This is a genomic window from Bordetella pseudohinzii, assembly GCF_000657795.2.
In the GTDB taxonomy this organism is placed as follows: Bacteria; Pseudomonadota; Gammaproteobacteria; order Burkholderiales; family Burkholderiaceae_B; genus Bordetella; species Bordetella pseudohinzii.
The window spans coordinates 110,391-165,233 of sequence record NZ_JHEP02000011.1; the positions used below are offsets into that span (position 1 = coordinate 110,391).

Consider the following 54,843-nt stretch of genomic DNA (forward strand, 5'->3'; position numbering starts at 1 on the left):
CTCGGCGGGCAGGTCGCCCTCCTGCTCGGTCACGCGCCAGTCGTCCACCATGGCGCAGAGCCGGGCGGCGGGGCCGTCCAGAAAGGCCTGTTCTTCCTCGGTCAGGCCGGGCCGGGGGATGGCCAGCAGCCGCTGCCAGTCGGGGCGGCCACGGAACAGTTCGCCCTCCCACCACACCGTGCCCGCCTCCAGGGCATCGCGCTCGGTGTCGGACATCTGGGGCAGCAGCCTGCGGTAGAGGTTGAACACGGGCCGGGTCAGCAGCGCGCGGCGCAGGGGCGCGATCGCCAGCAGCAGCACGGCGGCGGCCGCCGCCGCGGCCAACAGTATCAAGACAATGTTCAGGATGCTCATGACGAGACCTCAGGCGGTGGCCATGGTGGCCGGCAGCGGCGCGCGCAGGCCGCCGAGCAGAAAGCTCATCAGGCGCGGCAGCAGCAGTTCGGGATTGTCGGGCTGATCGCGTTCGTCCAGCGTCCAGCCGGTCACGATGCGCAGGGTGTCCGTGCCGATGATGGCGTAGGAGGTCGCGCCCAGCATGAATTGAAAGCGCCACATGATTTCGGCGCGCGGCACATCGGGCAGGGCGTCGAACAAGGCGTTCTTGTAGCGCTCGATGACATCCGCGTACTCGTCGGCGAACAAGGTGCGTATGAAGCCGGCCGGGTCGGTCATGGTGCGTTCGAGCAGCGGCAGAAACGTCTTGCCGTCGTGGTCGGGGCTGGCGGCCAGCCGCAGCAGGGTGCCGAAGAAGGCGTCGACGATCTGCGAGGGTTTCAGGGGTTTGCCGCCAGCCTGGGCCTGCAGCGCGTCCAGCAGGCGCAGGCGCTCTCGGTTGACGATTTCCAGCCGACGCTTGAGCACCGCCTGCACCAGGGCCTCCTTGCTGCCGAAGTGGTAGTTCACGGCGGCCAGGTTGACGCCGGCGGCGCTGGTGATCTGGCGCATGGACGTGCCGTCGTAGCCCTGCTGGGCGAACAGGCGTTCGGCGCTTTCCAGGATGATGTCCCGGGTGCTGCGGGTGTCTTGCATGGCGCCTCCTGATTCAAACGTTTGTTTGAATTCAATATACGGACTTGCGCCCGGGAGGGCGAGCCCTTGCCGCGGGGATCAGGGTTTGTCCCGAAAGCGCTGGAAATGCCTGTGCTGCGCCGCGCCATCGGGCCGGCCGCGGGCCTGCAAGCGCCGTGCCGGCCGGCGACCGGCCCAGGGCAAGTCTTGCGCGCGGCGGTTATGCTGCGATGCAGTGTTGCAAGGGCGTCACAGGCCCGAGGGGTCAAAACCCCGCCGCCATGTCAGCCGCCCCGCGGCGGCCGGCAGTCAGCGGTTACAGTGACCCCTGTTATCTGAAAATGACATAGAGGCGCCTGCGCCGGCATGCGTCCATTCTGAGGTTAAGCATGGTTTTTTCTCGAATCGAACCGCACCGGGGAGCCCGGTCATGAGCAAGGATCTGGCGCAAGCGCACTGGAATCTGGATGGCATCGTCTCGGGGCTGAGGGCGGCGCGGGTGGCCTGGCGCGGTCCGCGCGGGCGTTTGCGCGACGCCAGTTCGGGCGGCCGCGAGTTCCCCTCCCAGGAAAGCCTGCAGGACATCATCAAGCAGCTCTGCGGGGCCTTGTTCCCCATGCGCCTGGGGCCTCTGGACCTGCGCGAAGAAGTCGAGGATTTCTACGTCGGGCACACCATAGGCGCGGCGCTCGATGCGCTGCTGCAGCAGGTCTGCCTGGAGCTGGAGCACCTGGGGCGCGACGATCCGCGTCCCCACGACGAGACCCTGGAGCGCGCCGTCGAGATCGTGCGCGCCTTCGGCGCGGCCTTGCCCGCGGTGCGCCAGGCGCTGGACCTGGACGTCACGGCCGCCTACCAGGGCGACCCGGCCGCGCGCAGCGTCGATGAAGTGCTGCTGTGCTATCCGGGCGTGACGGCGATGATCCATCATCGCCTGGCCAATGTGCTTTATCGCCTGGGCGCGCCCATGCTGGCGCGCATCGTGGCCGAGATCGCGCATGCCGACACCGGCATCGACATCCATCCGGGCGCCACCATCGGCCGCAGCTTCTTCATCGACCACGGCACGGGCGTGGTGATCGGCGAGACCGCCATCATCGGCGACCGGGTGCGTCTCTACCAGATGGTGACGCTGGGCGCCAAGCGCTTTCCGCCCGGCGAGAACGGCGAGCTCAAGAAGGGCCTGCCGCGCCACCCCATCATCGAGGACGACGTGGTCATCTACGCCGGCGCGACCATTCTCGGCCGCATCACCATCGGCAAAGGCTCGACCATAGGCGGCAACGTCTGGCTCACGCGCAGCGTCCCGCCCAACAGCAACGTGACCCAGGCCAGCCTGGTCAACGACATGCCTAACTGCGGCCTGGGCGGCTGACGGCAAACATGCGGCGCCGGACGCGGTCCGGCCATCCTGGAGACATCGATGTCCGCGGTATCGCAGTCCGGCGCCCGTTCGCCGTCCATCTGGCCCGTGGTGATCGCCGCGGGCATCGTGCTGGGCCTGACGCTGGGGCAGCGCCACAGCGTCGGCCTCTATCAATTGCCCATCGTCCTATCCTTTGGGCTGACGCGCGAGACCTTTTCTTTCGCCATTGCCTTGCAGAACATCGTCTGGGGCCTGGCGCAGCCGTTCTCCGGCTATCTGGCCGACCGCTTCGGCACGGCGCGCGTGATCCTGGGCGGCGCCGCGTTCTACGTGGCGGGGCTGTTGCTGACCACCTTGTCCGATGGGCGCCTGAGCCTGGCGCTGTCGGCCGGCGTGCTGGTCGGCCTGGGCCTGGCCGGCACCGCCTGGACGGTCAACGGCGCGGTCGGGCGCAAGGTGCCGGCCGCGCGCCGCTCCGCGGCCCTGGGCGCGGTTTCGGCCATGGGGGCGCTCGGGCAATTCATCATGCTGCCCCTGGGCATGTATTTGATCGGCGCTTTCGGCTGGCAGGGCGCCCTGGTGACCTGCGCCGTGCTGCTGGCGCTGATGGCGCCGCTGGCCTATGCGCTGCGCGAGGCGCCGCGCGCCGCTCCGGTCGAAACGCAGGTCTCGGCCGGCATCGGCGCCAGCCTGCGCAATCGCGATCTCTGGCTGCTGTGGGTCGGCTTCATGGCCTGCGGTTTTCACCTGGCCTTCATCGCCACGCACCTGCCCGCCTATCTCTCGGATCACGGCATAGGCGGCAATACAGCCGCGCTGGCGCTGGGCCTGGTGGGGCTGTTCAACATCGCGGGCACTTTCTTCTTCGGCTGGATGGGCGAGCGGCGCCCCAAGAAATACGTGCTGGCCAGCCTCTACCTGATACGCACCGCCGTCATCACGGCCTACTTCCTGGTGCCGGTCAGCGTCGCCTCGACCCTGGTGTTCGCCGGCGCGATGGGCTTTTTGTGGCTGGGCACGGCGCCGGTGACCACCGGGCTGGTGGCGCAGCTCTTCGGCCTGAAGTCGCTGTCCACCCTGTTCGGCGTGGTGTTCCTGGGCCATCAGGTCGGGAGTTTCCTGGGCGTGTGGCTGGGCGGCGTGCTGTTCGAGGTGACCGGCGCCTATGACGCGGTCTGGCTGCTGTCCATCGCCATCGGCCTGATCTCGGCCGCCGTGCACCTGCCGGTGCGCGAACCCCGGCGCGCGCCGGCCGCGGCGGCGGCTTGATGACAGGAGAGGCGCGCATGGATGTCGTATCGGGCCAGATCGATGCCTTGCGGGCTTTCATCGACTGCCATCGGCGGCTCTTCGTGCTGACCGGCGCGGGCTGCAGCACGCCTTCCGGCATTCCGGACTATCGCGACGGCGAGGGCCAATGGAAGCGCAAGCCGCCCATTGATTTCCAGACCTTCATGGGCGCCGAGCTGGCCCGCGCGCGCTACTGGGCGCGCGGCATGATAGGCTGGCGCCGCTTCGGCCAGCTGCGGCCCAACGCGGCGCATCTGGCGCTGGCGCGGCTGGAGAACGAAGGCCGCATCGAACTGCTGGTCACGCAGAATGTGGACGGCCTGCATGAGGCGGCCGGCAGCCGCGCGGTCATCGACCTGCATGGCCGCCTGGATGAAGTGGTGTGCACGCGCTGCGACTGGCGCGGGCCGCGCAAGGCCTGGCAGGACCAGCTCGAAGCCATGAATCCCGCCTGGGTCTTCCTGGATGCCGATGACGCGCCCGACGGCGATGCCGACCTGGAGGGCGTGGACTTCAGCCTGTTCGCGGTGCCTGCCTGTCCGCGCTGCGGCGGCATCGTCAAGCCCGACGTGGTGTTCTTCGGCGAACTGGTGCCCAGCGCGCGCACCGAACGCGCCTATGCGGGCCTGGCGCGCGCCGACGCGGTGCTGGTCGTGGGCTCATCCCTGATGGTGCACTCGGGCTTTCGTTATGTGCAGGCCGCCGCCCGCGAGGGCAAGCCCGTGGCCGCCATCAATCTGGGCCGCACCCGGGCCGACGACCTGCTGGTGCTCAAGATCAGCCAGCCCTGCGACCAGGTGCTGGCCGCGCTCTAGCTCAGGCCGCCGCGCCCGGATGGTCCAGCAGGGGCTCGTCGCTGCCGAACAGCAGGCGATGCGCGGCATGCCAGCTGCCCGCGTCCGGCGCATAGAGCAGGCCGCCGCTGCGGTGGGTGGGTTTGTAGGGGCTGCCGTCGAAATGGGCCGAATAACCGCCCGCCTCGCGATGCAGCAGCCAGCCGGCTGCATGGTCCCAGGGCATGAGCTTGTTGTAGAACAGCAGGTGCACATGGCCCGCGGCGGCCATGCGGTATTCGTGCGCGGCGCAGCGCAGATAGGCCATGCTGGCCAGTTGCGCCAGATTGCCATTGACCTTGTGGCGCAGCGGTTCGGGCAGCGAGCCGGTGGCGATGAAGCCGTCCATGTCCTCGGGCGGCACGGGCTGGGCGACCCGCATGACTTCCTGGCTGCCGTTTTCGTGCTCGAACCAGGCGCCTTCGCCGCGCAAGGCCATGGCGGCGTCGCGGTTGATCGGGTCATAGATGATGCCGGCCATCACGTCGCCCTTGTGGCAGGCCGCGACCATCATGCCGAACAGCGGCAGGCCGGCGACATAGTTGCGCGTGCCGTCGATGGGGTCGATGAGAAAGGCCAGGTCGGCGTCGACCAGCATGTTCAGCAGCGCGGGGTTGCGCGTGGTGGCTTCTTCGCCGATGAGCACCGCGCCGGGGAAGAGCTTGGCCAGGCGCGCGCTGATCATCCGTTCCGCGCCCTCGTCGGCGTCGGTGACGAGATCCCGCGGCGAACTCTTGCCGCGCACGGCCTGCAGGGGCAGGTTGCGAAAGCGCGGCAGGATCTCCACTTGGGCGGCCTCGGCCAGGATGGCCATGATGCGACGCAGGTCGTCGCGGGTCAGCGTGCGGCTCATAACGTTAGGGACGGCTCCATGAGGCCCAACAATCTAGCATGTCTGCCGCGCGCCGGGACGAAAAACAGCCGGATGCTCCATCCTCCGGACGCTGCCCGCCGGCGAGCGGCGGCCGGACGAAAAAAAACCGGCGCCCCGCGGGGCGCCGGCCATGTCGGCGGGCAGGGCGATCAGGCGCCCAGGTCCACGCAGAGATACTTCAGTTCGAGATAGTCTTCGATGCCGTACTTGGAGCCTTCGCGGCCCAGGCCGGATTGCTTGACGCCGCCGAAGGGACCGACTTCGTTGGAGATCAGGCCGGTGTTGATGCCGACGATGCCGTATTCCAGCGCCTCGGAGACGCGCCAGATGCGGGCGTAGTCGCGCGTGAAGAAATAGGCGGCCAGGCCGAAGATGGTGTCATTGGCATGCGTGATGACTTCCGCTTCGGTCTCGAACTTGAACAGCGGCGCCACCGGGCCGAAGGTCTCTTCCGAGGCGAAGAGCATGGATTGCGTCACGTCGCGCACCACGGTCGGCTCGAAGAAGTTGCCGCCCAGGGCATGCGTCTTGCCGCCGGCCACGACCTTGGCGCCCTTGCCCACGGCGTCCTCGATGTGTTCCTTGACCTTGGCCACGGCCGCATCGTCGATCAGCGGACCCTGGGTCACGCCTTGCTCGAAACCGTCGCCGACCTTCATGGCCTGGACCTTGGCGATCAGGCGCTTGGCGACTTCTTCGTAGACGCCGGCCTGGATGTAGATGCGGTTGGCGCAGACGCAGGTCTGGCCGGCATTGCGGTACTTCGAGGCCAGGATGCCGTCGACGGCGCGGTCCAGGTCGGCGTCGTCGAACACGATGAAGGGCGCATTGCCGCCCAGTTCGAGCGACAGCTTCTTGATGGTGGGGGCGCATTGCTCCATCAGGGTGCGGCCCACTTCGGTCGAGCCCGTGAAACTGAGCTTGCGCACGACATCGCTTTCGCACAGGGCCGCGCCGATCTCGCGCGAGCTGCCGGTGATCACATGGAACACGCCTGCCGGCACGCCGGCCTCTTCGGCCAGCACGGCCAGGGCCAGGGCGGTCAGCGGGGTCTGCTGGGCGGGCTTGACCACCATGGGGCAGCCGGCGGCCAGGGCCGGGCCGACCTTGCGGGTGATCATCGCGGCCGGGAAGTTCCAGGGCGTGATCGCGGCGGTCACGCCGATGGGCTGCTTCAGGACCATGATGCGCTGGCCGGCCTTGGGGCTTTGCAGCACATCGCCGTCCACGCGCTTGGCTTCCTCGCCGAACCACTCCAGGAAGGAGGCGGCATAGGCGATTTCGCCAGCGGCTTCGGGCAGGGGCTTGCCTTGCTCGGAGGTCATGATGGTCGCCAGATCCTGCTGGTGCTGCATCATGAGGTTGGCCCACTTCAGCAGGATGGCGCCGCGCTCCTTGCCGGTCTTGGCGGCCCAGGCCGGCAGCGCCTTCTCGGCGCTGGCGATGGCGGCCTCGGTTTCCTTGCGGCCCAGCTTGGGCACGGAGACGATGGTCTTGCCGGTGGCGGGATTGTCGACGGGAATGCTGGCCCCGGAGGCGGCCACCCACTTGCCATCGATGAAGCAGGCGTCGCGCAACAGGTCGGGACGGCTCAGGGTCTTGGTCAAGGACATGAATATTTCCTTCTGAATGGACACGCGCGGGATGGTGTTCCATCCCGCGCGTGGGTCAGGCAGCCAGGGTTCAGGCGGTCAGGGATTCGGCCAGGATATCCAGCGCGCGGTCGAACTGGGCATCCGGAATGGTCAGCGGATACAGGAAGCGCAGCACGTTGCCGTACACGCCGCAGCTCAGCAGCAGCAGACCCTTCTCGATGGCCTTTTGCTGCACGCGCTTGACGGCCTCGGCGTCCGGCTTGCCGGTGGCGGGGTCGTTCAGTTCGAGGGCGACCATGGAGCCCAGGCCGCGCACGTCGGCGATGGCCGGCGCTTTGTCGCGCAGGCTGTTCAGGCGGTCCATCAGGCGCTTGCCCAGGGCCACGGAACGCTCGCACAGCTTTTCTTCGGCGATCACGTCCAGCACGGCCAGCGACGCGGCCACGGCCAGCGGGTTGCCGGCATAGGTGCCGCCCAGGCCGCCGGCGGCCGGGCCGTCCATGACTTCGGCGCGGCCCACCACGCCGGAGATCGGCATGCCGCCGCCCAGGCTCTTGGCCATGGTGATGATGTCGGCCTGCACCGAATGGTGTTCCATGGCGAACAGCTTGCCGGTGCGGGCAAAGCCGGTCTGGACTTCATCGGCGATCAGCAGGATGCCGTGTTCGTCGCAGATCTTGCGCAGGGCGACCATCAGTTCGGGCGGGGCGACGTTGAAGCCGCCTTCGCCTTGCACCGGTTCGAGGATGATGGCGGCCACGCGCTTCGGATCGATGTCGACCTTGAACAGCAGGTCCAGCGACTTGAGCGAGTCAGCCACCGAGATGTCTTGCGTGCTGTTGGGGAAGGGCGCGTGGTAGATATCGGCCGGCATGGCGCCGAAGGCCAGCTTGTAGGGCGCGACCTTGCCGGTCAGCGCCATGCCCAGCTGGGTGCGGCCATGGAAGGAGCCCGAGAAGGCGATCACGCCCGAGCGGCCGGTGGCCGCGCGCGCGATCTTCACGGCGTTCTCGACGGCTTCGACGCCGGTCGTGAAGAAGGCGCTCTTTTTCAGGCCGCTGATCGGGGCCAGGCTGTTGATGCGCTCGGCCAGGGCCACATAGCCCTCGTAAGGCACGATCTGGTAGGCGGTGTGGGTGAAGTTTTCCAGTTGCGCGGCCACGGCGGCCATGACCTTGGGATGGCGGTGGCCGGTGTTCAGCACGGCGATGCCGCCGGCGAAGTCAATGTATTCCTTGCCTTCGGCATCCCACAGCGTGGCGTTTTCGGCGCGCACGGCATAGAAGTCGCACATGACACCCACGCCACGCGGAGTGGCCAGGGCGCGACGGGTATTCAGATCACGGTTTTTCATCAGAGCCTCAAATTGGCAATAGGCAGCCGCTGCGCGGCGAAAGACTGGCCTGCCGGTCATGGCCGGCGGCGTCACCTTGATACTTTAATGCTAAGATGGCCCCATTCGTAGGAACCACTTTTGCAAATCAGGTAGAACCAATTGAGGTCCATCGTCGGTGACTTGCTGCTGCTGCGCTTGGGTGACGCTTCCGACGGTCCCATGAATCAGCGTTTGTACCGCGCGATCCGGGAGGCCATCCTGGACGGCACGCTGCCGGGCGATACGCGCCTGCCGGCCACGCGGGACCTGGCGGCCGAGCTGGGCATTGCCCGCAATACCGTTGTTCATGTATACGCCCAGTTGCAGGCCGAGGGCTATACCCGCAGCCGGCAGGGCAATGGGACTTTTGTAACGGCAAGTGTGCCCGATGCCTACCTGGCCACCGGGCGCTCGCGGCGCCACCAGGGCAGCGGGCCTTCCGGCCCCGTGCTGTCCGAGCGCGGCGCCCATATCGTGGACCGGGTCTCGGCCTCGCCCTACCAATGGGGCGCTTTCATGCCCGGCGTGCCCGATGTCACCGAATTCCCGCACCGCAAGTTCGGGCGTATTTTCAGCGCCCTGTGGCGCAAGCCGGCGCCCGAGCTGCTGACCTATTCCTATGGCGGCGGGCTGCCGGCCCTGCGCGAAGTGCTGGCCGAGCACCTGGGCCTGACCCGTTCGGTCGATTGCGACCCCGAGCAGATCATCATCACCGAGGGATCGCACCAGGCCATCGACCTGGCCACCCGCATGCTGGGCGCAAGCGGCGACATCGCCTGGATCGAGAACCCGGGCTATTGGGGCGCGCGCACGGTGCTCAGGGCCAATGGCGTGCGCATCGAGCCGCAGCCGGTCGACGAGGAGGGCATGCTGCTGCCCTCCGCGGCCGAGGCCATCAGCACGCCGCCGAAGTTCATTTTCGTAACGCCTTCGCATCAGTACCCGCTGGGCACGGTGATGTCGCTGGCCCGGCGGCGCCAGCTGCTGGCGCTGGCGCGCCGCTGGGGCAGCTGGATCATCGAGGATGACTACGACAGCGAGTTCCGTTTTTCGGGGCGGCCGATTTCTTCGCTGCAGGGGCTGGAGCCCGATGCGCCCGTCATCTACCTGGGCACGTTCAGCAAGACGCTTTATCCGGGCCTGCGCGTGGGCTATCTGGTGCTGCCCAAGCATCTCGCGGCCGCCTTCCAGGCCGGGCATGCCGAGCTCTACCGCGAGGGCCATTTGATGACGCACGCGGCCCTGGCGGCCTTTATTTCCGAGGGCCATTACGCGGCCCACATCCGCCGCATGCGCATGCTCTATGGCAAGCGCCGCGCCATCCTGGTCAACCTCATCGAGCGGCGCCTGGGCCCGCAATGGCTGCACCGGGATTCCAGCGAAGCGGGGCTGCATCTCATCCTCAACCTGCCCGAGGACCTCGACGACAACGCCGTGGTCGATGTCGCGCGGGCCCGCGGCGTGCTCACCCGCCCGCTTTCGCGCTATTACGCCGGCCCCGAGCCGGCCCGCCACGGCCTCTTGCTGGGTTATGCCTGCGTCCCGGAAAGCCAGATCGCGCGCAAGTTTGAAATCCTGCTCGACAGCCTGAACGAAGTGGCCCGCCGCGGCGAGCGCGCCTAGGTCCGCATCGCCACCGCGCGCAGCAGGCCCTGGGCATTGCGCACACCCTGGTCCTGGTAGTTGGTGTTCAGGATCACATGCGTCTGCCGCGCCGCAAGCTGCTGGATGCGCTGCGCCAGGTCGGCCAGCTCCGCGTCGTTGTACTCATACTGGAAGCGCGACGAGGAGGCCTGGCCGCGGCTGTTCCAGGCCTGGCGGTTGCGTCCGTGTAGGCGCACCAGCGCCAGGTCGTCGCGCGTGGTCCGCCAGACCGCCGGCACGGTGTTGGCAACCCCCTGCGGCGCATCGACCACGGTATGCACCAGGGCGCGCTCGCGCAGCCGGGCCAGGGTGGCGTGGGCGGCGGACGCATCGCGCAGCCAGCTCTCGTGGCGGAACTCCACCGAGGCATCGAGCTCTTCGAGATGGCGGGCGCAATCGTCCAGGCGGGCGGCGCCCCGCGCGTCGTTGCGCACCCAGGGCGGAAACTGGCAGTGCACCAGGCCCAGCTTGCCAGCCGCGCGCAGCGGCTCCAGGGCCAGCAAGAAGCGCCGCCAGAGTTCGTCGCGCCAGGCGGCCGGCAGCTGGTTGTCGAAACAGGGGCGGGGGTCTTCGGCCTGCCAGCCGAGATCGCGCAGCAGGTCGGCGGGCAAGGCGCGCAAGGGCGTCTGGTGCCCCGTGAAAAGCCGGAAGGCCTTGATATCGAAGACGAAGCCCTCGGGCGTGCGCTGGGCCCAGGCATGGGTGGCCTCGGGGGCGGGCAGGCCGTAATAGGGCGAGTCCGCCTCGACCACCGGGAAGCGGGCGGCATAGAAACGCAGGCGGGCGGCCGCATCGCTGGCTTCGGGCGGATAGAAGCGCCCGCAGGCCAGCAAGGTGGGGTCGGTCCAGGAGGCAGTGCCGATAAGCAGGCTCATACAGGGCGCGCGCCAGGCGCGCGGTCGGAACGCGGTATAGTCTGTATAAATATACAGTGTATTGCCATGACGAAACCGACCGCCGAGGCCAGCGATCCGCTGGACGAACTCAACCCTCAGCAGCGCGAAGCCGCCACCTATGGCGTGACGCCCGGCGCGGCGCCCGCGTCCGCGCTCCTGGTGATCGCCGGGGCGGGCTCGGGCAAGACCAGCACCCTGGCGCATCGCGTGGCGCATTTGATCCGCCATGGCGCCGATCCCCAGCGCTTGCTGCTGCTGACGTTTTCGCGCCGCGCGGCCCAGGAAATGGACCGCCGGGTGGCGGGCGTGCTGCGCCGGGTCATGAAGCTGGATGGCGCCGCGCCCTCCCTGCCCTGGGCGGGCACCTTCCACAGCATTGGCGCGCGCCTGCTGCGCGACTGCGCCACGCGCATCGGCCTGTCCGAAGCCTTCACGGTTCATGACCGCGGCGATGCCGAAGACCTCATGGGCATGCTGCGCCATGAGCTGGGCCTGACGGCCACGCAGAACCGCTTCCCGCTCAAGGGCACTTGCCTGTCGATCTATTCGCGCGTGATCAACAGCCAGGAGCCCTTGGGCGATGTGCTGGCGCGCGCTTTCCCCTGGTGCGCCCAATGGGAGGACGAGCTCAAGCGTCTGTTCCAGGCCTATATGCGGGCCAAGCAGGATCAGCAGATCCTGGACTACGACGACCTGCTGCTTTATTGGGCCGAAATGATGGCCGACCCCGGCATCGCGCGCGATGTGTCGGCGCGCTTTGACCATGTGCTGGTCGACGAATACCAGGACACCAATCGCCTGCAGGCCAGCATCCTGCTGTCCATGAAGCCCGATGGCCGCGGCCTGACCGTCGTGGGCGATGATGCCCAGTCCATCTATGCCTTTCGCGCCGCCACCGTGCGCAACATCCTGGATTTTCCGGGTCAGTTCGGCGCCCACGTCATTGCGCTGGAGCGCAATTACCGCAGCACGCAGCCCATACTGGATGCGTCCAATGCCGTGATCGCCGAAGCGCCCGAGCGCTACGCCAAGGCGCTGTGGACGGACCGCGCCAGCGCGCAGAAGCCCGAGCTGGTCAACGTCAGCGACGAAGCCGGCCAGGCGCGCTGGGTGGCCGACCAGGTCCTGGCACGGCGCGAGGAGGGCACGCGCCTGATCGCGCAAGCCGCGCTGTTTCGCGCCGCCAGCCACAGCGCCGCGCTTGAACTGGAGCTGACGCGGCGCAATATTCCCTTCGTGAAATTCGGCGGCCTGCGTTTTCTGGAGGCCGCGCATGTCAAGGACCTGCTGTCGCTGCTGCGCTGGGCCGAGAACCCCCGTTCGCGCATGGCGGGATTTCGCGTGGCCCAGTTGTTGCCCGGCATCGGGCCGGCCACGGCGGGCAAGCTCATGGACGCCATGGCCGAAGCCGCCGATCCCCTGGCCTGTCTGGCCGCCTTCAAGCCCGGCGCGGGCCCGCAATGGGACGGGCTGGTGGCCGTTTTCGCGGCGCTGCGCGGGCGGCAGTCGGGCTGGCCGGCGGACATCGACCTCGCCCTGGCCTGGTATGCGCCGCTGCTGGAGCATCTGTATGACGATGCGCGCGTGCGCCGCGCCGACCTCGAACAGCTGGCGCGGCTGGCGGCGGGCTATCCCACGCGCGAACGCTTCCTGACCGAACTGACGCTGGATCCGCCCTCGGCCACCAGCGACGAGTCCGGCAAGCCGCTGCTGGACGAGGACTACATGATTCTATCGACCATCCATTCGGCCAAGGGCCAGGAATGGAAGGCGGTATACATCCTCAATGCCGTGGATGGCTGCATCCCATCCGACATGGCGACCGACAGCGGCGAAGAAATCGAAGAAGAGCGCCGCCTGCTCTACGTGGCCATGACGCGCGCCCGCGAACGCTTGCAGATCCTCGTGCCCCAGCGCTTTTATGTGCATCAGCAAAGCGGCCTGGGCGACCGCCATGTCTATGCCGCGCGCACGCGCTTCCTGCCCGACAGCATGATGCCGCTGTTCGAGCATCTGCCCAAGCCGCCGGCGCTGCCTTTCGGGCGCGGCGAGGGCCCGCAGGGGGCCGCGGGCGCCCCGGTGATCGACGTCGGCCAGCGGCTACGCAAGCTGTTCTCCTGAGCTATCATGCCCGATGGCTGGCCGTTGCCCGCCGTCGGTCCAAGGGGGAGATCATGGTTCCGGATTCCGCGGCGGCCGAGCCGCCAGTCAGCCAGGTCGTGGCGTCGGTGGCCTATGTGGACGGCCGGCGCGCGCGCGAAGTGCCCATCGCCGAGGTGGGCGATTATGTCGGCGGCCAGAAGGGCATGCTCTGGATAGGCTTGCGCAACCCCAGCCCCGAGTGCATCGCCCAGGTCGTCGACGCCCTGGGCGCCTGCGACAAGAACCGCGAAGAAATGCTGGAGGCGCACCGCCGGCCCAAGATCATCGATTACGGCAACATGGTGCTCATCGTGGCCATCACGGTCGAGGTCGAGGGCGGCCGCCCCGTCTTCGGCGAAACCCAGTACCTGATCGGCGAGGGCTTCCTGGTCACGGTGCGCCGCGGCGCGGCGGCCACGCATAGCAGCCTGCGCGAGCGCCTGGAGGCCTCGCCCGAACTGCTCAAGCGCGGCAGCGACTATGTGGCCTCCGAACTGCTCGACCTGCTGGTGGACCGCTATGCGGCGGCGGCCGGCCAGCTTGAAAACGTGGTCGAGCACGCCGAACAAAAGCTGCTTATCCGCGGCGCCAAGGACTCCGATATCCGCAAGCTGTACCGCCAGCGCCGCGATCTGCTGCGCATCCATAATGCGATCGCGCCCATGGCCGAGATCTGCCGGCGCCTGGCGCGGGTGGAAATGTCGGCCGTCGACGAGCATGCGCGGCCGTATTTCGCCGAAGTGGCCGACCGCGTGATCCGCGTCGATGAACTCATCAGCGCCCTGCGCGAGGCCCTGGCCTTCGCCTTCGAAGCCAGCCTCATGATAGGGCAGGGCCAGCAGAACGACACCACGCGCAAGCTGGCCTCCTGGGCCGCCATCCTGGCGGTGCCGACCGCCGTGGCCGGCATCTATGGCATGAATTTCGAGTACATGCCGGAACTCAAGAGCCACTGGGGCTATCCCATCACCCTGAGCGTGATCGCCGCGATCTGCGCCGTGCTGTATTGGCGTTTCCGGAAGTCCGGCTGGCTCTGAGCCGGCCCATCCTGCGAGGTTGTCTTGCCCAACAATGTCTTTTTCAACAGCGCTTCGCGCCGGCTGGGACGGCGCGTGGCCAGCGTGGTCGCCGCCCTGGTCCTCGGAGCGGTGGCGGCCTGGCTGCACCGCGACCCCGCGCCGGCCGCGCCGCCGGCCGTCCCGGCCGAGGCGGGCGCGCCAGCCGACCTGCCGCGGGCCAGCTATACCCTGCGGGGCACCATTGTCAACGTGGCCGACGGCGATACGGTCACGCTGCGCGCGCCCGACGGGCAGCGGCGCATCCGCCTGGACAGCATCGACGCCCCCGAGGCCGGCCATGGCCGTGACCAGCCGGGCCAGCCCTATGCCGAAGTCTCGCGGCAGCATCTGGCCAGCCTGGTCGCCGGCCGGGACCTGACCGCCCAGTGCTACGAAAAAGACCAGTACGGGCGGGAGCTGTGCGCGCTTATCCTGCCCGATGGCCGCTCGGCCAACCGCGAGCAGGTCGCCGCCGGCTACGCCTGGGCCTACACCGCCCGGCGCGGCGATTACCTACGTGATAAATCCCTGCCCGAGTTGCAGCGCCAGGCCCGTCAGGCCGGCCGCGGGCTATGGGCCCAGCCGGGCGCTGTCGAGCCCTGGAAATGGCGTTATGACTGCTGGAAAGAACGGCGTTGCCAATAGCGAAATGCCGGAAAAAAAGAGGCCAGGTTTCCGTATGACAAGTGTGAGGGCTTTGCTATTCTTCTGGCGCACCACACGGGGAAAGTCTTGATGAAACTGCATCGCATATCGGGGCGGCTGCTGCGCTGTATCCTGGCCGCCCTTACGATGATGGCCGCATTGGCCGCTTGTTCGCGCGAAAGCCCGGTCAACAGCCCCTATCTTTCCGGCGCCCTCGAAGAAAACACGCTCTACACGGCCTTCGTCAAGCGCTCGCCCAAGTATCTCGATCCGGCAAGCTCCTATTCCACCGACGAGACGCCGTATACCTACAACATCTATGAGCCGCTCTATGGGTATCACTACCTCAAGCGGCCCTACGAGCTCGTCCCGCGCGCGGCCAGCGAGATCGCCCATCCGGTCTATCTCGACGCCCAGGGCCGGCCCCTGCCGGATGACACGCCCGGCGAGCGCATCGCCGAGAGCGTCTATGACATCACGCTGCGTCCGGGCATACGCTACCAGCCGCACCCGGCCTTCGCCCGCAAGCCCGATGGCGGCTACGCCTACTATCCGCTGGCCCCGGGCGAGCTGGACGACAAGTTCTACCTGCCCGACTTTCCCCTGACCGGCAGCCGTGAACTCACCGCCGACGACTACGTCTACGCCTTTCGCCGCCTGGCCAGCCCGCGCGTGGTTTCGCCCATCTATTCGCTGATGGCCGAGCATATCGTCGGCATGCAGCAATATGGCGAGCGCCTGCGCGAGCGCGACCGCGCGCAGCGGCAGGCGCTGCCCGCGGGCGCGCGCGACCTGCCCTGGCTGGACCTGCGCGAGCCCGAGGGCTTTGATGGCGTGCAGGCGCTGGACAGCCGCACGCTGCGCATCCGCATCAAGGGCAAGTATCCCCAGTTCAAATACTGGCTGGCCATGACCTTCACCGCGCCCATCCCCTGGGAGGCCGACCGCTTCTACAGCCAGCCGGGCATGGCCGAGCACGATCTCTCGCTCAACACCTGGCCGGTGGGCACCGGCCCCTACATGCTGGTGGAGTCGCGGCCCAATTGGCGCCATGTGCTGGCCCGCAATCCCAATTTCCACGGCGAGGCCTATCCCTGCGAGGGCGAGCCGGGCGACAGGCAGGCCGGCCTGCTGGCCGATTGCGGCAAGCCCACGCCCTTCATCGACCGCGTGGTGTTCAGCGTCGAAAAAGAAGCCTTGCCCCTGAACGGCAAATTCCTCCAGGGGTATTACGACGTGCCCCAGGTCGAGCGCGGCGAGTATGGCGTGTCCATGCTGGTGGCCGCGGGCGACTCCCAGGAAAAGGCCGCGCTCTACCGCGAGCGCGGCATCCGCCTGCCCACCACGGTCGAGACCTCCAACTGGTATATGGGCTTTAACTGGCTGGACCCCGTCGTGGGCAAGGGCGATACGCCTGAGCAGGCCGAGCGCAACCGCAAGCTGCGCCAGGCCATCAGCATCGTCTTCGACTGGGAGGAGTACATCAATATCTTCGAAAACGGGCAGGCCGCCGCCGCCCATGGGCCGGTGCCGCCCGGGGTGCTGGGCTACCAGCCCCTGCCCGAGGGCTACAACCCCGTGACCTACCAGCTCGCCGATGGCAAGCCCGTGCGCAAGCCGCTCGATGCGGCGCGCGAGCTGCTGGCCCAGGCCGGCTATCCGGGCGGGCGCAATGCGCAGACCGGCGCGCCGCTGGTGCTCTATTACGACGCCATGTCCGGCGCCGGCGCCAGCCCGCAGTTCGACTGGATGCGGCGCCAGCTGGCCAAGATCGGCATCCAGATGGATGTCCGCTCCACCGACTACAACCGCTTCCAGGACAAGATGCGGCGCGGCACGGCCCAGCTCTTCTTCTGGGGCTGGAACGCCGACTATCCCGACGCCGAAAACTTCCTCTTCCTGCTCTACGGGCCCAATGCCAAGGCCAAGAGCGGCGGCGAAAACGCGGCCAACTACGAAAACCCCGAATACGACCGCCTCTTCGAGCAAATGAAATTCCTCGACGACGGCCCCGAAAAAGCAGCCATCATCGCCCGCATGGTCGATGTGGTCCGGCGCGACGCGGTCTGGATGTTCGGCTACTTTCCGATGTCGGGCGGCGCCTACCAGCAGTGGGTGGGCAATGCCAAGCCCACCCAGATGGTGCGCAACACCCTGCAATACATGAAGGTCGACCCCGCGCTGCGGCTGCGCAAGACCGACGAATGGAACCGCCCCCGCTGGTGGCCGCTGGGCATCGTGCTGCTGCTCATCCTGCTGGCCATCATCCCTTCCTATATCACGCTGAAACGGCGCGAGCGCCAGACCGCGTTTGGCGCCCGGGAGCGACAATCATGACAAGCTATGTGCTGCGCCGGCTGCTGTATGGGGTGTTGATCCTCATAGGCGTCAATCTCTTTACCTTCATCCTCTTCTTCGCGGTCAATACGCCCGACGACATGGCCCGTCTGGCCATCGGCGGGCAGCGCACCAGCCAGGACGCCATCGACAAATGGAAGGCCGACCGCGGCTACGACAAGCCGCTTTTTTTCAACCACGCGCAATCCGGGCTTGAGCGCTACACCGACACGGTGTTCTACCAGCGCTCCGTGCCCCTGCTGGCCATGGAGTTCGGCGCCTCCGATGCCGGGCGCGACATCGGCCGCGAAATCAAGACGCGCATGTGGCCCAGCCTGGCCCTGGCCCTGCCGTCCTTCCTGCTCGGGCTGTTCGCCAGCATCGTGTTTTCGCTCACCCTGGTCTTCTTCCGCGCGACCCGGCTGGACTTCTGGGGCGTGGTCGTCTGCGTGATCCTGCTGTCGATCTCCAGCCTGTTCTACATCATCGCGGGGCAGTGGCTGTTCGCCAAGCTGTGGCAGCTGGTGCCTTATTCGGGCTACGCGGACGGGCTGGGCAGCGTCAAGTTCCTGGCCCTGCCGGTGCTGGTGGCGGTCATCTCGCGGCTGGGGCCCGAGGCCAGGTTCTACCGCAGCATCTTTCTTGAGGAGATCGGCAAGGATTATGTGCGCACCGCCCGCGCCAAGGGCCTGAGCGAGACGCTGGTGCTGTTCCGGCATGTGCTGCGCAACGCCCTGCTGCCCATCCTGACGAGCACGGTCTCGGCCATTCCGCTGCTCTTCATGGGCAGCCTGATCGCCGAATCCTTCTTCGGCATTCCGGGCCTGGGCAGCTACACCATCGACGCCATCAATGCGCAGGACTTCTCCATCGTGCGCGCCATGGTGTTCCTGGGATCGGCGCTCTACATCCTGGGTCTCATCCTCGCCGACATCTCCTATACGCTGGCCGATCCCCGCGTGCGTTTCGAGTGACCGCCATGCCACGATTCATCTTTCTCTGGACGGACGTCGCCCTTTTCCTGATGGTCCTTGCCGTCTTGGCCTATGTCTGGCGCGTGCGGCGCAGCCCCGCCTTGCGCGCCACCTGGCGCCGGGTGGCCGCCGACGCGCCGGCCATGTGCTCGGCCGTGGTGCTGTCCTGCTTTGTCCTGGTGGGGCTGCTGGATTCCGTGCACTTTCAGCTGCGCCTGCCGCCGGCGCCCACGGCCGCCGCCGACGCGCCGCCGGTGTACGCGCCGGCCGTCACCTCGCTGCTGGACAGCCTGATGGCGCCGTCCGTACTGGCCAAGCCCGAAAAAACCTACTCGGCCCCGCTGGCCTCGCATCAGTTCACCAAGGAGAGCATGGTGGGCGAGGATGGCGCGGTCAGCCGCGACTTTCCGCGTCTGCGCCATGGCGGCGCCCACCTGGCCGACCCCGCGGCCGAAACCTGGCCCGACATCCGCGCCCGCCTGGCGCGCGGGCTGGCCGCCGGGCTGGCGGCCGCGCTGCTGGCGGCCGTCGCGCTGGCCGTGTTTCTCGCCTGCCGCCGGGGCCCGGGCAGGGTGGGCCTGGCCGACCTGCTGCGCGGCAACAGCCTGGTGCCCTGGCGCGCCATGCTGCTGACGCTGGCCGTCCTCTGCCTGGCGGGCGGCGGCCTGGCGGCCCTGGCCACGGGCTATCACGTGCTGGGCACCGACCGCACCGGCAACGATGTGCTCTGGCAGGCGCTCAAGAGCGTACGCACGGCGCTGGTGATAGGCACGCTCACCACCCTGGCCATGCTGCCGCCGGCCATCGGCTTCGGCATCGCCGCGGGTTATTTCAAGGGCAAGGTGGACGATGTCATCCAATACCTCTACACCACGCTGACCTCCATCCCCGGCGTCCTGCTGGTGGCCGCCTGCTCGCTCATGATGCAGGTCTATATCGAGAACCACGCCGAGTATTTCGATACCTCGGCGGCGCGCGCTGATGCGCGCCTCTTCCTGCTGTGCATGATTCTCGGTTTGACGGGCTGGTCGGCCCTGTGCCGGCTGCTGCGCGCCGAAACGCTCAAGCTGCGCGAACAGGAGTACATCCAGGCCGCGCGCGCCTTCGGGGTGTCGCACTGGCGCATCATGGCGCGGCATCTGCTGCCCAATGTCATGCATATCGTGCTCATCACGGCCGTGCTGGAGTTCTCCGGGCTGGTGCTCTACGAGGCGGTGCTGTCCTACCTGGGCATAGGGGTCGATCCCAGCATGAACTCGTTTGGCTCCATGATCGACGGCGCGCGCCTCGAAATGTCGCGCGACCCCATGATCTGGTGGAACCTGCTCACCGCCTTCGTCTTCCTGCTGACCCTGGTGCTGGCCGCCAACCTGTTCGCCGACGGCGTGCGCGATGCCTTTGACCCGCGCAGCCGGCGTTTCCGGCCCCATCTCAAGCAAGCGACCGGAGGCGCGCAATGAGTCTGCTCCATGTCCAAGACCTCGATGTGGCCGTGGCGTCCGAGGACGGCCTGGCGCATGTGGTCAAGCGCCTGAGCCTGGCCATCGCGCGCGGCGAGACTTTCGCCCTGGTGGGCGAGTCCGGCAGCGGCAAGAGCATGACGGCGCTGGCGCTGCTGCGGCTCTTGCCCGACGCGGGGCGCATCGTCGGCGGCCAGGTCAATCTCGAAGACCAGGACCTCAACCATCTCACCGAGCGGCAGATGCGCGGCGTCCGGGGCGGCCGGGTCGGCATCATCTTCCAGGAACCCTCCACCAGCCTGAATCCAGTCATGCGGGTGGGCGACCAGATCGTCGAGATCCTGGTGGCGCACACCGCGCTGCGGGGCGCGGCGGCGCGGCGGCGCGCCATCGAATGGCTCTCGCGCGTGGGCATCCCCGAGCCCGAGCGCCGCGTCGACGATTATCCCTTCCAGTTTTCCGGCGGCCAGAAGCAGCGCGTCATGATCGCCATCGCGCTGGCCGCCGAGCCCCGGCTGCTGATCGCCGACGAGCCCACCACGGCTCTGGACGTGACGGTCCAGGCCCAGGTGCTGGAGCTGTTGGCCGACATCCAGCGCGAAATGGGCATGGCCGTGCTGCTGATCACGCATGACCTGGCCATCGTGCGCCAGACCGCGCATCACGTGGCCCTGATGCGCGGCGGCGAGATCGTCGAGGCGGCCGATGCCCGGACCTTCTTCACCGCGCCCCGGCATCCCTATGCGCGGCAGCTGTTCGACGCCATTCCCACTTTCGAGAAACGCGGCCGGCCGCTGGCCGGGGCCGCCGTCATCCCGGCCGTCCCCGCGGCCGCCCGCGCGCCGGGCGACATCGTGCTGGACGTGCGGGACCTGCGTGTTCACTACCCGGTCCGCAAGGGCTTGCTGCGGCGTCCCGTCGCCTGGGTCAAGGCCGCCGACGGCGTGAGCTTCAACCTGCGGGCGGGCGAAACCCTGGCGCTGCTGGGCGAGTCCGGCTGCGGCAAGACCACCACGGGCAAGGCCTTGCTGCGCCTGGTCGACGGCGCGCGCATCGGTGGCCAGGCCCTGTTGGACGGCCGGGACCTGCTGGGCGCCGACCGCCGCGCCTTGCGGGCTTTGCGGCGCGACATCCAGATCGTGTTCCAGGATCCCTATGCCTCGCTGGATCCCCGCATGCGGGTCGGCAATATCCTCGATGAAGGCGTGGCTTCGCTGCATCCCGGCCTCAAGCCGGACCAGCGGCAGGCGCGCGCCGAGGAGCTGCTGCGCCGCGTCGGCCTGCCGGCGGACACGGTGAGGCGCTATCCGCATGAGTTCTCGGGCGGGCAGCGGCAGCGCATCGCCATCGCCCGCGCCTTGGCCGTCGAGCCCCGGGTGCTGATCTGCGACGAGCCCACCTCGGCGCTCGATGTCTCGGTGCAGGCGCAGATTCTCGATCTGCTGCGCGAGCTGCAGGCGGAGATGGGCATTGCCTATCTTTTCATCACCCACAACTTCGGGGTCGTGGAATATCTGGCCGACCGCATCGCCGTCATGGCCGAGGGCCGTATCGTCGAGCTGGACGACGCCGCCACGGTCTTGCGGCAACCCAGGCACGCCTTGACCCGGCGCCTGCTGCAGGCCGTGCCCAGGCTGGTGTTCGGAGATCAGGCGCGGTAGCGGTATTCCACGTCCCACTCCGACTCGCTCACTTTCTCGAAGCCGTGGGCCAGATAGAAGGCGTTGGAGCGGCTGCCCTTGAGGGCGCCCAGTTCGATGCTGGCGCCCAGGGTGCGAGCCCGGGCGCAGAGTTCGCGCAGCACGCGCGAACCGATGCCGCGCCCGCTGTGTTCGGGGCTGAGATAGAAATGCGTCAGGCGCCAGGCGGGCTGGCGGTCATCGAGGATGTAGAAACCCGCGCGCTGGCCGTCGACGACGATGTGGCGCGTGAGCGCCGGTTCGAAGCCGGCGCGCAGCCGCGCGCGCGATCGCTCGGGATCGAAGCGCCCCAGCGCTTGCAGGCTTTCGCGCATGGCCGCCAGCCGCAGCTCGGACAGCGCGTCAAAATCAGACTCTTGGGCGAGAGGGGTTTGCAGCATCATGGCAGGCCATACGCAGTATCGATGACCGGCCTAGCATAGCCAATTCCCGCCGCCGCATTGGACGGCCGGGACGACAACGCTGTTTCACCGGATTTCCGGGGTCAAAACGCTTGCCCCGGGTCATCGCCAGGCCTGTCAGCTGGCCCTGTCCTGTTCGGCCTCGCCCGAGGGATAGACCTCGCGGTTCAGCGCCAGCCAGGCCAGGGCCGCGTGCGAGAGATATCCGCCGCGGCGCCAGATCAGCGTCATTTCCCAGACCGCATCGCGGTCGTCGAGCGCCACCAGGCGCACGCCGGCCTGCTGGCGCTGCTCGGCGACCAGGCGCGGCAGAAAACCTATGCCCAGGCCCGAGGCCACCAGGGCGACGATGAAGTCGATCTGGCCGCTGCGCGCCGCCGTCACGGGGGTGTAGCCGACGCGCTCGCAGGCCGAGATCAGCACCTGGTTGAGCGCAAAGCCGCTTTCGAACAGCACGAAGGGTGTGTCGCGCAGCTCGGCCAGGCGCAGCCGGCGCGATCGCGCCAGCGGATGGTCCGGCGGCATGAGCACCATGAGCGGTTCGCGGGCCACGGGCTGATACTCGAACGCCTCGGGCACGGGCGTGAGCGTGGCGCCCAGTTCGATATCGCCGCTTTGCACCATGTCTTCCAGGCGCCGGCTGCCGTGTTCGGCCAGGCTGATTTCGATGCCGGGATAGCGGCTGCGGAATTGCGCGAACAGCGGCGCGAACAGCACGCTGCTGCCCAGCGTGGGCAGGCCCAGGCGCAGCACGCCGCGCTTGAGACCGCGCAGTTCTTGCAGTTCGGCGACCAGGTCATCGCGCTGGGCCAGCATGGTCTGGGCGCGGCGGAACACCACTTCGCCGGCCTGGGTCGGGCGTGGCGGGTGGCTTTGCCGGTCCAGCAGCGGCATGCCGATCTCGTCTTCCAGCTGGCGCACGGCCTTGCTGACCGTCGGCTGGGTGGCATGAATGGCGCGCGCGGCCTGGGAAAAACCGCCTTGCCGCAGCACCTCGCAAAACGCCCGCAATGTCCGTAAATCCATGGATATTCCATATCGGCATAAGGCCAATGAAATGAATTCATTTTATCTATGCGGGGGAAAGGCGTACAAGAGGAGGGAGCGCCCAAGCTTCCGCGGACAGAGAAGCGCGCTCAGGGAGTGTTGTCATGTTTGCTCGTAGTTGGACCCTCGGACGCAGCTATCTGAGGCGCAGCCGTTTATTGCAGATCGCGGTCATCGCGGGATTTGCCTGGGCCGGCCAGGCCCTGGCCCAGTGGGGCGGCCTGCCCATTCCGGGCGGCGTGATCGGCCTGGCGCTGGTCCTGCTCCTGTTGGGCAGCGGCCTGCTGCGGCCCAATCACATCCGGCGCGGCGCCAGCTGGCTGCTGGCCGAAATGCTGCTGTTCTTCGTGCCCGCCGTGATGTGTCTGCTCGACCATCGCGAACTGATGGGCATGCTGGGATTGAAGATCCTGGCCGTCATCGCGCTGGGCACGTTGCTGGTGATGGGCGGCACCGCCCTGGCCATCGACCTGTGCTATCGATGGATGAACCGCCATGCTTGATGCCGCTGCCCTGGTTTTCTGGCCGCTGGCCACGGTGCTGGCCTATCTCTGCGCGCGCGCCGTCTATCGCCGCCACGGCTATTGGTGGAGTTCCACCCTGGTGCTGGCGCCGGCGCTGCTGCTGGTCCTGGCGCTCCTGCTGCACGCGGGCTACGCCGACTACATGCGCGGCAGCCATTGGCTGATGGCCATGCTCAGTCCGGTCATCGTGTCCTTCGCGCTGCCGCTCTACCAGGAGCGCGCCCTGATCCGCCGCTATTGGCCCATTCTGCTGGTGGGCGTGTCGGTGGGCAGCCTCATCGCCGGCGTGAGCGCCTGGCTGCTGGCCAGCTGGCTGGAGCTGCCGGCCGATGTGCGCCTGAGCCTGGTGCCGCGGTCGGTGGCCACGCCCTTCGCCATGACGGTGTCGTCCCGGCTGGGCGGCGTTCCCGACCTGACCGCCGTCTTTGTCATCGTCACCGGCGTGCTGGGCGCCCTCATGGGCCAGGCGCTGCGCCGCCTGCTGCCTTTGCGGTCCTCGCTGGCGCGCGGCGCGCTATTCGGCATGGGCGCGCATGGCGCGGGCGTGGCCAAGGCGCGCGAACTGGCCGCCGACGAAGGCTCCATCGCGGGTCTGGTCATGGTGCTGGCCGGCTTGTCCAATGTCCTCATCACGCCCGGCGTGGCGTATCTGCTGGCCAGTTGAGCGGCCGGCCATCGCCGCTGCCGGCCGCCAGGTGTACAGTGGACCAGGGAAATGCCGGGGAGGGCGCGATGACGATGGGATGGCGATTGCGCGGGATGGCCTGGGGGCTGGCCCTGCTGTGTGTGATGGCGGGCCTGGCGCGCGCGGCCGGGCCGCTGGATGCGGCCCGCGATCTGGTGGCGCGGCAGAATCTCGGCGTGGCGCTGCTGCCCATGGGGCTGGCCGCGGCCCTGCGCACCGAGACCTATGCCGGCCTGGCCAGACAGCTCGGGCCGGAAAAAGCCCAGGCCCTGCTCGAAGAAGAACTCAAGCGCGCCGCGCCCACCTATCGGGCGCAATGGGATGAAAACCTCGCCCAGGCCTATAGCCAGTTCTTCACGGCCGCCGAGCTGGAGTCGGTGGCCGACAAGGGCGACGCCGCTCCCGAGGCCGCCAAGCTGCAGGGCGCGGCCAACCAGGTCGGCGCGGCCATGATGCAGCTGTCCGCGCCCCTGCTCAGTCAATATGTGGCCGATGTCCTCCTGGGGGCGCAGAAGCGCGCCAGCGGGGGCTAGTCCTTCACCAGGCCGCCATCGACCACCAGGTTCTGGCCGGTCACCGCGCGGGCCCAGGGCGACAGAAAGAACATCACCGCGTCGGCGAATTCGGCCGGCGTGGTCACGCGCCGCAAGGGCGTCAGGCTGGCGATCAGGTCGAACACCGCCTGCGGCGTCGAGGCGCTGGCGTCGGTGGTCTGCAGCAGGCCGCCGGAGACCATATTGACCGTGATGCCATGAGGGCCGAGGTCTTGCGCGGCCGTGCGCGTGAGCGACAGCAGGGCGGCCTTGGAGGCGGTGTAGTCGTGGTAGGGGACCACCGGGTTCTGGACCAGGTTGGTGCCGATATTGACGATGCGGCCAAAGCCGGCCTGGCGCATGGCCGGCAGCGCCGCCTGCATGGTGTTGAGCGCGCCCTTGAGGGCGCCGTCGAGCTGAGCCTGAAAACGGTCCCAGGCGATGTCGCCCAATTGCGGACGGGCGTCGCCATCGAAATGGAAATCCGCCAGGGCATTGTTGACCACCGACAGCACGGGCTGGCCGGTATGTTCGGCCGCCGCCGCCATCAGGGCGCGCACCTGGCCGGCATCGGTCACATCGGCTTGCAAGGCGATGGACAGCGGGCCGAGTTCTTCGGCCAGGGCTTCGGCCTGGCGCTTGCTGCGGCGGTAGTTGACGATGACGCGGGCGCCGGCCTGGGCCAGCGCCCGCGCGATGGCCGCGCCCAGGCCGCGGCCCGCGCCCGTGACCAGGATGGTCTGTGCGGATATATCCATGTCGAATCTCCAGTAGGCGGGCATTATGCCCGTCCGCCGGGGGCAAGGGCGCCAGGCGGCGCCGGACTCAATGTCCGGTGCTGTCGGCTTGGCGGCTGGCCTCGAAGAGGAACCAGGTGCGCTTTTCGGTTTCGTCGATCCAGTTCTCGATGAGGCTGGAGCTGGCGATATCGTGGTACTCGTCGGTGATGTCGTGCGCTTCGCGCAGCGCCGCGGCCAGGGCCTTGTTGTCATCGCGCAGCTCGGCCAGCATGTCCAGCGGCTGCACATAGTCCGCGTCATTGTCCAGCACCCGCTGCATGCGGGCGATATGGCCGATGGAACGCAGCGTCGTGCCGCCGATCTTGCGCACGCGCTCGGCCAGGGCGTCGGTCATGGCGAACAATTCGTCGCCCTGTTCGTCCAGCATCAGGTGATAGTCGCGGAAGTGCGGGCCACTGACGTGCCAGTGGAAATTCTTGGTCTTGAGGTAGAGGGCGAAGACATCGGCCAGCAACTGGTTCAGCGCGGCGGAGATGTCGCGGGTGGCGGCTTGCGCCAGGTCGGTGGGGGTGGCAAGCGGACGTTTGCGGCGCTCGACCGCTGCGCGCTTCTGTTTCGGATCCAGTTTCTTGGCCATGGCAAGCAACTCCTTTCCAGAGGTTAAGTCCGAGTCAGTCCCGGCGATAGGCGCCAGTCTGGTTCTAGCGTAAACCCCTAGTCCGCCTTTGCCAATCGGACACTGTCATCCCTTCTGATCTGGCGCAAAGCGGCGCGGTTGCATTGCCCATGCGGATCGGCGAGCATAGCCGGGTCGAACCAAGACCTTGTGCGGCCGGGCGCCGCATGTTTCCAGGGAGTGGCAAGCATGGAATGGAAAATCACACGCAGCGGCTGGGTGGGCGATCGCAACTTCGATGTCGAGATGGCCGAGGACGCGGCGGGCTTCGTGCCCCGCGTGAAGGTCTACGGCTTCCCGCCGCTGGATGTTCCCGATGCGCCCTATCCCACGGAGGCGCTGGCGCTCAAGGCGGCCGTGCGCCGCCTGTCGCAGGAGTTCGATGAAGAGCCGCGCCTGAATTGACGCCTCAGGCGGCCGCCGGCAGCGCGCCGCGCGGTTGAGGTTCGATGCGCGCGCCAAAGGCCGCGCTCATCTGGCGCGCGCCCTTGTCGGTCAGGCGCAGCGCACGCGAATCCAAGTCGCGCGTGGCCCAGCCGCGCGCCAGGGCCAGATCCAGCAAGGCCGCGCCCAGGGCGCCGCCCAGGTGGGGGCGGCGCGCGCTCCAGTCCATGCAGGCGCAGGCCAGCTGGCGTTTTTTCTTTTGCAGGGCCGGGGCGTCCAGGCCCAGCGCGGCCAGCCTGGCCGTGCCCAGCGGCGTCAGCCGGTAGTCCTCCAGCCAGCCATGCTGCAGCAGAGCGTCATGCAGGGTGACGGCGACCGTGCCGGCCATATGGTCGTAGCAGGTGCGCGCATGGCGCAGCGCCGTGGGGGTGGAGGGCTCGAAGACGGGCCGGGGGGCATCGGCCAGGATGAGCAGGGCCTCCAGGGCGCGGGCGATGTCGCTGCCCGCCAGGCGGTAATAGCGGTGCCGCCCCTGGGTCTGCAAGGCCACCAGGCCCTGGGCCATCAGGCGCTGGAAATGGCTGCTGGCGGTGGGGGCGCTGATGCCGGCCACGGCCGCCAGCTCGGTCGCCGTCCGGGCGCAGCCATCAAGCAATGAACAGAGCATGCGCGCGCGGGCCGGGTCGGCGATGGCCGCCGCGATGGCCGCGACCCGTTCGTCGGCGTGGTATTCCATATTTCGGCTCCCGGCTAACAGTGGATGGCGCCAGCATAGCCGCGTCCTCGCCGCGCGGACAAGCTTCAGACCGGTTTGCGCGAGGCCGGCGGCTGGACCACGGCCACGGGGCTGTCGACCAGCACGCATTGCTTGCCGGTGCGCTTGCAATGATCTCGCACCCGCCAATAGGCATCGTGGCTGATGCAGCCGGTCTGGCAGATGACCAGATCGGCGGCGCGCAGGCTGGCTTCAAGAGCCGCCTCTTCGCCCTCCAGGGTCAGAAAGCGCCCACCCGTGCTTTCGACCAGCTGCCGGGCCAGGCCGGCGGTGCTGTCGTCGCCGCCCACGCAGAGCACGGCGCGGCTGCCGCCGCTGCGCTGGCGGGCCAGCGAGCGGACTCTTTCCATCAGTTGCTCGACCTGCCGGGCCAGGATCTTGCGGCGCGGCAGCTGGGCGGCCTCGCGCAGGGCCCGCTGATCCGCCTCATCCCAGGCCTTGCGCGTATCGCGCAGCACGACCGCCAGGCGGGCCTGGAAGAGGGCGTTTTCGAGCTGGCCGATGCGCTCGGCCTGGCGCCGCAGGCGCAGCGAGCAATCGGCCTGGACACGGCCATAGGCTTGCAGCAGGGCGGCGTGCTCCGAGCGCAATTGCTCGGCGTCGGACAGCGTGGACATGCGGCCTCCAGGGACGGATACGGGGAAAGTCGCGCAAGCTCAGAAGTATAAGTGATAATCATTATTGTTTATAGATGGGGCAGACCCGTCCCGGCCAGGCCGGGCGGCGCCAAGCGTCGGCCCGAAATTCGCAATACAATCCAGGGTTTAGCCTCGGCCAGGCCTGTCCTTCGGCCTCATCCCGCCCGCGCGGCGCTTTTTGCCCCATGCCTGGTAGTTCCGCCATTTCTTTTCTGCGCACCCTGTGCAGCCTGCGCTGGCTGGCCATAGGCGGGCAGGCCATCACGGTGCTCGTGGCCAGCGGCCTCCTGGGGCTGCCCTTGCCGCTGGAGCCCCTGTGGGCCGGGGTCGGGGCGCTGGTGGCCTTTAATGCCTATGCCAGCCTGCGCCTGCGGCGCACGCGCGATATCTCCTATGGGACGGCCTTCGCGCATCTGTTGGTCGACATGGCGGTGCTGGCCTGGATGGTGGGCTGGAGCGGCGGCATCACCAATCCCTTCGGCACCATGTTCCTGGTGCTCATCGCCCTGGCGGCTTTTGCCCTGCCGGGCGGCTGGGCCTTTGCCGCGGCCCTGGCCAGCCTGGCCGGCTATACCGCCGCGGCGGTCTTCGGGCAGCCCCTGGCCAGCAGCCACAATACCTATATCCTGCTGTTGTGGGGCCTGGGCGCCAATTTCCTGATCTCCGCCGGCGTGGTGCTGTATTTCTCGACGCGGCTGGCGGCCGACATGCGCGCCCGCGAGCGCGAACTGGCGCTGCTGCGCGAGCGCTTCACGCGCAACGAAGGCATTGTCGCCCTGGCCACCCATGCCGCGGCCATGGCGCACGAACTGAACACCCCGCTGGCGACCATGACGCTGCTGGCCGACGAGGTGCGCGACGAGCTGCGCGATCCCGGTCTGCGCGCCGATGTCGATACGCTGCGCGAACTGCTGGCCCTGTGCCGCGAGCGCATCCGCAACCTGGCCGTGCCCACCGAGGTGGACCTGGTGCGGGTGGTGGGGCAGTGGCGCTTGATACGGCCCACCATCGATCTGCGCCGCACCGGCAGCCTGCCCGAGTCGCTGCGGGTGGAGCCGGCCATCGCCCATCTGCTGCAGGCGCTGCTGAACAACGCCGCCGACGCGGGCGAGGAGGCCGGCGACCCCCGGGTGGACCTGCGCCTGGAGTTCCTGGACGGCGCCCTGCGCGGCGAAGTGCGCGATCATGGCCGCGGCTTCGACCCGGACCACACCGTGCTGCCGGCGCTTTTCAGCAGCGATAAGCCGGGCGGACTGGGGGTGGGGCTGGCGCTGTCTCACGCCACGGTGGAACAATTAGGGGGCGAAATGACCATCTCGGCCGCGGAAGGCGGCGGCGCCCGCATCAGTTTCAACCTGCCTCTGGGTGGGGCGACATCATCATGACGGAATCGAATGCTCCCGTCGGTCTCTTGATCGACGATGACGAACTCTATGTAAAGACGCTGCAGCGCAGCCTGGCGCGGCGCGGCCTGCAGACCCATGTGGCCTGCAATATCGCCGAGGCCTTGCGGGTGGCCGAAGAGCTGCGGCCGGCTTTCGCGCTGGTGGACCTGCGCCTGGGCGAGGATTCGGGCCTGACGCTGATCCGGCCCTTGCGGGCCCTGCGCGAGGACATGCGCATCCTGCTGGTGACGGGCTATGCCAGCGTCGCCACGGCCGTGGAGGCCATCAAGCGCGGCGCCGATGACTACTTGCCGAAACCGGCGACCGCCCCCATGATATTGAGGACGCTGGGTCTCATGAAGCCGGAAACGGTTACGATTGAGACGACCATGACGCCCCTGCACCGCCTAGAATGGGAGCACATCCAGCAGGCCCTGCACGAGACCGGCGGCAACGTCTCGGCCGCCGCCCGCCTGCTGGGCATGCATCGCCGGTCGCTGCAGCGCAAGCTCATGAAAAAACCCGGCCCGGAGCGCGAACCCGTCATCGAGTAGCGTATCCGCCCCAGCCGGCGAAAAAGCGCTGCGACATATTGTCGCAGCCCCTGTCCCCGGCAGGGGCGCGTCTAAGACCCTGCTGACACGCCTCTGGCACCAATCTGGTGCCCGTCCCCCTCCCGCACTGCGTCATTCCGTCGCACCCCCCTGGGCCGCCGCACTGGCTACAGTCGAAGTCTTGTTTGGGTTCTGTGTGAAGTTCCCCTCAGTGTGAACCGATCCAGGCCAGCAAACCTTTTCTCCATCCATCCCAAGGCTGTACGTGAAACACCCCCACCTTGCGACTCTCGCGCGCACGCTAGCTGTCGGCGCTGTCATGCTGCTTGGCGGCTGCACGATGGAAATTCTCTCTCCCAAGGGAGACATCGGCGCCCAGGAAAAAACCCTGCTCCTCACCGCACTCGGCTTGATGCTGTTGATCGTGGTGCCCGTCATATTCATGACGCTCTACTTCGCCTGGAAGTACCGGGCCTCCAACACGGAAGCCGAGTATCTGCCGAAGTGGTCGCACTCGACCCGTATCGAAGTCGTGGTCTGGACCATCCCCTGCATCATCATCGCCATCCTGGCGGTGCTGACCTGGAAGTCCTCGCATGCGCTGGACCCGTACCGCCCGCTGGAATCCGACGCCAAGCCGGTGACCATCGAAGTGGTGTCCCTGGACTGGAAGTGGCTGTTCATCTACCCGGAGTACGGCATCGCGACGGTCAACCAGATCGCCTTCCCCGTGCACACCCCGGTCAACTTCCGCATCACCTCGCAGTCGGTGATGAACTCGTTCTTCATTCCGCAGCTGGGCAGCCAGATCTATTCGATGGCGGGCATGGAGACCAAGCTGCACCTGAACGCATTTGAAGAAGGCGACTACGCCGGCCTGTCGGCCAACTACAGCGGCGGCGGCTTCTCCGGCATGCGTTTCCGCGCGCTGGCCATGTCGCAGCAAGGTTTCGAGGACTGGATCAAGCAGGCCAAGGCCTCCAGCCAGACGCTCACGCCCGACGTCTACGCCGAGCTGACCAAGCCGAGCGAGCACAACCCGGTGACGCTGTATTCGGACGTGCCCGCCGGCATGTTCGATTTCATCGTGCACAACCAAATGAGCAAGATGGCCGGTGTCGACCCTGCGACGTGCACGCCCGCCTCGAAGAATCTGATCGCTGTTGCGGAGTAATTGATGTTCGGAAAACTCACTCTGGAGGCCGTTCCGTACCATGAACCTATCGTCATGGTTACGCTGGCCGCTGTCGCCCTGGGAGGCATCGCGCTCCTGGGCGCGATCACCTACCTGGGCAAATGGAAGTACCTGTGGACCGAGTGGCTGACCACCGTGGACCACAAGCGCATCGGCGTGATGTACATCATCGTCGCCCTGATCATGCTGCTGCGCGGCTTCGCCGACGCCATCATGATGCGCACCCAGCTGGCCGTCGCCTCGGGCGATTCGACCGGCTTCCTGCCGCCGCATCACTACGACCAGATCTTCACGGCCCACGGCGTCATCATGATCTTCTTCATGGCGATGCCCTTCATCACGGGCCTGATGAACCTCATCGTGCCGCTGCAGATCGGCGCGCGCGACGTGGCCTATCCCTTCCTGAACTCCCTGAGCTTCTGGCTGTTCGCCGCCGGCGTGGTCCTGATCATGCTGTCGCTGTTCGTGGGCGAATTCGCCGCGACCGGCTGGCTGGCCTATCCGCCGCTGTCGGGGCTGGACTACAGCCCGAGCGTGGGGATGGACTACTACCTTTGGGCGCTGCAGATATCAGGCCTGGGCACAACGCTTAGCGGCATCAACTTCGTGGTCACCATCCTGCGCATGCGCGCTCCCGGCATGGGCCTGATGAAGATGCCCGTGTTCACCTGGACCGCCCTGGTGACCAACATCCTGATCGTGGCCGCCTTCCCGGTGCTGGCCGCCACGCTCGCGCTGCTGACCGCCGACCGCTATCTCGGCACGCACTTCTTCACGAATGACGGCGGCGGCAACGTGATGATGTACGTGAACCTGATCTGGATCTGGGGCCACCCCGAGGTCTACATCCTGATCCTGCCGTGCTTTGGCGCGTTCTCGGAAATCATCGCCACCTACTCGCGCAAGCCCCTGTTCGGCTACAAGTCCATGGTCTACGCGACGGCCGCCATCGGCGTGCTGTCCTTCCTGGTGTGGCTGCACCACTTCTTCACCATGGGCGCGGGGGCCAACGTCAACGCCTTCTTCGGCATCGCCACAATGATCATCTCCATCCCGACCGGGGTGAAGGTGTTCAACTGGCTGTTCACGATGTACAAGGGCCGCGTGGCGTTCACCACGCCCGTGCTCTGGACGGTCGGCTTCATGGTCACCTTCGTGATCGGCGGCATGACCGGCGTGCTGATGGCCATCCCGGCCGTGTCCTTCGTGCTGCACAACAGCCTGTTCCTGATCGCCCACTTCCACAACGTTATCATCGGCGGCGTGGTGTTCGGGTGTATCGCGGCGATGACCTACTGGTTCCCCAAGGCCTTCGGCTTCAAGCTGAACGAGCGCCTGGGCCGCTACTCCTTCTGGTGCTGGTTCATCGGTTTCTATCTTGCCTTCATGCCCCTGTACATCCTGGGCTTCAAGGGCATGACGCGCCGCCTGAACCACTACGACAACCCCGAGTGGCAGCCTTATCTGGTCGTTGCCCTGGTCGGCGCCTTCTTCATCGCCCTGGGCATCTGGTTCCTGCTGCAGCAAGTCGTGGTCTCCATCCGCGACCGCAAGCAGAACCTGGACCTGACCGGCGACCCCTGGAACGGCCGCACCCTGGAGTGGGCCACGTCCTCGCCCCCGCCGTTCTACAACTTCGCCCACGTGCCCCACGTCGACGAGCTCGACCAGCACTGGGAAGACAAGGAACGCGGCACCGCCTACAAGCAGCCCAAGAAGTACGAAGACATCCACATGCCGCGCAACACCGGCGCCGGCATCTATATCAGCGTCTTCGGCCTGATCATGTGCTTTGCCCTGATCTGGCATATCTGGTGGCTGGCCATCGCCGGTCTGGCCGGCATGATCGGTTCCTTCATCGTCCGTGCCTACGACCGCGATGTGGACTACTACGTCCCCGCCGCCGAAGTCGAGCGCATCGAGAACGAACACTACGCCAAACTGCAAAAGGCGGCCTGATCCACTATGACTCACGCTGTAGCCACTCACTCTCACGATGCCCACCACGGGCATGAGCACCACGACGATGGATCCAAGACCGTTTTCGGTTTCTGGGTCTATCTGATGAGCGATCTGCTCATCTTCTCGGTGCTGTTCGCCACCTTCGCCGTGCTGTCCAACGCGACGGCCGGCGGCCCGCACGGGCGCGATCTGTTCGACCTGAACTTCGTTCTGGTCGAAACCATGCTGCTGCTGATCTCCAGCTTCACCTTCGGCGTGGCCATGCTCAATATGTATGCGGGCAAGGCCAACAAGGTGATCGCCTGGCTGCTCATCACCTTCCTGTTCGGCGCCGGCTTCATCGCCATGGAGCTCTATGAGTTCCAGCACCTGATCCATGAAGGCGCGGGCCCGGGCCGCAGCGCCTATCTGTCGGCCTTCTTCTTCCTGGTCGGCACCCACGGGCTGCACGTCACCGCCGGTTTGCTGTGGATCATCATCATGGTCGACATGGTGCGCCGCCACGGCCTGGACGGCGTCAACAAGCGCCGCCTGGCTTGCCTGAGCCTGTTCTGGCACTTCCTGGACATCGTCTGGATCTGCGTCTTCACCTTCGTCTATCTCATGGGAGCCATCTGATGTCCGCTCATCACGACGTCGCCCACGCCGACCACGGCAGCCTGAAGTCCTATATCGTCGGCTTCATCCTGTCCATCATCCTGACCCTGGCCGCCTTCTGGCTGGTGATGGACGGCGGTTTCTCGCGCCCGCTCGTGCTGGGCGGCATCCTGGTGCTGTGCGTGGCGCAGCTCCTGGTGCAATTGGTGTTCTTCATGCATATGGGGGCCTCCAAGAGCCAGCGCGACAACCTGTCGGCCTTCCTGTTCACGGTCATGGTCATCGCCATCATCGTCGGCGGATCGGTCTGGGTGCTGCACAACATGAACGCCAACATGTTGCACCCCATGCCCTGAGCCCATTACGGCACAGACAACGCGGCGCCTTCGGGCGCCGTTTTTCTTGGCGGGCAGCGTTCCACCGATGGGACACTGAGGGCGGCGCCATCGGACTAGCGGGCCGTGATGGGCCGGTCTATGCTGGCTGGATCACTTCCGGGGCCAACAGGAGTCCATCATGACCGATCGCAAAACCGTGCTCGAGCGCCTCTCGGCGCCGTCGCCCCACTGGGTGGGCAATGGCTTTCCGGTGCGCTCGCTGTTTTCCTATCCTTCGCAGGGCCGCAAGCTCAGCCCTTTTCTGCTGCTGGACTATGCGGGGCCGGCCCGTTTCCCGGGCGATGGCGCGCGGCGCGGCGTGGGCGAGCATCCTCATCGCGGCTTCGAGACCGTCACCATCGTCTACTCGGGCGAGGTCGCGCATCGCGACTCGACCGGCCAGGGCGGGGTGATCGGCCCGGGCGATGTGCAGTGGATGACCGCCGCCGGCGGCATCCTGCATGAGGAGTATCACTCGCCGGCCTTCAGCGCCCAGGGCGGCGAGCTGGAAATGGTGCAGCTCTGGGTCAACCTGCCCGCGGCCGCCAAGATGTCCGATCCGGGTTACCAGGCCATCGAGTCGACGCAGATCCCCCAGCTGACGCTGCCGCAGGGCACGCTGCGCGTCATCGCCGGCGACTATGAAGGCACAAGAGGGGCGGCCCGTACCCACACGCCGCTCAATGTCTGGGACCTGCGCCTGTCGGCCGGCGGCCGGCTGCGCCTGCCCCTGCCGCAAGGCCATCAGGCGGCCGTCGTGGTGCTGCGCGGCACCGTGCTGGTCAACGATGAGGACGTCCTGCGCGACGCCCAGCTCGCCGTGTTGGGCGCGCCGGGCGAGGGCATAGACCTGGAGGCCAATAATGATGCCCTGGTGCTCATCCTGAGCGGCGAGCCCATCGATGAGCCCATCGTCGGGCATGGGCCTTTTGTGATGAACACGCGCGAGGAAATCCTGCAGGCCTTCCAGGACTTCGAGACCGGACGGTTTATCCGGGCAGCCGCGCGGTGACGGTGGGGAAGAGGGCGGCGGGGTCGTCATGGAAGGCGATCTCGCCCAGGCCCGCCGCCGCCAGCAGGGCGCGGGTCTCGTCATGGGTGCGCAGGCCCGTCCAGGCGGGCTGCAGCAGCCGCGTGAACAGTACCTGCTGCAGCATGAGGTCGGCCGGGTCCAGGATGTCCATGCGCCAGGGGGAATCCGGCCGCAGGGCCGGCGGCGGCGTCATGAAGCTGGAGACGAACAGGCCGCCGGGCTTGAGCATGCGCGCGCAGCGCCCATAGAGATCCCGCACCCGGCCATCGTCGGGCTCATAGATGGTCAGGCCGTGGCTCACGACGATGTCCGCGGCGATGTCCAGCCGGCAGTGCCAGGCGTCTTCGTGCCTGAGTTCGACGGTCAGCTTTTGCTGCTTGGCGCGGGCGGCGGCCGTGGCCAGGGCGCGCTGGTCCAGGTCGATGCCGACCAGGCGCACGCCGGGCGCTTCGGAATAATCCAGGCAGAGCAGGTCGGTCAGCGTGCCGCAGGGCAGGCTGAGCAGCGTCATGCCGGGCCGCAGGGCCTGTTGCAGCTGGACGGTGAAGATGCCGAAGCGCGCCCGCGTGGCGACGGCGGCTGGCAGGCGTTCGAGCAGCAAGCGCTCGATGGCCTCGCCCGTGCCGGGGTGCTGGCCGACCACCACGTCGGTCCAGTGGGCGTCCAGGCCGCCGTGGGTGAGGAGAAAGTCGCCCAGATCGCTGTCGGCGACGGCGTGCAGCAGTTCGATCTGGCGGCTGACGGGCCAGCCGGGCAGGTCGCCCATGAGCGTGAGGCGGGCTTCGAGGTCGGCGGGCGGCCGGCGCTGGCCGTGGCTGAGATTCCGGGAGTCGTGGGGCATGGCGGATACGCTCGATGAAATGGACTCACAAAATACTGGCCCGCCGGGTCTTGCAACAGGGGCGAAAGACTGATTCCGCGCGGCGGGGAGAGCCCGCCTCCCGCCAGCGAGGGACGGATGAAAACTTATGTATACGAGAATTTCAAATATGACGGATGGGGCAATATCGCAGGGGCGCCGGCCCCATGACGCGACGGGCCGCGCCCGAGGCCAAAGCTGTAAAACTTCGTCAAAACAGGGCTCCGGAAGGGCCTCGGGGTTAAGCGCGGCGGGTGGCATGCCGTATTTCTTGGTACGCTTGCCTAGCCAACCACTTCGCCGACCGATAACGTTTTGTCCAGAACTGCCCTATCCCTGTTCCTCCGTTTGCGCCTGATTGTCGTGCTGGGCTTGCTTGCCGTCCTGGCGGCTTGCGCATCGTCTTCCGGCGGCAAAGCGGCGCAGCCGGGGTTTCACAGGGTGGAGTCGGGCGAGACGCTCTACAGCATTGCGCGGCGCTACGACCAGAGCGTGGCCGATCTGGTGCGCTGGAACAAGCTGTCCAGCGCCAACCGGATCGACCGGGGGCAGCTGCTGCGGGTGGCTCCGCCAGGCGGCGCCGCCGTGGCCGCCGGCGGCGGCAAGCCCGCCCCGCGGGCCCAGGCGCCGGCTACGCCGCGCGGCGCGCCGGTGCGCGGCATCCGCCTCGTCTGGCCAGCCGAGGGCAAGCTGACGCGGGGCTATAACGGCTCTTCGTCCAATGGCCTGATCATCGCCAACGCGGCGGGCACGCCCGTGGTCGCGGCCGCCGACGGCACGGTCGCCTATGCCAGCAATGGTCTGCGCGGCTACGGCAACCTGGTCATCGTGCGCCATGGCGCCACCTTCATCACCATCTATGCCCATAACCGCAAGCTGCTGGTCAAGCAGGGGCAGGGCGTCAAGCAGGGCCAGAAGATCGCCGAAATGGGCAATAGCGACGCCAGCGCCAACCAGCTGTACTTCGAGTTGCGGCGCGACGGCAAGCCGGTCGATCCGACCGGCGTGCTGCCTTCGCGCTAGCGCGCTCAGAAGAGCAGCACGGCCGCCACGATCGCCACGCCCAGCGCCAGGTTGACCGCCACCCAGGCGCGCACCCGGCCGGCGGCCAGGGCGCCTGCGGGCCAGTCCGCGCGTTCGACCGCGTCGTTCAGCCGCGTGAACAGGGCATAGCGCACATAGAAATAAATCACCGCCATGACCACGCCCAGGCCGGCCATGAGATGCCAGCCCGCCGGGATGCGCAGGCTGCCGCCCGTGGACCGCACCTGGGAGGCCACCTCGGCTAGCATCCAGGCGCCGCTGGCCAGGGCGATCAGGATGGCGGCCAGCGTGGCGCCCAGAAAGCGCGCCAGCAGGCCGCGCAGGGTGCGCAGTCTTTCGGGCGGCGGCAGGGCGGCCAGGGCCGGACGCACGAAGAACAGCGTATAGGCCATGCCGCCGAGCCAGAAAATGATGGCCAGCAGATGCAGCAGTTTCACCAGGTTGTAGACCATCGTCTTGCCTCGGGCCGCAGGAAAGTCCTCATCATACCGGCGCTGGCGCAGCGCTCGTGAATTCGTCTTAAACTTGCCCTCAGGAGGCGGGGCATTCGCCCGGCCGTTTCAGGGATTTCTTCAGGATTTGTTTCATGCCGAGTTTTGACGTGGTTTCCGAGGTCGACAAGCACGAACTGACCAATGCGGTGGACCAGGCCAACCGGGAGTTGTCCACCCGTTTCGATTTCAAGGGCTCGAACGCCAAATTCGAGCTGGAAGGCTATGTCGTCACCCAGGTCGCCGGCAGCGCCTTCCAGCTCAAGCAGATGCTGGACATCCTGCGCGGCCGCCTGTCGGCGCGCGGCATCGACGTGCGCTGCCTGGAAGAAGACAGCCCGCTGGAAAATCTGGGCGGCGCGCGCCAGAAGATCACCGTCAAGCAGGGCATCGAGCAGGCCACCGCCAAGAAGCTGGTGGCCGCCATCAAGGCCAGCAAGATCAAGGTCGAAAGCCAGATCAATGGCGACAAGCTGCGCATCACGGGCAAGAAGCGCGACGACCTGCAGGCCGTCATGCAGCTGCTGCGCAAGACCGACGTGGATCTGCCCCTGCAGTTCGACAATTTCCGCGACTAGACCGCCAGGTGCCGCCGCACGTGCTCGCCGTCGATCTCGGCGCGCGCGCCGGCGGCCACGATTTCGCCGCGCGACATGACGACGAATTGATCGGCCAGTTCGCGCGCGAAGTCGAAGTACTGCTCGCACAGCAGGATGGCCATGTCGCCGCGCTGGCGAAGCAGGTGGATGACCCGGCCGATGTCCTTGATGATGGACGGCTGTATCCCCTCGGTGGGCTCGTCGAAAATAATGACCCGGGGCTCGGCCAGCAGGGCGCGGGCGATGGCCAGCTGCTGTTGCTGCCCGCCCGAGAGATCGCCGCCGCGGCGGCCGAGCATGCTCTTGAGCACCGGAAATAGCTCGAACACCTCGCCCTTGATGCGGCGCGCCCGTCCCGCGGGCAGGCTGGCCATGCCCATGAGCAGATTTTCCTCGACGGTGAGCCGCGCGAAGATGTCGCGTCCCTGGGGCACATAGGCCATGCCCAGGGCCGCCCGCTGGTGAGGCGGCAGGCGGGTGATGTCCCGGCCCTCCAGCTCGATGCCGCCGCGCGCCACCGGCAGCACGCCCATCAGGCATTTGAGCAATGTGGTCTTGCCCACGCCGTTGCGTCCCAGCAGGGCCATGCATTCGCCCGGCGCCAGCGACAGCGAGATGCCGCGCAGCGTGTGGCTGCCGCCATAGTATTGATGGATGTTCTTGATATCGAGCATGTCAGCGTCCCAGGTAGACCTCGATCACGCGCGGGTCCTGCTGCACCTGCTGCATCGGGCCTTCGGCCAGCACCGACCCTTCGTGCAGCACCGTCACCTTGCCCTGGCCGGCGATCTGCGCGACGAAATCCATATCGTGTTCGACCACCATGAGCGAATGCTTGCCGCGCAAGGTGTTGAGCAATTCGCCGGTGCGCTCGGTCTCGGCATCCGTCATGCCGGCGACCGGTTCGTCCAGCAGCAACAGGCGCGGCTCCTGCATGAGCAGCATGCCGATCTCCAGCCATTGTTTCTGTCCGTGCGACAGCAGGCCCGCCTGGCGCGCGGCTTGTCCGCCCAGGCCGATCAGGTCCAGGGTGGCGGCGATACGGTCGGTCTGTTCGCGGTCGAGCCGGGCCCGCAGGATGGGCCAGACGCGCTTGTCCGTCTTCATGGCCAGCTCCAGGTTCTCGAATACGCTGTGTTGCTCGAACACCGTGGGCCGCTGGAATTTGCGGCCGATGCCGGCATCGGCGATCCGCGCCTCCGACAGCGTGCTGAGATCGATGTTCTGGCCGAAGAAGGCCGTGCCCGAGGTGGGCCGCGTCTTGCCGGTGATGACGTCCATCATCGTGGTCTTGCCCGCGCCGTTGGGGCCGATGATGCAGCGCAGCTCGCCCACGCCGATGTCCAGGGTCAGGCCGTTGAGCGCCTTGAAGCCGTCGAAGCTGACCGTGATGTCGTCCAGGTAGAGGATGGCGCCATGCGCGGTATCGACTTCGCGCGGGTTGATGCGGCCATAGCTGGCCTGGCCGCCGGAGCCGCCTTGCAGATCGTTGTCGGTCATGTGGGCCGTCCGCGTTGGAGTAGGCGCCGCGCCAGGCCGACCAGGCCCTGCGGCAAGAACAGCGTGACCAGCACGAAGATCAGGCCCAGCGCATAGAGCCAGAATTCCGGGAACACGCTGGTGAACCAGGTCTTCAGGCCGTTGATGGCGCCGGCGCCGACGATGGGCCCGATCAGCGTGCCGCGTCCGCCCGTGGCCACCCAGATGACCATCTCGATGGAATTCTCGGTGGACATCTCGCCGGGATTGATGATGCCGACCTGGGGCACATAGAGGGCGCCGGCGATGCCGCACATCACGGCCGACAGCGTCCAGACGAAGAGCTTGAAGCCCAGCGGCTCATAGCCCAGAAAGCGCAGCCTGGCCTCGCCGTCGCGCACGGCGGTAAGCACCCGGCCCAGCCGCGACTGGGTGACCGCGCGCGCCAGCAGCAGGCAGCCGCCCAACGCGGCCAGGGTGATCCAGTACAGGGCGGCGCGGGTGCCGGGCGCGGTGATGTCGTAGCCCAGGATGCGCTTGAAATCGGTAAAGCCGTTGTTGCCGCCAAAGCCCGTGTCATTGCGGAAAAAGAGCAGCATGGCCGCATAGCTCAGGGCCTGGGTGATGATGGAGAAGTACACCCCCTTGATGCGCGAACGGAAGGCGAAGTAGCCGAAGACGAAAGCCAGCGCGCCGGGCACGAGCAGCACCAGCAGCCAGGCATACCAGGCATGATCGGTATAGGCCCAGTACCAGGGGTAGTCCTTCCAGTTCAGGAATACCATGAAGTCCGGCAGCTCGCTCTGGTAGACGCCGTCGCGGCCGATGGCCCGCATGAGATACATGCCGTGGGCGTAGCCGCCCAGCGCGAAGAACAGGCCGTGGCCCAGCGACAGGATGCCCGCATAGCCCCAGACCAGGTCCAGGGCCAGCGCGGCCAGGGCATAGCACATGAATTTGCCCAGCAGGGCCACGGCATAGGCCGAGACATGCAGGGGATGGCCTGGGGCGAACCAGAGATTCAGCGCCGGCAGCAGGGCCAGGACCAGGGCGGCCGCGGCCAGGCCCATCCAGGCGCGCGGCGAAAACAGACGCCGGCGCGCGCCGTCAAGCGCGGCGGGCGGCAAGGGCAGGGTCAGCGAGGCGGGCTTCATTCGGCGCTCCGGCCGCGCGGGGCGAACAGGCCCTGCGGGCGTTTCTGGACGAAGAGAACGATGAGGACGAGGATGGTGATCTTGGCCATGACCGCGCCGGCATAGGGCTCCAGGAATTTATTGACGCCGCCCAGGCCCAGCGCGGCGATGACCGTGCCGGCCAGCTGGCCCACGCCGCCCAGCACCACCACCATGAAGGAGTCGACGATATAGCCTCGGCCCAGGTCGGGCCCCACATTGCCCAGTTGCGACAGCGCCACGCCCGCCAGGCCGGCGATGCCCGAGCCCAGCCCGAAGGCCAGCATGTCCACCCGGCCCGTCGGCACGCCCACGCAGTCGGCCATGCGGCGGTTCTGGGTGATGGCGCGCACGAACAGGCCCAGGCGGGTGTGGTTCAGGAGCAGCCAGACCAGGAAGACCACCAGCAGGGCGAAGACGATGATGGCGATACGGTTGTAGGTCAGCACCAGGCCGCCCAGCACGGTGATGCCGCCGCTCATCCAGCCGGGATTGCTGACTTCGACGTTCTGGGCGCCAAAGAGGCTGCGCACGGCCTGCATCAATATCAGGCTGATGCCCCAGGTGGCCAGCAGCGTTTCCAGCGGGCGCCCGTAGAGCCAGCGGATCACGGTGCGCTCCAGCGCCATGCCGACCAGCGCGGCGATGAGAAAGGCCACGGGCAGGGCCGCCAGCACATACCAGTCCAGCCACTCGGGCAGCCAGGCGCGGAAAAACGTCTGGACCAGGTAGGTGGCGTAGGCGCCTATCATCAGCAGCTCGCCGTGAGCCATGTTGATGACCCCCATGAGCCCGAAAGTGATGGCCAGGCCCAGGGCGGCCAGCAGCAGCACGCTGCCCAGGCTCAGGCCGTAGAAGAGATTGCCGGCCCACTCCATGGTCGCCATATGCCGGTCGATGCCGCGCAGCGCGGTGGCCGCGGCCTCGCGCACGCCGGCATCGGCATCGCCGCCTTCGGCCGCCAGCGCGGCCAGCAAGGGGCGAAAGCCCGGGTCGGAGGCCTTGCCCAGCCGCTGCACCGCGCGCAGGCGCACGGCGGCGTCCGGGCTGGCCAGCTCCAGCTTGGCCTGGGCCAGTTCCAGCGCGGCGCGCACGTCGGCATGCGACTCCTGGCGCAGCGCCTGTTCGATGAGCGGCAGGCGGCTGGCGTCATTGCTTTGCTGCAGGCGTTTCGCGGCCTGCAGGCGGGCCGCGCTGTCGCCGGCATGGAGCGCCGAGGCGGCCTGCGCGCCTTCGATGGCGCGGCGCAGGCGGTTGTTGATGGCGATGGCCTGGGCGCCGGCCGGCAAGGCCTGCCGCGCGCCCGTCAGCGGATCCTGCGCTTGTTCCTCCGAGACGATCAGCACACGGCCGTCATCGGTGGCGTAGAGTCGGTCTTCACCCAGCGCGCGCAGCACGGCGGCCGCGCGCGGGTCGGGCAGTCCGCCCAGTTGGCCGATGACCTGCAGCTTGGCGTTGCTGTCGTCGCCGGCCAGCACCGCCAGGGCATCGAGCCCGGCCGGCTCGGCGCGGGCCAGGCCCGCGGCCAGGGCCAGCAGGCAGGCCAGCAGCCAGCCCGCGAGCCGGCCGTGGCGTAAGGAATCGACCATTCTGTGCATGACTGCCCTTTGCGCTGGGATCAAAGACCTTGCTTGCCTTCATTGCCCGGGATGTAGGGGCTCCAGGGCTGGGCGCGGATGGGGCCCTTGCTCTTCCACACGACGTTGAACTGGCCGTCGGCCTTCACTTCGCCGATATAGACCGGCTTGTGCAGGTGATGGTTGGTCTTGTCCATCTCGATGGTGTAGCCGTCGGGCGCGTTGAACTTCTGGCCGCCCATGGCCTGGATGACCTTGTCCACATTGGTGGTCTTGGCCTGCTCGACCGCCTGCTTCCACATATGGATGCCGACGTAGGTGGCTTCCATCGGGTCATTGGTGACGGCGGTGGCGGCATTGGGCAGGTTCTTGGCCTTGGCATAGGCCTTCCACTTGGCCACGAAGGCGTCATTGACCGGGTTCTTGATGGACTGGAAGTAGTTCCAGGCCGCCAGGTGGCCGACCAGCGGCTTGGTGTCCACGCCGCGCAGTTCTTCCTCGCCCACCGAGAAGGCCACCACGGGCACATCGGTGGCCTTCAGGCCGGCGTTGCCCAGCTCTTTGTAGAAGGGCACGTTGGAGTCGCCGTTGATGGTCGAGATCACGGCCGTCTTGCCGCCGGTGGCGAACTTCTTGATGTTGGCGACGATGGTCTGGTAGTCGGCGTGGCCGAAGGGCGTGTAGACCTCGTCGATGTCGCTGTCCTTCACGCCCTTGGAGTGCAGGAAGGCGCGCAGGATCTTGTTGGTGGTGCGCGGATAGACGTAGTCGGTGCCCAGCAGCACGAAGCGCTTGGCGCCGCCGCCGTCTTCGCTCATGAGGTATTCGACCGCGGGGATGGCCTGCTGGTTGGGCGCGGCGCCCGTATAGAAGACATTCTTCTCAAGCTCTTCGCCCTCGTATTGCACGGGATAGAAGAGCAGGCCGTTGAGTTCCTTGAACACCGGCAGCACCGACTTGCGCGACACCGAGGTCCAGCAGCCGAACACGACGTCCACCTTGTCCTGCGTGAGCAGCTGGCGCGCCTTCTCGGCGAACAGCGGCCAGTTCGAGGCCGGGTCCACGATGACGGGTTCGAGTTTCTTGCCCATGACTCCGCCGTTGGCGTTGATCTCCTCGATGGTCATCAGCGCCACATCCTTGAGCGAGGTCTCGGAGATGGCCATGGTGCCGGACAGCGAGTGAAGAATGCCCACCTTGATGGTGTCGGCCGCAAGCGCCAGCGGCGCCCAGCCCGAGACGGCCAGCAGCGTGGCGGCGGTCAGGGATTTGATGACTAGTCTGCGTTGCATGTTTGACTCCGGTATGAAAAGGCCGGTCCGTCCGGCCGGGTTATTCGTGGAACATCCAACAACGTTTGCTTGGCGGGGCGTCAGGCCGCCGATGGCAATGCCTGTGCTTCGGGCACAGGGAGCCAAGCAAGGTCTGTGCCAGGCTGCCGCGCCGGCCGCGTTTCATGGGGAAAGGCGGGCGTGACGCGGGTTTACCTGGCGGGGCGGGCAAGAGCCGGCCTGGTGCGGCGCGCACAAAAACGGTGCCTGGCGTGCCCGGGAGCGTGCGTGAAAGCGGCGGCGCCGCGCCCGCCCGCGCGAGCGCGTGCGCGGGCGGGACGGCCCGCCTCCAGAGGGCAAGGGCGGGCCCGGCCAGGCCGGGGGGCCGGAGATGGCACACGGATTGCTTGGGTATCCGTACTCGTACACAACAGAGGATCCCAGCATGAATGCCCCCGCTGCACAAACCCAGGGATGGACGCTGGCGCAATGGCGCCAGGCTTACCGGGAGGGCGCTACGCCCGAGACATTGCTTGCCGCCTTCGCGGCCGGCGACGGTGGCGACAATGCCTGGATCGCGCGTCTGGACGCCGACGGGCTGGCCGCGCAATTGGCCGCTCTGGCCGAACGCCTACACGCCGCATCGGGCGATATGCGGCGTCTGCCGCTATATGGCGTGCCTTTCGCGGTCAAGGACAATATCGATGCGCGGGGCTGGCCGACCACGGCCGCCTGCCCGCCCTTTGCCTACCGGCCCCAGGCCGACGCCACGGTGGTGGCGCGTCTGCGCGCGGCCGGCGCCATCCTGGTGGGCAAGACCAATCTCGACCAATTCGCCACCGGCCTGGTGGGCACCCGCTCGCCGCATGGCGCGGTCAGCAACAGCTTCGATGCGCGCTATATCAGCGGCGGCTCCAGCTCGGGGTCGGCGTCGGTGGTGGCGCGCGGCCTGGTGCCGTTTTCGCTGGGCACCGATACCGCGGGTTCGGGCCGCGTGCCGGCCGGTTTCAACAACATCGTGGGCCTCAAGCCCACGCGCGGTTGGCTGAGCGCGGCCGGCGTGGTGCCGGCCTGCCGCACCCTGGACTGCGTGTCGGTGTTCGCGCTGACGGTGGAGGACGCCCTGGCCGTGGCCGACATCGCCGGCGGCTATGACGGCGCCGATGCCTATTCCCGTCCCGAGCCCTTGGGCGCGCGCCTGCCCTGGCATACGCCGCCGCGCCTGGCCGTGCCGGCGCAGTGCGAGTTCTTCGGCGACGAGGCCGCCAGGCAGGTGCACGAGGCCGCCCTGGCGCGGCTGAAGGAGATGGGCGCGCAGATAGAGACCATCGACTTCACACCCTTTGCCGAACTGGCCGCGCTGCTCTACCAGGGCCCCTGGGTCGCCGAGCGCTTCGCCGCCGTGCAGCCGCTGTGGCGCGAGCAGCCCGACGCCATCCATCCCGTGGTGCGCGGCATCGTCGAACAGGCCCAGGGCTTCAGCGCCACCGATGCCTTTGTCGCCGAGTACCGCCGCGCCGAGCTCGCGCGGCGCATCCAGGACACGTTGGCCGGTTTCGATGCCCTGGTCGTGCCGACGTCGCCGTCCATCTACACCATCGAGCAGCTGCAATCCGATCCGGTGACGCTGAACTCGCGCCTGGGCATCTATACCAACTTCGCCAACCTGGCCGACCTGTCGGCGCTGGCGGTGCCCGCGGGCATGCGCGCCGACGGGCTGCCGGCCGGCATCACCTTCATCGGCCTGGCCTGGCAGGACCATGGACTGGCGGCATTCGGGCAGCGCTGGCAGGCGGCGCTGCGTCTGCCGCTGGGCGCCACGGGCAAGCCCTTGCCGGCCGATGCCGGCCCGCCGCCGGCGCCGGCCGATACCGTGCGCGTGGCCGTGGTCGGGGCGCACCTGACCGGCATGCCGCTGAACCATCAACTGACCTCGCGCCAGGCGCGGCTGGTGGAAGAGACCCGCACGGCGGCCGAGTACCGCCTCTATGCGCTGGCCAACACCACGCCGCCCAAGCCGGGGCTGGCCAGGGTGGCCGAAGACGGGGCCGGCATCGTGGTCGAGCTCTGGGACGTGCCCAGCGCCCACTTCGGCGCCTTTGTCGCCGAGATCCCCGCGCCCCTGGGCATAGGCACGCTGGCCTTGGCCGACGGCCGCGAGGTCAAGGGCTTTATCTGCGAGCCGCATGGCCTGCAAGGCGCGCGCGACATCACTTCATTCGGCGGTTGGCGTGCCTTTCTGGCCGCCTCCCGAGCCTGATCCAGGGAGGGGCATCATGTTCGACACTGTATTGATCGCCAATCGCGGCGAAATCGCCTTGCGCGCCATTCGCACCCTCAAACGCCTGGGCGTGCGCAGCGTGGCCGTCTACTCCGACGCGGACCGCGACGCCGCGCATGTGCGCCAGGCCGACGTGGCCATCGCCCTGGGCGGCGAGAAGGCCGCCGACAGCTATCTGCGCATCGACCTGCTGCTGGAGGCGGCGCGCCGCACGGGCGCGCAGGCGGTTTTCCCCGGCTATGGTTTTCTTTCCGAGAGCGCGGAATTCGCGGCGGCCTGCGAGGCCGCGGGCCTGGCCTTCGTGGGGCCCACGCCCGGCCAGATCGAGGAGTTCGGGCTGAAGCACCGCGCGCGCGAGCTGGCGCAGGCCGCCGGCGTGCCCATGACGCCCGGCACCGGCCTGCTGCCCAATCTGGGGCAGGCCTTGCTGGAGGCCGAACGCATCGGCTATCCGGTCATGCTCAAGAGCACGGCGGGCGGGGGCGGCATCGGCCTGTCGCGCTGCGCCAATGAGGCCGAGCTGACAGCGGCCTACGAGGGCGTGCAGCGCCTGGGCGAACACTTCTTCCGCGATGGCGGCGTGTTCATCGAGCGCTATGTGGACCGCGCCCGGCATGTGGAGGTGCAGATCTTCGGCGATGGCCAGGGCCGGGTGGTGGCCCTGGGCGAGCGCGATTGCTCGGTGCAGCGCCGCAACCAGAAAGTGATAGAAGAAACGCCGGCGCCGCATCTGCCCGAGGCCACGCGCGCCGCGCTGCTGGATGCCGCGGTGCGCCTGGGCGCCTCGGTCAACTATCGTTCGGCCGGCACGGTGGAATTCATCTACGACGAGCGCGCCGGCCAGTTCTACTTCCTGGAGGTCAACACGCGCCTGCAGGTCGAGCATCCGGTGACCGAGTGCGTGACCGGCCTGGACCTGGTGGAATGCATGTTGCGCGTGGCCGCCGGCGATGCGCTCGATTGGGAGGCGATGGCGCGCCCGCCCGAAGGCGCGGCCATCGAGGTGCGCCTCTATGCCGAGGATCCGCTCAAGCAGTTCCAGCCTTCTCCGGGCGTGCTGACCGAGGTGAGTTTCCCGCCCGGGCCGCGGGTCGACGGCTGGATCTCGACTGGCACCGAGGTGCCCGCCTTCTATGATCCGCTGCTGGCCAAGCTCATCGTGCATGGACGCGACCGGGCCGAGGCCCTGCGGCGGCTGTCCGAAGCGCTGGGCGCCACGCGGCTGCACGGCATCGCGACCAATCTCGATTACCTGCGCCAGATCGTCGATGATCCGGCTTTCCGCGCCGGCCACCTCAGCACGCGCTTCCTTGAGAGCTTCGACTACCGTCCCGCCATGCTGGAGGTGCTGGAACCCGGCACCTACACCAGCGTGCAGGACTATCCGGGCCGCGAGGGATATTGGGACATCGGCGTGCCGCCCTCCGGTCCCATGGACGACTATGCCTTCCGACTGGCCAACCGCATCGTGGGCAACGCCCCCGGCGCGGCCGGCCTGGAAGCCACCTTGCTGGGGCCGTCGCTGCGCTTCCATGGCGATGCCCTCATCGCGCTGACCGGCGCATCCTGCGCGGCCACGCTGGACGGCGAGCCGGTCCCCATGTGGCGGCCCATCGCGGTCAAGAGCGGACAGGTGCTGGTCACCGGCCGAGTGCAGAATGGCTGCCGCCTGTATCTCGCGGTGCGCGAAGGCCTGGACGTGCCGGTCTATCTGGGCAGCCGCTCCACCTTCGCGCTGGGGCAGTTCGGCGGACATGCCGGCCGCGTGCTGCGCATGGGCGATATGCTGCCGCTGGGGCGTCCGGATCTGCCGGCCAGCCTCGCGTCGCCCGCCGCGCTGGCGCCGGCCGCCGCGCCCGAGGCCCTGATCCCGGCCTATGGCCAGCATTGGGAAATCGGCGTGCTCTATGGGCCGCACGGCGCGCCCGATTTCTTCACCCCCGAAGCCATGGACAGTTTTTTTGCCGCGGATTGGGAGGTGCACTACAACTCCAACCGGCTGGGGGTGCGATTGATCGGCCCCAAGCCCGCCTGGGCGCGCGAGAACGGCGGCGAGGCCGGCCTGCACCCTTCCAACATCCACGATTGCGAATACGCCATCGGCAGCATCAACTTCACCGGCGACAGCCCCGTCATCCTGACGCGCGACGGCCCCAGCCTGGGCGGCTTTGTCTGCCCGGCCACGATTGCCCGCGCGGAGCTCTGGAAAGTGGGCCAGGTCAAACCGGGCGACCGCATCCGCTTCAAGCGCATCAGCTATGAAGCCGCCGTGGCCCTGGAAGCCGCGCAGGATCGCGCCATCGCCACCTTGACGCCCCTGCGGCCCGAGGCGGTCCCGGCCGGCGCGGCCCGCGCCGCCACCGTGTCGGAGACGGTGGTGGCCGAGCTGCCGGCGCGCGAGGGCCGGCCCGCCGTGGCCTACCGGCAGGCCGGCGATGGCTATCTCCTGCTGGAGTACGGCGACAATGTGCTGGACCTGGCGCTGCGCATGCGCGTGCATCTGCTGATGGAGGCCCTGGCCGCCGATCCGATCGCCGGCGTGCGCGAGCTGTCGCCCGGCGTGCGTTCGCTGCAGATACGCTATGACAGCCGTGACATCCGCCAGGACGCGCTGATCGAAAAACTCCTGCGCATCGAGGCCGGGCTGGCCGATGTGGCCACGCTGAGAATCCCCACTCGGGTGGTGTATCTGCCCATGGCGTTTGAAGACAGCGCCACGCTGGGCGCGGTGCGGCGCTACCAGGAAACGGTGCGCCCGCAGGCGCCCTGGCTGCCCAACAATGTGGACTTCATCCAGCGCATCAACGGGCTGACGCGGCGCGAGGACGTCGAGCGCATCGTGTTCGAGGCCAGCTATCTCATCATGGGCCTGGGCGATGTCTATCTGGGCGCGCCTTGCGCCGTGCCCATCGACCCGCGCCATCGCCTGCTGACCTCCAAGTACAACCCGGCGCGCACCTTCACGGCCGAAGGCACGGTGGGGATAGGCGGCGTGTATATGTGCATCTATGGCATGGACTCCCCGGGCGGCTATCAACTGGTGGGCCGCACCCTGCCCATCTGGAACAAATTCCTCAAGAATGCGGTGTTCCAGGATGGCAAGCCCTGGCTGCTGCGCTTTTTCGACCAGGTGCGCTTCTACCCGGTCAGCGAGGCCGAGCTCGATGTCCTGCGGGCGGACTTCCGCGAAGGACGCGCCTCGCTGCGCATCGAAGAGGAAGTCTTCGACTTCGCGGCGCACCAGCGTTTTCTGGCGGAAGAGGCCGCCAGCATCGCCGCCTTCCAGGCGCGCCAGAAAACCGCCTTCGACGCCGAGGTGGCCTTGTGGAAGCATGAGGACACGGTCGTGCGCGAGGCCTTGCCCGACACGGACGAGGCGGCCGACCTGGCCGAGGACGAAACCCTGGTGGCGGCCGATATGTGCGGCAGCGTCTGGAAGGTGCCGGTCACGGTCGGCCAGAGCGTGGCCGCGGGCGACACCCTGGTGATCATCGAGGCCATGAAGATGGAGCTGGCGGTGATCGCGCCGGCGGCCGGCGTGGTGCGGGCCATCCGCTGCACCCCGGGCAAGCAGGTCAACAGCGGCGACGCCTTGGTCGTGCTGGCCGAGGAAACCGTTTCCGCGCCGGTGCTTTGAGATGCGCACCGCCTTGCGGATCAGCCCGATGCCGGGCCGGCTGTCGCCGGGATCGCTGGCCGATGTGGTCTATGAACAGATCAAGGACGATTTGTTCGAGTTCCGCCTCCTGCCGGGCGATCTCTTCACCGAGGCCGACATCGCCCAGCGCCTGGGCGTGAGCCGCACGCCGGTGCGGCTGGGCCTGGCGCGGCTGGAGCGCGAAGGCTTCCTGCTGGCCCGGCCGCGCGCGGGCTGGCAGGTCCGGCCCTTTGACTTCGAGCGCTTCGAGGCTTTGTACGACCTGCGCATCGTGCTGGAGCAGGCGGCCGTGGAGCGCCTCTGCGCGCGCGAGCCCATGGACCTGGCCGGCCGGCTGGGCGCCCTGCAGGAGGTGTGGTTCGTCCCGCCCGGAGAGCGCATCGGCGACGGCCGGCTGGTCGCCCAGCTGGACGAAGCCTTTCATTGCGCGGTGGTGGCCGCCGCCGGCAATGCCGAGATGGCGCAGGTCCATCGCGAGGTCACCGAGAAAATCCGCATCATCCGGCGGCTGGACTTCACCAAGGACTTCCGCGTGGACGCGACCTATGACGAGCATGCCGCCATCCTGCGCGCCATCCTCGCCCGCCGCGCGGCCGAGGCGGCCCGCATGTTGCGCGCCCATATCGAATTGTCCAAGTCGGTGGTGCGCAAGATCACCGTGCACATGCTGCACGAGGCGCGCGACCGGGCGGGGTGAGGTCGCCGCGGTCGTTGGCGCGCCGCCGGTGTTGTCGTCCTTGCCGCCGCCGTCGCAGGAGGTGTCAGACGCCGCGGGGCGGGGTGGCGCGGGGGAGGTGGGTCTGTCCCGGTGTCCGACACCCGCTGCGTCCCCGGTTTTTTGCGCGTCCTCGGGGGAATATTTCCGTTGCCGGCTTCGTCTATAGCTGCGCAACACCCCACTTTCATTCGAGGAGCGACATCATGAAGCGATACTACGCCGCACTGGCCCTGGCGGGCCTGGGCCTGGCCGCCAGCAGTGTTTATGCCCAAGCCCCGGCCAAGACCGAGGCCGGCATGCTGGTCGATGCCAAGGGCATGACGCTGTACACCTTCGACAAGGACACGGCCGGCAGCGGCAAGAGCGTCTGCAACGACGCCTGCGCCAAGGCCTGGCCGCCGCTGGCCGCCGCCGCCGATGCCAAGCCGCAGGGCGATTGGAGCATCGTCACGCGCGACGATGGCGGCAAACAATGGGCCTACAAGGGCAAGCCGCTGTATCTGTTCGCCAAGGACGGCAAGGCCGGCGACAAGACGGGCGACAATTTCAAGGACGTGTGGCACATTGTGAAGCCCTGATACGGGATTCTCATGTCCGGTGATATCGAAGCCTTGATCGTGGCCTGCATCCCCAGCCTGCGGCGCTATGCCCGCGGGCTGACGGGCGACCGCGATCGGGCCGACGATCTGGTGCAGGATACGCTGGAGCGGGCCTGGAGCCGCTATTCGCGCTGGCAGCGCCGCGGCGAACTGCGCGCCTGGATGTTCGGCATCATGCACAACCATTTCATCGACGGGCTGCGCGCCCAGAACCGCCAGCCCCCGTTCGCGGCCGAGTCCGCCATGCAGGATCTCCCGACCCGCGCCACCCAGGACGACGGCCTGGCGGTGCGCGACCTGGACCGTTGCCTGTCCCGGCTGTCGCCCGAACTGCGCGCCGTCATCCTGCTGGTCTCGGTGGAGGAATTCAGCTACCAGGAAGCCGCGCGCGTGCTGGACGTGCCGGTGGGCACGGTCATGTCGCGCCTGTCGCGGGCCCGTGAGCGGCTGGCCGCCCTGTTGGCCGACGCGCCGCCGGCCTCGGCCACTTTGCACCGCATCAAACCATGAAAGACGACGCGATCGCTCCCTCCGCTCCCATCGCCGAGGCGGACCTGCATGCCCTGGTCGATGGGCAGCTGCCGCCCGAGCGGCGCGAGGAGGTCCAGGCCTATCTGGCGGGCAATGAGGCCGCCCGGCGCCAGGTGGCGCAATGGACGGAGCAGAAACAGCGCTTGCGCGCCCACCTGGACGGCGTGCTGGACGAACCGCTGCCGCTGCGCCTGCCCCTGCGCGCCGCGCCCGCCCGCAACTGGGGCTGGGCGCTGGCGGCCGGCTTGCTGATCGCCGTGGCCAGCGGCGGGGCGGCCTGGGTGGCGCGCGGCGCCCTGGACGCGCGCGCGCAGCGCAGCCAGGTCGCCCAGGCCGTCGACAGCGGCGGCTTCGCGCAGCGCGCGGCCGTGGCGCATGCGGTGTTCGCCGCCGATATGCGGCGGCCGGTGGAGGTGGGCGCAGACCAGGAGCAGGCCATGGTCACCTGGCTCACCCGGCGCCTGGGCGCCCAGGTCCGCGCGCCCGCGCTCGCGGGCGCTGGATACGAGCTGGTGGGCGGGCGCGTGCTGCCGGGCGGGCGCGGCGCGGTGGCGCAGCTGATGTACAGCTCGGCCTCGGGCCAGCGCCTGACGCTCTACCTGACCCACGAGGCCAAGGGCGAGGCGGCGGCCTTCCGCTATATGCAGGACGGGCCGGTGGGGGTCTTCTACTGGATCGAGGGCAGCCTGGGCTATGCGCTGTCGGGCGAAGTGCCGCGCGAGGAATTGCTGCGCCTGGCCCAGGATGTCCATCGCCAGCTCGGGCCGGGCCTGCCCGCGCCGGAAAGCGTTTCGCGCAGGCCCTAGACCGAGCGGGTGATGCCGCCGTCGATCCGGATGTTCTGGCCGGTGATATAGCTGGAGCGCGCCGAGGCCAGGAAGGCGATGAGGTCGGCGACCTCCTCGGCGCGGCCATAGCGGCCCATGGGGATGCGCCCGCGCCGCTCGTCCTTCTCGGGCAGGCTGTCGATAAAGCCGGGCAGCACATTGTTCATGCGCACATTGGATGCCGCGTACTCATCCGAGAACAGCTTGGTGAAGGCCGCCAGCCCGGCCCGGAACACGCCCGAGGTCGGAAAAGCCGCTTCGGGCTCGAAGGTGGCGTAGGTCGAGATATTGACGATGGAGCCGCCCCGCTGGGCCTGCATGATGGGCGCCACCAGGCGGGTGATGCGCACCACGTTCAGCAGATAGAACTCCATGCCGCGCGCCCAGTCCGCGTCGCTGATCTCCAGCAGCTTGCCCTTGGGGCCATGGCCGGCGCTGTTGACCACCGCGTCGATGCGTCCCCAGCGCTGCATGGTGGCCTCGACCAGACGGGCGATGTCGTCGACCGACAGGTTGGAGCCGGTCAGGCCCAGCCCGCCCAGTTCCGCGGCCAGGGCTTCGCCCTTGCCCGAGGAGGACAGGATCGCCACCCGAAAACCGTCCTCGGCGAGCTTGCGGGCGGCGGCCGCGCCCATGCCGCTGCCTCCGGCGGTGATGATGGCGACTTTGTGCTGGCTCATGTGTGCTCCATGTCTGCGAAAGAGGAGCCGCTATTTGAGCAGGCGCCATCGGCCGGCGCAAACATAACCCTGCCGCCGCCTGGCCTTTGCGCCGGCTAGCCGCGGCGCCGGCTGCTGGCGGTGATGCCGGCCGAGGCGATGACGATGGCGGCCACGGCCAGCCATTGCCGCAGACTGAGGGTCTCGCCCAGGAAGAGCAGGCCCGACAGGGCGCCGAAGACCGGCTCCAGGCTGAGCAGGGTGCCGAAGGCGCGGGCCGGCAGGCGTTGCAGCACCTGCATCTCCAGCGCATAGGGCAGGGCGCTGGACAGGACGGCCACGGCAATCGCCCAGGGCAGCAGCCCGGGCGCGAACAGGGCCGCCGCGCCCGCGTGCGCCAGGCCGAAGGGCAGCACGCCCAGGGCGGCGATGCCCGCGGCCAGCGCCACCGTGCGCGATCCGTGGCGCAGGCCGGCGCGCTGGCCGAAGACGATGTAGAGCGCCCAGCACAGGCCGGCGGCCAGGGCATAGGCCACGCCTACGGGATCCAGGCGGCTCAGGCTGGCGCCATGCGGGATCAGCGCCAACAGGCCGGCGGCCGCCAGCGCGATCCAGGCAAAGTCGCCCAGGCGGCGCGAGGTCAGCACGGCGACGGCGAAGGGGCCGGTGAACTCCAGCGCCACGGCGACGCCCAGCGGCACGGTGCGCAGCGCCATGTAGAACATCAGGTTCATGCCGCCGAGCGTCAGCCCGTAGAGGGCGACGTCGCGCCAGCCCCGCGCATCGAGCTTCAGGCGCCAGGGCTGGAGGATGGGCAGCAGGATGAGCGCCGAGAAAACCAGGCGCAGCGCTGCGGTGCCCTGGGCGCCCACGGCGGGAAAGAGCGTCTTGGCCAGCGCCGCGCCGCCTTGCAGCGAGGCCATGGCAATGAGAAGCAGGACGACCGGGTAGAGCGGAGAGCGGGACATGAGGCTGGCGATGCAAGCGAGCCCGCGATTCTACGGCACCCGGCCGTCCGGTCTGGCTGCTCAGTGCACCAGGGTGACGGGGCAGTCGGCCAGGCTGATCACCTTGGTGGCCACCGATCCCAGCAGCACGCTGGCCACGGACCCCAGCCCGCGCGAACCCATGACGATTTCGCTGGCCTGGCTGTCGCGGGCCACCTTGACGATGGTCTCGGCCACCACGCCGATTTCATTGTGCACCTCATAGGGCATGCCGGCCTTGTCCAGCAATTCGAGCGCGTCTTTCAGGGCCGTGGCGCTTTCTTCGGCGTGATAGGCGTCGATATCTTCCTGCGTCAGGCCCAGGTGCAAGCCCTGGCGCAGCAGCGGAGGCTGCACCGTGACCAGGTGCACGCGGCCCAGCCGGGGGTAGAGCTTGGGATTGAGGACGGCCGACAGGGCGCGCAGCGCATGTTCCGAACCGTCGACGGGGACGACAACCGGCTTCATGATCTTCCTCCTTGAAAGGCGCCGGAAAGGCGCATCTAGGCTCACTGTAAATCACATCGGCGGCGCCGTCTCTGCGCCAGCGCAAACCGGCCGCTGTTGCGCGCGCCCCTCAGGGCCGGGCGCGGTATTTGCCCGCGGCTTCGGCCAGGAGTAGGCTTGCCGCCATTGTTTGAACCTCGCCCGGACCCGCGAGCCTGCCATGACCGCGACACCGCCCACGGCCGAACCCGGCCGGCCCTCCTGCGCACAGCTTTTCTATGGCTTCTTCCGCCTGGGCGTCACCGCCTTCGGCGGCGCGCTGCCGCTGGCGCGCCGCATGCTGGTGGAGAAAGAGGGCTGGCTGACCGGCGAGGAATTCACCGACCTGCTGGGGCTGTGCCAATTCCTGCCGGGCGGCAATGTGATCAATTTGTCGGTGGCGGTCGGCGCGCGCTTTCATGGGCCCCGGGGCGCGTTTGCCGCCCTGATGGGCCTGATCCTGGCGCCCTCCCTCATCGTGATCGCGCTGGGCTCGGTCTACCAGCGCTATGAAAGCGACCCGCGCATCCAGCATATGTTCGCCGGCCTGGCCGCGGCGGCGGCCGGGCTGCTGATCTCCATGGCCGTCAAGATCGCCAGGCCGCTGCGCGGCAACGGGCCGGGCATCGCGATCGCCCTGGCCTGTTTCGCGGCCATCGCCGTGCTGCGCCTGCCGCTGCTGCCCACCATGCTGGCGCTCACCCCCTTGAGCATCTTCCTGACCTGGCGGCGGCGGCGATGATGTCGGTGCTGGTTTCGCTGGCCATCATCTTCACCCAGCTGTCGCTGCTGGCCTTCGGCGGCGGCAACACCATCCTGCCCGAGATGCAGCGCCAGGTGGTCGAGGTGCACCAATGGATGTCGGCGGCCGAGTTCAGCGCCCTGTTCGCCCTGGGCCAG

Annotated in this window: 54 protein-coding genes (2 of these 54 running past the window's edge); 32 read left to right on the forward strand and 22 right to left on the reverse strand. The window is 67.9% G+C overall.

Annotation, left to right across the window (positions count from 1 at the left end; all coding sequences use genetic code 11):
* A protein-coding gene (locus L540_RS15000; RefSeq protein ID WP_043215518.1) for an acyl-CoA dehydrogenase crosses the window boundary here: on the reverse strand, window positions 1-345 show its start. Its footprint begins 1,977 nt before the window's first position; the window shows 345 of its 2,322 coding nt (coding positions 1-345); it begins with the start codon at window positions 343-345; the stop codon falls past the left edge of the window.
* Window positions 346-363: 18 nt separating this feature from the next.
* A complete protein-coding gene (locus L540_RS22000) occupies window positions 364-1,032 on the reverse strand; it encodes a TetR/AcrR family transcriptional regulator (RefSeq protein ID WP_043214374.1) in 669 nt (222 codons plus the stop codon).
* Window positions 1,033-1,441: 409 nt separating this feature from the next.
* Between L540_RS22000 and epsC the strand changes: the two genes are divergently transcribed.
* The 3 genes from epsC to L540_RS15020 are packed head-to-tail and all read left to right on the forward strand — an operon-like array spanning window position 1,442 to window position 4,482.
* Window positions 1,442-2,386 (forward strand): serine O-acetyltransferase EpsC, encoded by a 945-nt coding sequence (gene epsC, locus L540_RS15010; RefSeq protein ID WP_043214376.1) that lies wholly within the window; start codon window positions 1,442-1,444, stop codon window positions 2,384-2,386.
* Between the two features lie 48 nt (window positions 2,387-2,434).
* Complete coding sequence (locus L540_RS15015) at window positions 2,435-3,646, forward strand: MFS transporter (RefSeq protein WP_043214377.1); 1,212 nt, start codon at window positions 2,435-2,437, stop codon at window positions 3,644-3,646.
* Between the two features lie 17 nt (window positions 3,647-3,663).
* Window positions 3,664-4,482 carry an NAD-dependent protein deacetylase gene (locus L540_RS15020; protein ID WP_043214379.1) on the forward strand — a complete coding sequence of 273 codons (819 nt, stop codon included), beginning with the start codon at window positions 3,664-3,666 and terminating at the stop codon, window positions 4,480-4,482.
* 1 nt (window position 4,483) lies between these two features.
* Here L540_RS15020 and L540_RS15025 read toward each other — a convergent pair whose 3' ends face one another.
* The 3 genes from L540_RS15025 to L540_RS15035 all read right to left on the reverse strand — a co-directional run bounded on the left by L540_RS15025 (window position 4,484) and on the right by L540_RS15035 (window position 8,323).
* Window positions 4,484-5,353 carry an inositol monophosphatase family protein gene (locus L540_RS15025; RefSeq protein ID WP_043214382.1) on the reverse strand — a complete coding sequence of 290 codons (870 nt, stop codon included), beginning with the start codon at window positions 5,351-5,353 and terminating at the stop codon, window positions 4,484-4,486.
* Window positions 5,354-5,523: 170 nt separating this feature from the next.
* Window positions 5,524-6,987: an NAD-dependent succinate-semialdehyde dehydrogenase gene (locus L540_RS15030; RefSeq protein WP_043214384.1), complete on the reverse strand. Its 1,464-nt coding sequence runs from the start codon at window positions 6,985-6,987 to the stop codon at window positions 5,524-5,526.
* A gap of 70 nt (window positions 6,988-7,057) precedes the next feature.
* Window positions 7,058-8,323, reverse strand: a complete 1,266-nt coding sequence (locus tag L540_RS15035) for a 4-aminobutyrate--2-oxoglutarate transaminase (protein WP_043214386.1) — start codon at window positions 8,321-8,323, stop codon at window positions 7,058-7,060.
* 141 nt (window positions 8,324-8,464) lie between these two features.
* Here L540_RS15035 and pdxR point away from each other — a divergent pair, with 141 nt between their 5' ends.
* Window positions 8,465-9,967: a MocR-like pyridoxine biosynthesis transcription factor PdxR gene (gene pdxR, locus L540_RS15040; RefSeq protein ID WP_372432946.1), complete on the forward strand. Its 1,503-nt coding sequence runs from the start codon at window positions 8,465-8,467 to the stop codon at window positions 9,965-9,967.
* Here pdxR and L540_RS15045 read toward each other — a convergent pair.
* Window positions 9,964-10,863: a DUF72 domain-containing protein gene (locus L540_RS15045; RefSeq protein ID WP_043214390.1), complete on the reverse strand. Its 900-nt coding sequence runs from the start codon at window positions 10,861-10,863 to the stop codon at window positions 9,964-9,966. The two genes, pdxR and L540_RS15045, sit on opposite strands and share 4 nt — an antisense overlap.
* A gap of 66 nt (window positions 10,864-10,929) precedes the next feature.
* Between L540_RS15045 and L540_RS15050 the strand changes: the two genes are divergently transcribed.
* The 7 genes from L540_RS15050 to L540_RS15080 all read left to right on the forward strand — a co-directional run bounded on the left by L540_RS15050 (window position 10,930) and on the right by L540_RS15080 (window position 21,161).
* Window positions 10,930-13,005, forward strand: coding sequence for an ATP-dependent helicase (locus tag L540_RS15050; protein WP_043214392.1), 2,076 nt, complete (start codon window positions 10,930-10,932; stop codon window positions 13,003-13,005).
* Window positions 13,006-13,058: 53 nt separating this feature from the next.
* Entirely contained in the window at window positions 13,059-14,063 is a 1,005-nt protein-coding gene (locus L540_RS15055; protein WP_043214394.1) for a magnesium and cobalt transport protein CorA, read from the forward strand.
* A 24-nt stretch (window positions 14,064-14,087) separates the two neighbouring features.
* Window positions 14,088-14,729 (forward strand): thermonuclease family protein, encoded by a 642-nt coding sequence (locus L540_RS15060; RefSeq protein ID WP_043214396.1) that lies wholly within the window; start codon window positions 14,088-14,090, stop codon window positions 14,727-14,729.
* Window positions 14,730-14,819: 90 nt separating this feature from the next.
* The gene (locus tag L540_RS15065; protein ID WP_043214400.1) at window positions 14,820-17,066 is read left to right on the forward strand and encodes an ABC transporter substrate-binding protein; all 2,247 of its coding nucleotides are present in this window, start codon (window positions 14,820-14,822) and stop codon (window positions 17,064-17,066) included.
* Window positions 17,063-18,040 (forward strand): ABC transporter permease, encoded by a 978-nt coding sequence (locus L540_RS15070; RefSeq protein ID WP_043214402.1) that lies wholly within the window; start codon window positions 17,063-17,065, stop codon window positions 18,038-18,040. The genes L540_RS15065 and L540_RS15070 overlap by 4 nt, the downstream gene beginning before the upstream one ends.
* 5 nt (window positions 18,041-18,045) lie before the next feature.
* Window positions 18,046-19,500, forward strand: coding sequence for an ABC transporter permease (locus L540_RS15075; protein ID WP_109842548.1), 1,455 nt, complete (start codon window positions 18,046-18,048; stop codon window positions 19,498-19,500).
* Window positions 19,497-21,161 carry an ABC transporter ATP-binding protein gene (locus tag L540_RS15080; RefSeq protein ID WP_043214406.1) on the forward strand — a complete coding sequence of 555 codons (1,665 nt, stop codon included), beginning with the start codon at window positions 19,497-19,499 and terminating at the stop codon, window positions 21,159-21,161. Before L540_RS15075 ends, L540_RS15080 begins: the two co-directional genes overlap by 4 nt.
* Here L540_RS15080 and L540_RS15085 read toward each other — a convergent pair.
* Window positions 21,149-21,583: a GNAT family N-acetyltransferase gene (locus tag L540_RS15085; RefSeq protein ID WP_043214408.1), complete on the reverse strand. Its 435-nt coding sequence runs from the start codon at window positions 21,581-21,583 to the stop codon at window positions 21,149-21,151. The genes L540_RS15080 and L540_RS15085 overlap by 13 nt on opposite strands.
* A gap of 135 nt (window positions 21,584-21,718) precedes the next feature.
* The gene (locus L540_RS15090; protein WP_043214409.1) at window positions 21,719-22,627 is read right to left on the reverse strand and encodes a LysR family transcriptional regulator; all 909 of its coding nucleotides are present in this window, start codon (window positions 22,625-22,627) and stop codon (window positions 21,719-21,721) included.
* A gap of 125 nt (window positions 22,628-22,752) precedes the next feature.
* On the opposite strand from L540_RS15090, the gene L540_RS15095 reads away from it, so the two are divergent.
* The 3 genes from L540_RS15095 to L540_RS15105 all read left to right on the forward strand — a co-directional run bounded on the left by L540_RS15095 (window position 22,753) and on the right by L540_RS15105 (window position 24,390).
* Window positions 22,753-23,151, forward strand: coding sequence for a CidA/LrgA family protein (locus L540_RS15095; protein ID WP_043214412.1), 399 nt, complete (start codon window positions 22,753-22,755; stop codon window positions 23,149-23,151).
* Window positions 23,144-23,836, forward strand: a complete 693-nt coding sequence (locus L540_RS15100; protein WP_043214414.1) for an LrgB family protein — start codon at window positions 23,144-23,146, stop codon at window positions 23,834-23,836. Before L540_RS15095 ends, L540_RS15100 begins: the two co-directional genes overlap by 8 nt.
* 68 nt (window positions 23,837-23,904) lie before the next feature.
* On the forward strand, window positions 23,905-24,390 hold the full coding sequence (locus L540_RS15105; protein ID WP_231584826.1) for a hypothetical protein: 486 nt from the start codon (window positions 23,905-23,907) through the stop codon (window positions 24,388-24,390).
* Here the strand turns inward: L540_RS15105 and L540_RS15110 are convergent.
* Both L540_RS15110 and L540_RS15115 read right to left on the reverse strand, forming a co-directional pair.
* Entirely contained in the window at window positions 24,387-25,148 is a 762-nt protein-coding gene (locus tag L540_RS15110; RefSeq protein ID WP_043214418.1) for a 3-oxoacyl-ACP reductase, read from the reverse strand. The genes L540_RS15105 and L540_RS15110 overlap by 4 nt on opposite strands.
* Window positions 25,149-25,215: 67 nt before the next feature.
* Window positions 25,216-25,767 (reverse strand): Dps family protein, encoded by a 552-nt coding sequence (locus L540_RS15115; protein ID WP_043214420.1) that lies wholly within the window; start codon window positions 25,765-25,767, stop codon window positions 25,216-25,218.
* 228 nt (window positions 25,768-25,995) lie between these two features.
* On the opposite strand from L540_RS15115, the gene L540_RS15120 reads away from it, so the two are divergent.
* Window positions 25,996-26,211, forward strand: coding sequence for a hypothetical protein (locus L540_RS15120; protein WP_043214422.1), 216 nt, complete (start codon window positions 25,996-25,998; stop codon window positions 26,209-26,211).
* Between the two features lie 4 nt (window positions 26,212-26,215).
* Here the strand turns inward: L540_RS15120 and L540_RS15125 are convergent, their stop codons facing one another.
* Together L540_RS15125 and L540_RS15130 are read right to left on the reverse strand one after the other, a co-directional pair.
* Window positions 26,216-26,926 (reverse strand): helix-turn-helix domain-containing protein, encoded by a 711-nt coding sequence (locus L540_RS15125; RefSeq protein ID WP_043214424.1) that lies wholly within the window; start codon window positions 26,924-26,926, stop codon window positions 26,216-26,218.
* Between the two features lie 65 nt (window positions 26,927-26,991).
* Window positions 26,992-27,582: a DUF2325 domain-containing protein gene (locus L540_RS15130; RefSeq protein WP_043214425.1), complete on the reverse strand. Its 591-nt coding sequence runs from the start codon at window positions 27,580-27,582 to the stop codon at window positions 26,992-26,994.
* Between the two features lie 206 nt (window positions 27,583-27,788).
* Between L540_RS15130 and L540_RS15135 the strand changes: the two genes are divergently transcribed.
* The 7 genes from L540_RS15135 to L540_RS15165 all read left to right on the forward strand — a co-directional run bounded on the left by L540_RS15135 (window position 27,789) and on the right by L540_RS15165 (window position 34,685).
* Window positions 27,789-28,988 (forward strand): ATP-binding protein, encoded by a 1,200-nt coding sequence (locus L540_RS15135; RefSeq protein ID WP_043214428.1) that lies wholly within the window; start codon window positions 27,789-27,791, stop codon window positions 28,986-28,988.
* Entirely contained in the window at window positions 28,985-29,542 is a 558-nt protein-coding gene (locus tag L540_RS15140; protein ID WP_043214429.1) for a response regulator transcription factor, read from the forward strand. Before L540_RS15135 ends, L540_RS15140 begins: the two co-directional genes overlap by 4 nt.
* A 265-nt stretch (window positions 29,543-29,807) precedes the next feature.
* Window positions 29,808-30,716 (forward strand): ubiquinol oxidase subunit II, encoded by a 909-nt coding sequence (cyoA, locus tag L540_RS15145; protein WP_043214431.1) that lies wholly within the window; start codon window positions 29,808-29,810, stop codon window positions 30,714-30,716.
* A 3-nt stretch (window positions 30,717-30,719) separates the two neighbouring features.
* Window positions 30,720-32,696, forward strand: coding sequence for a cytochrome o ubiquinol oxidase subunit I (gene cyoB / locus L540_RS15150; RefSeq protein ID WP_043214432.1), 1,977 nt, complete (start codon window positions 30,720-30,722; stop codon window positions 32,694-32,696).
* A gap of 6 nt (window positions 32,697-32,702) precedes the next feature.
* Window positions 32,703-33,317: a cytochrome o ubiquinol oxidase subunit III gene (cyoC, locus tag L540_RS15155; RefSeq protein WP_043214434.1), complete on the forward strand. Its 615-nt coding sequence runs from the start codon at window positions 32,703-32,705 to the stop codon at window positions 33,315-33,317.
* Entirely contained in the window at window positions 33,317-33,652 is a 336-nt protein-coding gene (gene cyoD / locus L540_RS15160; RefSeq protein ID WP_043214437.1) for a cytochrome o ubiquinol oxidase subunit IV, read from the forward strand. Before cyoC ends, cyoD begins: the two co-directional genes overlap by 1 nt.
* A gap of 160 nt (window positions 33,653-33,812) precedes the next feature.
* A complete protein-coding gene (locus L540_RS15165) occupies window positions 33,813-34,685 on the forward strand; it encodes a pirin family protein (RefSeq protein ID WP_043214438.1) in 873 nt (290 codons plus the stop codon).
* Here the strand turns inward: L540_RS15165 and L540_RS15170 are convergent.
* Window positions 34,663-35,547 (reverse strand): SAM-dependent methyltransferase, encoded by an 885-nt coding sequence (locus tag L540_RS15170; RefSeq protein ID WP_043214440.1) that lies wholly within the window; start codon window positions 35,545-35,547, stop codon window positions 34,663-34,665. The genes L540_RS15165 and L540_RS15170 overlap by 23 nt on opposite strands.
* 333 nt (window positions 35,548-35,880) lie before the next feature.
* On the opposite strand from L540_RS15170, the gene L540_RS15175 reads away from it, so the two are divergent.
* Window positions 35,881-36,588, forward strand: coding sequence for a peptidoglycan DD-metalloendopeptidase family protein (locus L540_RS15175; protein ID WP_372432992.1), 708 nt, complete (start codon window positions 35,881-35,883; stop codon window positions 36,586-36,588).
* A 5-nt stretch (window positions 36,589-36,593) separates the two neighbouring features.
* On the opposite strand, the gene L540_RS15180 is transcribed toward L540_RS15175, so the two are convergent.
* Window positions 36,594-37,061: a CopD family protein gene (locus L540_RS15180; RefSeq protein WP_043214443.1), complete on the reverse strand. Its 468-nt coding sequence runs from the start codon at window positions 37,059-37,061 to the stop codon at window positions 36,594-36,596.
* A 134-nt stretch (window positions 37,062-37,195) separates the two neighbouring features.
* Between L540_RS15180 and L540_RS15185 the strand changes: the two genes are divergently transcribed.
* Complete coding sequence (locus L540_RS15185) at window positions 37,196-37,678, forward strand: YajQ family cyclic di-GMP-binding protein (protein WP_043214445.1); 483 nt, start codon at window positions 37,196-37,198, stop codon at window positions 37,676-37,678.
* Here the strand turns inward: L540_RS15185 and urtE are convergent.
* Genes urtE through urtA form a run of 5 tightly spaced genes read right to left on the reverse strand, consistent with a single transcriptional unit; the run spans window position 37,675 to window position 43,219 of the window.
* Complete coding sequence (urtE, locus tag L540_RS15190) at window positions 37,675-38,373, reverse strand: urea ABC transporter ATP-binding subunit UrtE (RefSeq protein WP_043214447.1); 699 nt, start codon at window positions 38,371-38,373, stop codon at window positions 37,675-37,677. The two genes, L540_RS15185 and urtE, sit on opposite strands and share 4 nt — an antisense overlap.
* A 1-nt stretch (window position 38,374) precedes the next feature.
* Window positions 38,375-39,199: an urea ABC transporter ATP-binding protein UrtD gene (gene urtD, locus L540_RS15195; protein ID WP_043214450.1), complete on the reverse strand. Its 825-nt coding sequence runs from the start codon at window positions 39,197-39,199 to the stop codon at window positions 38,375-38,377.
* Window positions 39,196-40,332, reverse strand: a complete 1,137-nt coding sequence (gene urtC, locus L540_RS15200; protein WP_043214451.1) for an urea ABC transporter permease subunit UrtC — start codon at window positions 40,330-40,332, stop codon at window positions 39,196-39,198. The genes urtD and urtC overlap by 4 nt, the downstream gene beginning before the upstream one ends.
* Window positions 40,329-41,939 (reverse strand): urea ABC transporter permease subunit UrtB, encoded by a 1,611-nt coding sequence (urtB, locus tag L540_RS15205; protein WP_043214454.1) that lies wholly within the window; start codon window positions 41,937-41,939, stop codon window positions 40,329-40,331. The genes urtC and urtB overlap by 4 nt, the downstream gene beginning before the upstream one ends.
* Window positions 41,940-41,968: 29 nt before the next feature.
* On the reverse strand, window positions 41,969-43,219 hold the full coding sequence (gene urtA / locus L540_RS15210; RefSeq protein WP_043214455.1) for an urea ABC transporter substrate-binding protein: 1,251 nt from the start codon (window positions 43,217-43,219) through the stop codon (window positions 41,969-41,971).
* Window positions 43,220-43,643: 424 nt separating this feature from the next.
* Here urtA and atzF point away from each other — a divergent pair, with 424 nt between their 5' ends.
* The 6 genes from atzF (at window position 43,644) to L540_RS15240 (ending at window position 51,791) form a co-directional block, all read left to right on the forward strand.
* Window positions 43,644-45,458, forward strand: a complete 1,815-nt coding sequence (atzF, locus tag L540_RS15215) for an allophanate hydrolase (protein WP_043214457.1) — start codon at window positions 43,644-43,646, stop codon at window positions 45,456-45,458.
* Window positions 45,459-45,474: 16 nt separating this feature from the next.
* Window positions 45,475-49,116, forward strand: coding sequence for an urea carboxylase (uca, locus tag L540_RS15220; RefSeq protein WP_043214460.1), 3,642 nt, complete (start codon window positions 45,475-45,477; stop codon window positions 49,114-49,116).
* Between the two features lies 1 nt (window position 49,117).
* The gene (locus tag L540_RS15225) at window positions 49,118-49,834 is read left to right on the forward strand and encodes a GntR family transcriptional regulator (RefSeq protein ID WP_043214461.1); all 717 of its coding nucleotides are present in this window, start codon (window positions 49,118-49,120) and stop codon (window positions 49,832-49,834) included.
* Between the two features lie 224 nt (window positions 49,835-50,058).
* Window positions 50,059-50,433: a COG4315 family predicted lipoprotein gene (locus tag L540_RS15230; RefSeq protein WP_043214464.1), complete on the forward strand. Its 375-nt coding sequence runs from the start codon at window positions 50,059-50,061 to the stop codon at window positions 50,431-50,433.
* 12 nt (window positions 50,434-50,445) lie between these two features.
* A complete protein-coding gene (locus tag L540_RS15235) occupies window positions 50,446-50,964 on the forward strand; it encodes an RNA polymerase sigma factor (protein WP_043214465.1) in 519 nt (172 codons plus the stop codon).
* A complete protein-coding gene (locus tag L540_RS15240; RefSeq protein ID WP_043214470.1) occupies window positions 50,961-51,791 on the forward strand; it encodes an anti-sigma factor family protein in 831 nt (276 codons plus the stop codon). Before L540_RS15235 ends, L540_RS15240 begins: the two co-directional genes overlap by 4 nt.
* On the opposite strand, the gene L540_RS15245 is transcribed toward L540_RS15240, so the two are convergent.
* The 3 genes from L540_RS15245 to L540_RS15255 form a co-directional block, all read right to left on the reverse strand.
* Complete coding sequence (locus L540_RS15245; RefSeq protein WP_043214472.1) at window positions 51,788-52,492, reverse strand: SDR family oxidoreductase; 705 nt, start codon at window positions 52,490-52,492, stop codon at window positions 51,788-51,790. The genes L540_RS15240 and L540_RS15245 overlap by 4 nt on opposite strands.
* A gap of 95 nt (window positions 52,493-52,587) precedes the next feature.
* Window positions 52,588-53,394: an EamA family transporter gene (locus L540_RS15250; protein WP_109842549.1), complete on the reverse strand. Its 807-nt coding sequence runs from the start codon at window positions 53,392-53,394 to the stop codon at window positions 52,588-52,590.
* Between the two features lie 105 nt (window positions 53,395-53,499).
* Window positions 53,500-53,925, reverse strand: coding sequence for a universal stress protein (locus L540_RS15255; RefSeq protein WP_043214476.1), 426 nt, complete (start codon window positions 53,923-53,925; stop codon window positions 53,500-53,502).
* A 199-nt stretch (window positions 53,926-54,124) separates the two neighbouring features.
* Between L540_RS15255 and L540_RS15260 the strand changes: the two genes are divergently transcribed.
* Both L540_RS15260 and L540_RS15265 read left to right on the forward strand, forming a co-directional pair.
* Window positions 54,125-54,685 carry a chromate transporter gene (locus tag L540_RS15260; RefSeq protein ID WP_043214479.1) on the forward strand — a complete coding sequence of 187 codons (561 nt, stop codon included), beginning with the start codon at window positions 54,125-54,127 and terminating at the stop codon, window positions 54,683-54,685.
* On the forward strand, window positions 54,682-54,843 hold the 5' portion of the coding sequence (locus tag L540_RS15265; protein ID WP_043214480.1) for a chromate transporter. 363 nt of this gene lie beyond the right edge of the window; 162 of the gene's 525 nt are visible here — the first part of the coding sequence; its start codon is at window positions 54,682-54,684; its stop codon lies beyond the right edge, outside the window. Before L540_RS15260 ends, L540_RS15265 begins: the two co-directional genes overlap by 4 nt.

What these genes read in the sequence shown, in the direction of transcription:
- L540_RS15070 (WP_043214402.1), top strand. Translation starts at nt 17,063, where the DNA reads ATGACAAGCTATGTGCTGCGCCGGCTGCTGTATGGGGTGTTGATCCTC.
- L540_RS15100 (WP_043214414.1), top strand. Translation starts at nt 23,144, where the DNA reads ATGCTTGATGCCGCTGCCCTGGTTTTCTGGCCGCTGGCCACGGTGCTG.
- L540_RS15105 (WP_231584826.1), top strand. Translation starts at nt 23,905, where the DNA reads ATGACGATGGGATGGCGATTGCGCGGGATGGCCTGGGGGCTGGCCCTG.
- L540_RS15095 (WP_043214412.1), top strand. Translation starts at nt 22,753, where the DNA reads ATGTTTGCTCGTAGTTGGACCCTCGGACGCAGCTATCTGAGGCGCAGC.
- L540_RS15245 (WP_043214472.1), bottom strand. Translation starts at nt 52,492, where the DNA reads ATGAGCCAGCACAAAGTCGCCATCATCACCGCCGGAGGCAGCGGCATG.
- L540_RS15135 (WP_043214428.1), top strand. Translation starts at nt 27,789, where the DNA reads ATGCCTGGTAGTTCCGCCATTTCTTTTCTGCGCACCCTGTGCAGCCTG.
- L540_RS15185 (WP_043214445.1), top strand. Translation starts at nt 37,196, where the DNA reads ATGCCGAGTTTTGACGTGGTTTCCGAGGTCGACAAGCACGAACTGACC.
- L540_RS15140 (WP_043214429.1), top strand. Translation starts at nt 28,985, where the DNA reads ATGACGGAATCGAATGCTCCCGTCGGTCTCTTGATCGACGATGACGAA.
- L540_RS15130 (WP_043214425.1), bottom strand. Translation starts at nt 27,582, where the DNA reads ATGTCCACGCTGTCCGACGCCGAGCAATTGCGCTCGGAGCACGCCGCC.
- L540_RS15120 (WP_043214422.1), top strand. Translation starts at nt 25,996, where the DNA reads ATGGAATGGAAAATCACACGCAGCGGCTGGGTGGGCGATCGCAACTTC.
- L540_RS15090 (WP_043214409.1), bottom strand. Translation starts at nt 22,627, where the DNA reads ATGGATTTACGGACATTGCGGGCGTTTTGCGAGGTGCTGCGGCAAGGC.
- L540_RS15020 (WP_043214379.1), top strand. Translation starts at nt 3,664, where the DNA reads ATGGATGTCGTATCGGGCCAGATCGATGCCTTGCGGGCTTTCATCGAC.
- L540_RS15065 (WP_043214400.1), top strand. Translation starts at nt 14,820, where the DNA reads ATGAAACTGCATCGCATATCGGGGCGGCTGCTGCGCTGTATCCTGGCC.
- L540_RS15025 (WP_043214382.1), bottom strand. Translation starts at nt 5,353, where the DNA reads ATGAGCCGCACGCTGACCCGCGACGACCTGCGTCGCATCATGGCCATC.
- L540_RS15110 (WP_043214418.1), bottom strand. Translation starts at nt 25,148, where the DNA reads ATGGATATATCCGCACAGACCATCCTGGTCACGGGCGCGGGCCGCGGC.
- L540_RS15240 (WP_043214470.1), top strand. Translation starts at nt 50,961, where the DNA reads ATGAAAGACGACGCGATCGCTCCCTCCGCTCCCATCGCCGAGGCGGAC.
- atzF (WP_043214457.1), top strand. Translation starts at nt 43,644, where the DNA reads ATGAATGCCCCCGCTGCACAAACCCAGGGATGGACGCTGGCGCAATGG.
- cyoB (WP_043214432.1), top strand. Translation starts at nt 30,720, where the DNA reads ATGTTCGGAAAACTCACTCTGGAGGCCGTTCCGTACCATGAACCTATC.
- L540_RS15085 (WP_043214408.1), bottom strand. Translation starts at nt 21,583, where the DNA reads ATGATGCTGCAAACCCCTCTCGCCCAAGAGTCTGATTTTGACGCGCTG.
- L540_RS15125 (WP_043214424.1), bottom strand. Translation starts at nt 26,926, where the DNA reads ATGGAATACCACGCCGACGAACGGGTCGCGGCCATCGCGGCGGCCATC.
- L540_RS15055 (WP_043214394.1), top strand. Translation starts at nt 13,059, where the DNA reads ATGGTTCCGGATTCCGCGGCGGCCGAGCCGCCAGTCAGCCAGGTCGTG.
- L540_RS15115 (WP_043214420.1), bottom strand. Translation starts at nt 25,767, where the DNA reads ATGGCCAAGAAACTGGATCCGAAACAGAAGCGCGCAGCGGTCGAGCGC.
- L540_RS15075 (WP_109842548.1), top strand. Translation starts at nt 18,046, where the DNA reads ATGCCACGATTCATCTTTCTCTGGACGGACGTCGCCCTTTTCCTGATG.
- urtE (WP_043214447.1), bottom strand. Translation starts at nt 38,373, where the DNA reads ATGCTCGATATCAAGAACATCCATCAATACTATGGCGGCAGCCACACG.
- L540_RS15080 (WP_043214406.1), top strand. Translation starts at nt 19,497, where the DNA reads ATGAGTCTGCTCCATGTCCAAGACCTCGATGTGGCCGTGGCGTCCGAG.
- L540_RS15015 (WP_043214377.1), top strand. Translation starts at nt 2,435, where the DNA reads ATGTCCGCGGTATCGCAGTCCGGCGCCCGTTCGCCGTCCATCTGGCCC.
- L540_RS15235 (WP_043214465.1), top strand. Translation starts at nt 50,446, where the DNA reads ATGTCCGGTGATATCGAAGCCTTGATCGTGGCCTGCATCCCCAGCCTG.
- L540_RS15035 (WP_043214386.1), bottom strand. Translation starts at nt 8,323, where the DNA reads ATGAAAAACCGTGATCTGAATACCCGTCGCGCCCTGGCCACTCCGCGT.
- cyoD (WP_043214437.1), top strand. Translation starts at nt 33,317, where the DNA reads ATGTCCGCTCATCACGACGTCGCCCACGCCGACCACGGCAGCCTGAAG.
- cyoC (WP_043214434.1), top strand. Translation starts at nt 32,703, where the DNA reads ATGACTCACGCTGTAGCCACTCACTCTCACGATGCCCACCACGGGCAT.
- L540_RS15030 (WP_043214384.1), bottom strand. Translation starts at nt 6,987, where the DNA reads ATGTCCTTGACCAAGACCCTGAGCCGTCCCGACCTGTTGCGCGACGCC.
- L540_RS15050 (WP_043214392.1), top strand. Translation starts at nt 10,930, where the DNA reads ATGACGAAACCGACCGCCGAGGCCAGCGATCCGCTGGACGAACTCAAC.
- urtC (WP_043214451.1), bottom strand. Translation starts at nt 40,332, where the DNA reads ATGAAGCCCGCCTCGCTGACCCTGCCCTTGCCGCCCGCCGCGCTTGAC.
- L540_RS15250 (WP_109842549.1), bottom strand. Translation starts at nt 53,394, where the DNA reads ATGGCCTCGCTGCAAGGCGGCGCGGCGCTGGCCAAGACGCTCTTTCCC.
- L540_RS15230 (WP_043214464.1), top strand. Translation starts at nt 50,059, where the DNA reads ATGAAGCGATACTACGCCGCACTGGCCCTGGCGGGCCTGGGCCTGGCC.
- L540_RS15255 (WP_043214476.1), bottom strand. Translation starts at nt 53,925, where the DNA reads ATGAAGCCGGTTGTCGTCCCCGTCGACGGTTCGGAACATGCGCTGCGC.
- uca (WP_043214460.1), top strand. Translation starts at nt 45,475, where the DNA reads ATGTTCGACACTGTATTGATCGCCAATCGCGGCGAAATCGCCTTGCGC.
- L540_RS15180 (WP_043214443.1), bottom strand. Translation starts at nt 37,061, where the DNA reads ATGGTCTACAACCTGGTGAAACTGCTGCATCTGCTGGCCATCATTTTC.
- urtD (WP_043214450.1), bottom strand. Translation starts at nt 39,199, where the DNA reads ATGACCGACAACGATCTGCAAGGCGGCTCCGGCGGCCAGGCCAGCTAT.
- L540_RS15165 (WP_043214438.1), top strand. Translation starts at nt 33,813, where the DNA reads ATGACCGATCGCAAAACCGTGCTCGAGCGCCTCTCGGCGCCGTCGCCC.
- L540_RS15260 (WP_043214479.1), top strand. Translation starts at nt 54,125, where the DNA reads ATGACCGCGACACCGCCCACGGCCGAACCCGGCCGGCCCTCCTGCGCA.
- L540_RS15225 (WP_043214461.1), top strand. Translation starts at nt 49,118, where the DNA reads ATGCGCACCGCCTTGCGGATCAGCCCGATGCCGGGCCGGCTGTCGCCG.
- epsC (WP_043214376.1), top strand. Translation starts at nt 1,442, where the DNA reads ATGAGCAAGGATCTGGCGCAAGCGCACTGGAATCTGGATGGCATCGTC.
- L540_RS22000 (WP_043214374.1), bottom strand. Translation starts at nt 1,032, where the DNA reads ATGCAAGACACCCGCAGCACCCGGGACATCATCCTGGAAAGCGCCGAA.
- L540_RS15045 (WP_043214390.1), bottom strand. Translation starts at nt 10,863, where the DNA reads ATGAGCCTGCTTATCGGCACTGCCTCCTGGACCGACCCCACCTTGCTG.
- L540_RS15170 (WP_043214440.1), bottom strand. Translation starts at nt 35,547, where the DNA reads ATGCCCCACGACTCCCGGAATCTCAGCCACGGCCAGCGCCGGCCGCCC.
- urtA (WP_043214455.1), bottom strand. Translation starts at nt 43,219, where the DNA reads ATGCAACGCAGACTAGTCATCAAATCCCTGACCGCCGCCACGCTGCTG.
- urtB (WP_043214454.1), bottom strand. Translation starts at nt 41,939, where the DNA reads ATGGTCGATTCCTTACGCCACGGCCGGCTCGCGGGCTGGCTGCTGGCC.